Below are 54,423 nucleotides of genomic sequence, written 5' to 3'. Positions count from 1 at the left end.
TACGGCGTTGGTCGCCTGCACCGCGAGCATGGCGTTGCCGGCGGCGCCCTCCAGCGCTTCGACGGCGTCCTCGTGCAGCGCGCGGAATTCCATCCACTCGACCGATTTGAAGTTGGTGAGGAACTGATAGGCTTGGCCGACGGTCGCAATCGCCAACGTATCACCGTTCAGCTTGATCTTGAACGTCGTGCGCAGCGGGGTGTCGGAGCTTGAAGGATCACTCATGGGCTGCTTCTGGACGAGGACGGCTTAACGAAGGGGAAACGGCAGCCCCGCCGTAGCAGGCAAATATCAGGAGTCGGTGCTCGCGCGCTGCGAGGCGGTCGCCGGCCCGCTCAGGTTCGGCACGACGACGAGGCGGTTGAACTCGCCATTGTCGTAGGCCTTCAGGAAACGTTCGTAGTCCTTGATCGAGACGCAGCCATTTGAGTCGCCGCGCGGCCCGAGCATGTAACTGTGGGTGAGAAGGCCGACGCGGCCGAGCGCGCTGGTGCCCTCGGCGGGTGTCATGCGCAATGCGCGTATGCCGTGGAACAGTTTTTCGCGCGGCTTCAAGTCGTAAGTCGCCGGCGGGGTCGCGCCGACCATGCGCTGATCGACATGCTCGGGGTTGTCCATCAGCGGACCCATGCCCGAATGGGCTTCCAGCGCGGCGCCACTCGGCAGGTAAAGCGCCTTGGCCGAGATGTCATAGACCGCCGTTCGCGAATCGTAGCCGAGGGCGGCAAGATCCGGCCCTTGGCGGAACAGGCCGCTGTCGGGTGTCAGCGAGGCCAGCTTGATCTTGTCACTGAATCTCTCGAGGAAGTTGCGGTTATCGACCCTCGGGTTGGTATCGGCAAAGGCCTGGCTGGAGGCGACCTGGGAGGCGAGATCGGCCTGGACCGGGCGCGAGCGCGGCATCGGGACGGCATCGGCCCGCTGCGAGGACCTCGTCTCGTCGGCTACCGGCGGCCGGTCATCATCCGTCAGGGTCGAACGCCAGTCGTCGCCCTGAAGTCTCTGGGCGAGCATCGCCTTGGCGTCGCGGAGCTTGAGCTGGACCGCGTTCAGGGCAGAGCGCTCGATCGCGCGCAAGCCGGTGTCGCGGGCCGGAGGGCTGCCCGACAGCGAAGTGAAACGTTCGTCGAACGACAGGTGATTGGCGGGCGGCAGCGCGGCGGAGACCAGCGGAGTCGAATCACTCATGTCCGCGACCCAGGCTGCCGCGCCCACCGACAGCGCAAGGGCGGCCAGAGACAGCAAAATTGTCTCGGCCCGCCCGATACGGCGGCGCGACAACAGCCTCTCGGCTCTTGCGGTGTCGGAAACCATCAGATCCCCAAATCGACCCCCGGGGGGCCCACCCCACCCGGAGACTCTGTACCAGCTACCACATTGGGAGCCAAAAGTTAGGCATAATCGCGGCCGGCGAGGTGCCCCAAGGTATCCAATGTCCGATCCTTTCGACCTAAACCGGTTCGTCCAGGCCCAGAATCCGGTCTATCCGACCGTGATCGGGGAGCTGTCCCGGGGCCGGAAGCAGAGCCACTGGATGTGGTTCGTCTTCCCGCAACTCGCTGGCCTCGGCTTCAGCGCCATGTCGCAGCGCTACGCCATCGGCTCGCGCGAGGAGGCCGATGCCTACCTCGCCCACCCTGTCCTGGGCGCCCGTCTCGTCGAATGCACCGGCCTCGTGCTCGCCGTGAAGGGACGGACCATCCACGCGATCCTCGGGGCGCCGGATGACGCCAAATTCCGCTCGTCGATGACGCTGTTCGACGCCGTGTCCGACCAGCCGATCTTCGGCCTGGCGATCGCCAGATATTTTTCGGGCGAGCGCGACGGCGCCACGCTGGAGATCCTGGCGAGGCTTGAACGGCCGGTATAACGCCCCGTGTTCAGCGGCCCTGGAAGACGGCGGCCCGCCGCTCGATGAAGGACTGAATGCCCTCCTTCGCGTCCGCGCTGCCGAGCACGCGATCACGGATATTGGGGATGTAGGCGATTGCCGCCGCCTCGCCGCCTTCGATGTACTTCGCGGCGGCTTCCTTGGTGACCTGAATTCCGAGCGGCGCGTTGCACGCGATGAGGGCGGCAAGCGTCATTGCACGGTCGATCTGCTCTCCGGGTGGCACGACCTCCTGAACGAGACCGATCGCATGGGCGCGCTGCGCCGAAAACTCGTCACACAGGAACAGGTGATACATCGCATCGCCCCAGCCGGCGCGCGACAGGAAGCGGAAATGCGCGCCGCCGAGCGGCGCGATGCCGCGTCTGGCCTCCATCTGGCAAAAGCGCGCATCCGCGGCCGCGACCACAATGTCGCCGGCGAGCATCAGCTCGATGCCAATGGTGAACACGATGCCCTGCACGGCGGTGACGATCGGCTTGCGGCAGCGCTTGCTAAGGCCGAACGGATCGACATTGCCGTCCTTGATTTTCCGCTTCTCTGCGGTCGGGCCGAAGAATTTCGGCATATCGAGCCCGGCGGTGAAGTCGCCGCCTTCGGCGCAGATCACGCCGACCCAATACGTCTCGTTGTCGTTCAGCTCGGTCAGCGCATTAGACAATTGCTCCATCATCGCCGGCGTGAACGAGTTCTTCTTCGTGACGTTGTCGATGATGATTTTGAGGATGTGGCCGTGCTCCTCGGTACGAATCTGTCCTTCGCTCATGCGTTTCTCTCCATGATGGTCGCCTGGTGTTGGCAGTGCGTCAGGCCGGCGGCTGAACCGCCGCGCGAATCGCGTTGCTCCGCTGCGGCGTGAACACGCCGGTTTCCAGAAGTTGGAGGATCGAGAGCACGCCGCCCTGCGACCCCCAGCTTCCCTCATCGATGATCTCGAAATTGATCCACCAGGTCGGCGCGGGCGCCGGCATTTCGCAGGCCTCCGCCAACCGCGCCAGCACGTTGCCTATCACCTCGGCCCGCACCTGCGCAGGCCACGCCGCATTCATCACCGCAATATTGATGGTCATGATGTCGGGCGGTGTGTCCTGGTCGGACAAAAGCCGACCGCCGATCGCCATGCAGTCGACCGGTAGGTCGTGGAAATGGACCTGAAAGCCCATTCGAGCCGCCGGCGCGTGCTGGCCGACTTCGGGCTCGAGCACGGCGTCGGTCAGAGTTTCCGCGAGGCGGCGGCGCTGCGCCAGGCTGAGCCGGCCCCCGGGCGCAGTCACGGTGATGATGGTCACGCTGCATCCCTCCCATGGGCTATGACACATGTCATATCCAGCCTCGCTTGCCTATGTCAAGCGTCATAGTATAAATGCGAAAGCAAATTCGCCCGAGAGCTCCATGACCGCCACCACACGCGACAAGATGATTGCCGGCGCCGCCGACCTGATGAGCCGGCGCGGTGTGAACGCCACAAGCATGCGCGACGTTGTCCGTCATACTGCGACCCCGCGCGGCTCGATCAGCCACCACTTCCCCGAGGGCAAACGGCAATTGATCGCCGAAGCCGTGGTGTTCGCCGGGCAGCAGGTGTCCGTCCCGCTTGAGAAGGCAGTGAATCAGCTCGGCGCCATCGCTGGACTGAAGGCGTTCGTTGCATCATGGCGACGGCAACTGGAATCGACCCGCTTCGAGGCGGGTTGCCCGGTGCTTGCCGTAGCCGTCGACCGCTATGTCGGCGAGCCCTCCGACAAGGATGACGAGACGGCGCAGCAGCATCTGCTCGACCTTGCCGACGGCGTCTTTGCCGACTGGCGGCAGATCATGCTCAGGGCGTTGTGCCGCGAAGGTCTGGCTCTGAAGCGGGCGGAGCGGCTCGCAACCCTCGTCGTCGCTTCGATCGAAGGTACGGTCGCGATGTGCCGTGCAAGCCGCAGCGCGCAGACGCTCGACCATGTTCAAGAGGAGCTGAAGATGATCCTGTCCGACGCCCTCGCTCGCACCACCGAATAGATCGGACACACACTTGTCACGACAGCGCGAACTCGCCCGGCATCTCGCCACACTGCGCCGCGAGGCCCGGCAGCAGAGCGGCCTCGACGAGGGACTGGTGCCGCCCGATGCCGATACGGCTTACCGCATCGCGGAGATGGTGGAAGAGGAATTGGGCTGGGAAGTCGTCGGCTGGAAAATTGCCGGCATGAAGCCCGAACTCCAGCGTCAGCTTCGCACGACCTCGCCGATCTACGGCCGGGTCTTCGCGCCCTTGATCCAGTCGTCGCCCGCAAGCGTCGAGCATGCCAGACAATGCAGCCCGATTCCCGAAGTCGAATACCAGGCGCGCCTCGGCGTCGACCTGCCGCCGCGCGCTAGACCATACTCCGCTGAAGAGGTCGACGAGGCCGTCGCCTCGCTGCATCCGGGCATCGAGCTCGCCGAGTGCCGCTTCGTTCACGATGCGGCGTTTCCGCCGATGCCGGCGATTCTGGCCGACGGCGCCGGATCAGGATCGATCGCGCTTGGCGAAGCCATCGCGGACTGGCGCAGCCGCGACATTGCCAATCAGGAGGTGGTTTTGAATTGCAACGGCGCGTTGAGGCGGCGCGGGACCGCGGCGGATGCGATCGATCATCCCCTTGTGCCGCTCACCTGGCTCGCCAACGAGCTGTCACGGACCGGCATCGGCCTCAAGGCGGGTCAGACCATCAGCACGGGCACGCTCACGGGCATGTTGCGGCCGAAAGCGGGCGAAACCTATGTCGCAGATTTCGGTCCCCTGGGAACAGTGAGCGCGACCTACGACTAACGCGGGGCCGGCGGCGCGGAGCGTAAACCCGGGGTTAACACGCGCAACCTATGGTCCTGCAAGATAATTCTCCCCCGCGCCAATTGCCGGACTGCCCATGAAAATCGGTACACTCCTGACCGCCGCCATCGTCTCGCTCTCGACCGTCGGCGGCGGCCTCGCCGTCTATGTCGCCGTGACGAAATACCAGACGATGGAGCGGATCACCGAAGCGCAGGGCCGGCTCGCGATCGTCCGCGCCGTCAGTGACATCCCGCGCTACCTCAACCCCGAGCGCGGCTTTGCCACCAACATCCTCTATGGCCCGGCGACCGTCGACCCGACGCTGCTCCCCGAACACGACAAGCTGCGCAAGCAAACCGACGGCGCGCGGGACAAGATGAACGCGCTACGCAAGGACCTGCCCGGCCCGTTCGATGACGGCAACACCATCGGCAGCAACATCGACGCGCTGAACACGAAGCTTGCGGCGCTGCGCGACGCGATCGACAAGGCGATCGCTGGACCGGCGGATGCGCGCAAGGACGCGGCCAGGAAGATCGTCGCCGACAACGCGGTGCTGAACGCCAGCGTAACCGCGCTGCTCAACGAGCAGGTGCGCCGCATGGCGATCCTCAACGGTGATGCCTACCGCCAGGCCAGCTACGCCAACATCACCATGACGCTGCGCGACATCGGCGGCCTCAACGCCAGCCTGCACAAGAACCTCGTCGGGGCCAGGAAGGTGGCGACCGAGGCCGAGAAGGCCGACATCGCCCGCTCGCAAGGGCGCAACGACCAGATCGCGATGTCGCTCCAGGAGCTGCGCGGCAATCCGGCGACGCCCGCCAATGTCGCTTCCGCGCTCGAGACGATGAACTCGGCCTATGTCGAAGGTTTTGGCCACGAGCTGAAACTCGTGAAGGACGGCGCGACCAGCGGCAAATACGAGCACGACGTCGAGACCTTCTACGCAGGATCGCAGCGCGGCCTGGGCTCGGTCATCGGCGTCCGCGACGCCTTCTACGACAATGCCGAGCAGATCCTTGCCGGTGCCTCTTCGGCCGCGCGCACGAGCTTCACGATCGCGCTCGCGGGCCTCGTTGCCGTGTTGATCGCGAGCATCGGCCTCGTCGTGACGGTGCGCCGCCGGGTCTGCGCACCCATCGTCGACCTGACCACACGGATGTCGCGGCTTGCAGAGGGTAACGTTGCCGAAGAGATCCCTGGCGCTGCGCGCTCCGACGAGATCGGTGCCATGGCCGCCGCCGTGCAGGTGTTCAAGGACAACATGATCCGGGCCGACCGGCTCGCAGCCGAGAAACAGGCCGAGAACGACGGCAAGATGCGCCGCGCGCAAGCGCTCGACGGCCTCACCAGCGCCTTCGAGGCCAAGGTCACCGAGCTCGTCGGCGGCCTGTCCCAGGCCTCCACCGCGATGGAGAGCACGGCGCAGTCGATGACCTCGACCGCGGCCCAGACCAACAGCCAGGCTGCGGTCGTCGCGGCCGCCTCCGAGCAGACCTCGACCAACGTGCAGACGGTCGCGAGCGCCACCGAAGAGCTGACCTCCTCGATCGCGGAGATCGGCCGCCAGGTCGCTCAGTCCACCGAGATCGCGGCCCGCGCCGTCGACAACGCCCGCCGCACCGGCGACACCGCGCGCGCACTCGCCGAGGGCGCCCAGAAGATCGGCGACGTCGTCACGCTGATCCAGAGCATCGCCGAGCAGACCAATTTGCTGGCGCTGAACGCGACCATCGAAGCCGCGCGCGCCGGCGAAGCCGGCCGCGGCTTTGCCGTGGTCGCTTCCGAAGTAAAGTCCCTGGCCGGCCAGACCGCCAAGGCGACCACCGAAATCTCCGAGCAGATCGCGGCGATCCAGAGTGCGAGCGACGAGACCGTGAGCGCGATCCGCAACGTCGCCGATGTCATCGCCGAAATCGACCAGATCGGCACCGCGATTGCGGCCGCGATCGAGGAACAGGGCTCGGCGACCAAGGAGATCTCCCGCAGCGTCCAGGAGGCCGCGCGCGGTACCCAGGAGGTCAATACCAACATCACCGGCGTGCAGCGCGCCGCTGACGACACGGGCGCGGCCGCCAGGGAGGTGCTGGGCGCAGCCGAGCAGCTCTCGACGCAGTCGCGCGATCTCGCCGGACAGTTCGACCGCTTCCTCAGCGAAGTCAGGGCCGCCTAGCTAGCGTGTACTCATAAATGCCGCTTTTCAGGCTTCTGGTGCGATGGCGTGAACGACTGCCGCAGCCAGGACGCGCTGGCCTAAGGCGACTCAGTTGGGCTTTCATTTGCGAAGTCGGCGGACATCGCGCGGCCGTAAGTCGATGCCATCCACTCGCAACTCAGGCCACGACCGCCTCCACGATGCTGGCTGCTGAACTGGTCGGCACGACCTGCGTTAGACGGAAACCCGCCTTGCTGAGAAGTGACGCGTATTCGGTTTCGGTACGCTCCTGTCCCCCCATTTGGACGAGCATCGTGATATCGAGTATTTTCCCCGGATGCGGCGTGTCGCCAAGCGGCAACCCATTTCAATAAGCAGCAGACGGCCGGCGGCATTCATCGCTTCGCGTATGTGATTGAGGATCGTAAGACACTGATCATTGTTCCAGTCGTGGATGATGTGCGAAAGTATGTAAGCATCCGCGCCGGTCGGGACACGCTGAAAGAAATCGCCGGGCTCGATCGTCACTCGCTCGCGAACGCTTTTGGCATCAAGCAAAGCCGGTACGTCCTGCAGGACATGCGGCCGGTCGAACAGGATGCCGCGCGGACCGCCATGTTGGGCAAGCACAGCCGCCAGCATGTTGCCAGTTGCCCCACCGACGTCGACAATGGTCTTGAAGGCTGAAAAATCGTAGGCCTCGGCGACAGCGGTAGGCTCCTGGCTATGCAAGCCGACCATCGTCTCGCTGAACAGCGAGGCGTCGTCGGTATGTTGCATGAGGTAGTCGAAGAATGCCACGCCCTGCGCTTTATCGAAGCCGGGTTTGCCGGTCTGTATGGAATAGACCACGTGATCCCAGCCACTCTGAGACGAAGGGCTGCCCGAAAATATCACCGCTGATCTTGCCGAACCGGTCGCGCCTGTCTTTAACGCCTCGCCCAAACCAGTCAGGGCAAAGCGCTGCTCCATTCGCTCGGTCAGAATGCCGAGGTTCGCCAGCGTACGCATCAGCCTGTGCAACGAAGGCGCATGGACCTGCATCGGGCCGGCCAGCTCCGCGGCACTCTTCGGTCCGGGGGCGAGTTGATCCGCCAGCCCCAGCTTGGCCGCTGCATAGACGATTCTTGAGACGATGTGGGCACGGCCCATCTGAATCAATTGAACGTGCGGCGGAAGGACGTCCAGCCGGCTATCTGTCATAATCAATTCCCCCAAAACCGCATTCCGCAATAACTGTACGATCTATTGAGAAGCTCGCTGCTCCTGTCCGGTGCATATCTATGTTCTTCGGTTCTTCGCCAACGCCGATCCGATCAGGACGAGCCTCAATCTTCCGATGAAAAGCCGGAAGCCTGAACAATCGGCCCCCAGCGGTTGAAATCCGATTTAATCAATTGTGCAAATTCCCCTGGTGTGAGCCCTGCCGGGTCAACCGAAAGCTTGGCCGAGTTTGCTTTAAACGCATCGGTTCTGACTACTGAGCGGATCGCCCGATTTAGGCGGTTAACCGTTTCGGCCGGCGTGATTGCCGGGACGAAAACGCCGAACCACTCAATGGCCTCAAGCATAGGATATCCGGCCTCGCGAACCGTCGGCACATCGGGAAGCAACGGAGACCGTTGGGGGCCGGTTGTTACTAACGCGCGAATGGCTCCGGACTGGACGTGCGGAAGTGCGGTGCCGGTCGGGTAGATTGTTGCGGCAATTCGACCGCCGATCAGGTCTTGGATGCCGTTTGGGCCGCCATATGGCAGATGCACGAATTCGAAACCGCCGGCTTTAGCTAGGGCTACGCCGGTAAAATGCAGCATTGATCCAGCCGCAGCCGTGCCATAGGTCGCAAGCTTTGGATTGGCCCTGCACCAGCTTACAAAATCGGTGAGTGTCTTCACGTCAGCCGGCACCATCGGTCCCACTGTGACCAGAAATGGGAAGTCGCAAACGGTTGTGACCGGAGCAAAGTCCTTGAACGCATCATAGCCAAGCTTCTTGTAGACGTGGGGAAACACGGCGAAGTTTGACGCTGGTGTCAGGATCATCGCCGTGCCATCTGCTGGGCCGACCTTCAGGGCTCCAAGCGCAACACGTCCGCCTGCTCCGGGGCGGTTGTCCACGATAAACGAAGGGAAGTCGTCTTTCATTCCATCGACCAGCATTCTTGCGATGACATCGATTGCGCCACCCGCGGTGAAGCCGACCAACATTCGCGTGGTGGCCTGGTTGGCTTGTTGAGCCCATGCCGCACCGGGAAAGACCGAAGCTAGGCCAACCGCGGACGTCACGAATTTTCGTCTGGTAATCATCGGATTCTCCAGCGCAGACGGTGCCCGCGCGCCCGATCGACTCTGGTCGGTTTGCCTCTTATCTGGTAGACCGAAAATCATGACATCCCTGTAACTCCAGGGTTAAGGGCTGGCTCATATGGATTCGTCGGATCGAATTGGCCGTCTCATCAAGTTACGCGATCTTCGCATCTTGATGGCGATCGCAGATGCCGGCAGCATGGCGAAGGCAGCCGCAAAATTGAGAATTTCCCATCCTGCGATCTCCAACACGATATCCGACTTGGAAGGTACGCTCGGCGTGCGACTACTGGACCGTGGCTCGCGGGGCGCGGTGCTGACCGCTTATGGAGAAGTTCTGCTCCGATGCGGAGTAAATATATTCGATGAAATGCAACAAGGTCGTCGCTCCCTGGAATATCTTTCTGACCCAAATTCGGGCGAAGTGAGGTTGGGATGCACCGACATCATCCTACACAGCTTGGTGCCGACGATCGTCCGGCGATTTTCCAGGGAGCATCCCGGTGTTCAGCTTGACGTGAAGCTCACTAACCCGGGTGAACATCAAATGCAGGAATTGCGCGAGCGCAGAATTGACCTGCTGATTACCAGAGCCCCGGCGCGGCAAGACGACTTCAATTCCGAGGTCCTGTTCGACGAGCCACTTGTGTTCGTTGTTGGGGCGCACAGTGATCTTGCGCGAAAGCGGCGAACAGCACTCAAGGATATCATGGAAGCTAATTGGGTCCTGCCGCCTTACGACAGTCCGCCGGGTGCACTCGTGGCCGCGGTATTTCGAGCCAACAACATTTCGCCACCGAAGCCGCTGATCAAAACGATCGCTGTTCAGCTCACGGTATCCTTGATTGCGAGCGGAGAATTCGTCGGAATTCTACCGACATCGGTTGCGGCACTGAGCGCTCATCAATCCGCTTTGAAGGTATTGCCGCTAAAGTCCTCAGGCCCCCTAATTTCGGCCGAGATCGTATTTTTGAGGAATCGGACGCTCAGTCCAGCAGTAGAATCATTTATTAAATGTACGCGGGAAGTCGCTAGATCTCTTGTGAATATATCCTAGTCGGTCGAATTGGCCGCTAATCACGCGTTTAAGTCCAGAGTCCGTTCTTGGGCCCTTAGCCGACTCGCTAGGGCGAACTGGCCTTGTCCGGCCTCAAAGACAGAACGGACACGGCCTACTCAACGGGCTGATCGGGTTTATGAGTACACGCCCGGAGCGGCTCAGTAAGGCGGCGCCTTGCGCGCCCGCTGCGCCTTGCCCGCCTCGATCCACCACATGAGGTCGTCGGCAAAACGGGGAAACGACCGCTCCAGCGCCTTGCCGCCCTCGCCGATCGGCTCGCCGTCTGCCGACAGCGTCTGCGCGATCGGCCCGACGCCGATGGTGCTCGACACCACCACCATGCCCATCTCCGAGAGCGTGCCGTGCCAGGCAGTCGCCGCGCGCGCGCCGGACAGGCGGCCGGCCGAATAGCTCGCGATCGCAGCCGGGCGCCAGAACCACTCTTCCAGGAAATGGTCGGTGAGATTCTTCAAGCCGGGCTGGATCCCCCAATTGTACTCGCCGGTGACGAAGACGAAGCCGTCCGCGCCGCGGATCTGCCCGGCCAGCTTCTCCAGCGCCTCGGGCGCCGAGCCCTTTGGATATTCCTTGTACATGCGGTCGAGCATCGGCAGGCCGATCGCCTTGGCGTCGATGAATTCGACCTCCTCGCCGCGGGAGCGCAAGCGATCGATGACGAAATTAGCGAGGCGGATGCCCATGCGGTCGGAGCGATAGGATCCGTAGAGGACGAGAATGCGGTTGCTCATGGCCGGCAGGCTAGCACGAAACGCCGGAACGGACCCAATCCATTTGTCGCGCTACGCCCTTCGCCCACGCACCAGCGTTTGCGACGGCGTCTCGCCGAACTGGTCGCGATAGCTTCTGGAGAAGTCGCTGAGATGCCAGAAGCCGAACGCCAGCGCCACGGCCTTGACGCTGTCGGCTCCCGCGAGCAGCCGCCTGCGCACCAGCCACAGCCGGCGCAAGCGCAAATAGCGGTGCAAGCTCATGCCGCGATAACGGCGGACGACGTCATGCATGGTGCGGACGGAAATGCCGAGCTTGCGCGCAATCTCCTCGCTGTAGATGGGCTGTGAAAGATCGTCGGACAACAGCGCGCGGATATCCTGAAATGTCTTGAACTGCCGCTCGTCGTTCGGCCGCACTGTCCATCGTGCGGGAACGACGTTGGCGAACGCGGCATCGACTGCGCCGATCAGCGACTCCTTCATCGCGGCAGCCTTCAGCGGCACTTCGGCCGGATCGACGGGCTCGGACGCGGCGGCCATCACCTCCCTGACCACCTTCCGCAACCAATGCAGAGCCGATGTGCTCGTCTCGAAAATCTTGAAATTGGAGTTCGTCTCGGGCCAGCCGCGGTCCTTCACCTCCGGACGGAAGATGACCGAGGCGATTTGCCGCTGCACCTCCTCGATGGTGTTGTAGGCCGCGCCGCTGCTGCCGATGACGATGACCGAGCAGTCACGTTGTGCGCCGTTGAAGCGAATGGGAACTTCGAGGTCGTCCATTGCAAATCCGACCGCCGTGCAATCCGCGACGAGCTCGGCGTCTACCACACGCGGAAACGCACGCGTGACGTTCACGTCGCAGCCGGGCAAACGCAAAATGACCTGCTCAGTCGCAATCCTTCGCACGAGCGGTGTGAACTCGAAGTTCAAACCGCGGATCGCGTTGCGAAACTCATCGACGTCTGCAAAACGAAATATCTTTGGCGCCAACCCGGGCGCATCATCAATGCTGGTCATGATAAATGAAAGCAGCGTCGCGAAACGACGCGCATCCGGCGACAGTACCGGTCTGATTCCCCCCTTTCGGTTGCCCCGTTAGACCGAAAGAATCATCCTATCCTCTCTCGATCAGTTGGCGAAGGTGCAATTCAAAGGACAAGCTGACGGTTCGCATTCTGCCAAATTTCGATAGCGTTTCAAGTGAAGTGGACGGTGCGCCGATACCCGAAGGATCGAATGTTAAATTCCAAATTAAGAAGTGTGGAGCGCAATGAAGCCCGTTGGATAGTCGAAGTTATTTGAATTCAGGCTCCTGCCATGATGGCAAATTCGCCTGCTGATATTCTTGTTGAATTGGAAGAAGCGGTCGCAGCGAGCCCGCCGGAGCGCTGCGCGCGTATCCTCTGCGGCATTGTGCACCTGCTCGCTACCAGCCGCGACAGGCCTCAGGAAATGCTCGTCAACGTCGTCGACGGCGTCCTGCTGCGCCTGACGGAGCGGGTCACTCCCAGCGCGCTGGTTCAGCTCAGCAAGGCACTTGCCGAATTCGATGTTGCGCCGCAGGACACATTGCGGCACCTGGCTTCGCACGACGATCCGGAGGTAGCCTGCCCGGTCCTGCTCAAATCGCGGGCATTGTCCGCGACCGATCTCAAGGCGGTCGCGGCGTCGTGCGGCGAACGACATCAACTCGCGATCTCCGCCCGCGACACGATCGAGCCGGTCGTGACCGAGGCGCTGATCGAGCGCGGCACCGCTGCGCTCTGCCTCGCGCTGATCAAGAATACGGGGACCGGGTTCTCCGACGCGGCCTATGCCGCGCTGATCGCCAGGGCCGAACAGGATGGCGAGATCACGAAGGCTCTGGCCCTCCGGCCGGGCACGCCTGACCTGGTCGTGCGGAAGTTGCTCTCCATCTCACCCACCCCAAAAACGCCGGCCAAGCCCAACGTCTCCTCCGTGCCACCCAGGCAAACCGCGGCTCCGAATCCGGCGCCCGCGCCGGTTTCGCCCAAGCGGCCTTGTTCGACCGACTATGCGAGCGCAAGGCCAGAGATCATCGCGCTCAATCGTGTGGGCAAGCTCAACGACTCGACGGTGAACCGCTTCGCGATCCGCGGCGAGACCGCCAACCTGTTCACCGCACTCTCGGTGCTTTCGGCCGCCCCGATCGAGATCGTCGAGCACGTGATGACCGATGGCAACTGCGAGGGCCTGGTCATGGCCTGCCGCGCTTCGCGCCTGAACTGGCAGACCACGCTCGCGATCCTCAGCAATCGAAGCGGCGCTCGCCTCTCCTTCGCGGAGCGCAAGCGGGCGCAGCAAATCTTCGAAACGCTTCTCTTGTCGACCAGCCAGTGGACGGTGCGCTGGGGGGAAATAGCAGCAAGTGCCAACACAAGCGATCAGGGAAATCGCGGCACAAAAATGGGGGTTAACCGATGAAGTTCGACGGTCGCAAGGCGCTTCGCGTGCGAATGGACCACAAGCAAGCTGTAAAACTGATGGGCTCGGACGGCACCTGGCGACGCAGTTGCGTTCTGCTCGACGTGTCGCAGAGCGGCGCCAAGCTCGAGGTCGAGGGCACGCTCGACGTGCTCCAGGCCAAGGAATTCTTCATGCTGCTGTCGTCGACGGGGCTCGCCTTCCGGCGCTGCGAACTGGTCTGGATCGACGGCACCATGGCCGGCGTGCACTTCATCACTGCAGACAGCAAGAAGAAACCGCCGAGCGCCCGGGCAGCCGCCGCGCAGAACTCCACCCAGAGAAAATAGCCTCCAGAATTCATCAAGCTCGTTCAACTCCGGTATAGTCCAGGCCCACCGTGCAGAATGCGCGAACCATATCCCGCCCGGTCAAAGGCGACGGCAGCATCCGAGAGACGGAAGCGCCACGCCCGTTCGTGCATGTGCTGGCCGATTCCTCCGACAAATTGTCGGGCGTCTGCTCGATCCTCGAACAACAGTTTACCGTCGCGGGCGAACGGCTCGATGTGGAAGCCAAGCTGTCGCAAGTGCCATTCGCCATCGTCATCCGCGCGGAACTGCGTGACGTCGGCAACGTCGCGGCGATCAAGAAGCGGGCCGCCAAGCTGGCGAAAGCCACGAAGCGCATCTTCCTCGTCGAGCACTCATCTCACGTGAGTATCTCGCAGGCCTACGCGCTCGGCGCCACGCTCGTGCTTCCCGGGACGATCAACAAGATCAAGCTGCTGGCAGCGCTGGCTGACCCGGCCTCCGCTGCCTCAAGTGACACACCGCAACCGGGTAATGCCGTCGAAACCGCGGCGACCGCCATCGCCTCGATGTTCACCGCCGTCACGCTCGACGAGCCCCTCGACGTCGACGGCACGAAAGAAGCCGGCCGCAAGGTCGCCGATCGTATCACCGAGCACGGCCTGTCCGAATGGCTCACCACGGTGCGGCGTCACCACGAGGGAACCTACCAGCATTGCCTGCTCGTGACCGGCGTGGCGATCGACTTCGGACTAAGCCTCGGCGTCGGGCGAACCGATCTCGAGCGGCTGTACTCAGCCGCCATGTTCCACGACATCGGCAAGGCGCAGATCCCGCTTGCGATCCTGGACAAGCCCGGCCGCCTCGACGCCGACGAACGCGCCATGATCGAGACGCATCCGGCGGCGGGTTATGAGTTTCTGAAGGATCACGAAAACATCTCGCCCGAGATTCTCGACGCCGTGCGGCATCACCACGAATATCTCGACGGGAGCGGATATCCGGACGCGCTCAGCGGCGAGAGCATCAACGACGTCGTGCGCATTCTCACGATCTCGGACATCTTCGCCGCACTGATCGAGCACCGGCCCTACAAGCCGACGATGCCGCGCACGGAGGCCTACAACATTCTCCGCGGGATGACCGGAAAGCTGGAGAAGGCGCTCGTGATCTCGTTCAAGCAGGTCGCGCTCACGCGGTGAGCGCGCGGGTGCGACGATCCCGCAACGAGGACCTCGTCACGAACGGGCTTAGTGCGTGGCCCGGTATTTGACGTTGCGCGGGATGGACCGGCAGGCCAGTCCTTCCGCAAGCAGCTTCATGTCCTTGCGTCGACCGCTACGGATCAGCCTGCCGAACTCTTCAGGTGTGAAAGGAAGACTTGGATCATCATCGATCGGGCGCCGCACTCGCGGACCGAAGAACTGTCGAATCAGGCTAGCCAGCCGCCGCATGTCAATTCCCTCGCGCCAGCATCAAACCTTTTACGTCTGATATTGTTCCTCCCGCTCCATCGAGATTGCAAGAGCCGGCGAGGAGTCAGCACCAAAAATTTCCATGAAATTTCCATGGGAGAATAATCTCCTCCGCCGCGTCGACGTGTCGTTTCAGTCAGCGAATCCGACGAACCGCACGAACCCCTCGTTGTCCTCACGATCCGAGCGAACGGCATTTGCGGCAAATGTCTCGTCGGGATAGCCCATCGCAACGCAGGTCATGATGGCTTCGTCTTCCGGGATCTTCGCGACCTCGCGCACGATGTCGGATCGCATGATGCCCTGCCCGTTGATCACGCTGCCTAGTCCGCGATCCCAGGCCGCGAGCACGATGCCGTAGCAGAGCGCGCCGAGATCGAAATGGCAGACCGCGCCGGGGTCGAGCACGCGGTCATAGCTGAGCACGAGCGAGACCGGCGCGTCGAACTGGCGGAAGCCGCGCAGCACCCAATCCTGCCGCATCGGCTTGTCGTCGCGTGCGATCCCCATCGCCCCGAACAGTTTCTTGGCAACGTCGACCTGCCGGGTGCGGTGAACGCCCTGGTACTCGCCATGGCTGATGATGTCGCGCTTGACCTTGGCGCCGGCAACCATCTCCTCCATGTTGCGGCGGCGCACCTCTTCCAGCGGCGCGCCCGTGAGCACGTGGACATGCCAGGGCTGGGTGTTCATCGACGACGGCGCGCGCTTGGCACTGTCGATGATCGCCTCGATCACCGTTCGCGGCACCGGCTCGTGCTTGAAACCACGCACGCTGCGGCGTGACTGGACCAGCGTTTCGAAATCCACCTCTTTACCTCCCTGGCGCATACCCGTCCGGCGGTTGCCGATGCGGCGCGCAAAATCTATGCTAACGCGCAAGCAAGACCAAGAACCGCGCGAGGACCCGCCATGGCTGCACCGCTCGATCCCGTCATCGCCCAGATCATCCCGCTGCTGCCAATGCGCGATCCCACGGTCATGACGCCACAGAGTGCCCGCGAATCCTTGCGCGCACTCGCTGCCTCACGCGCCGCCATACCGCCGCCGCCCGTCGATATTGTGCAGGACATCAAGGTCAAAGGCGGCGCCGGCCCGCTCGATGCGCGGATCTACAGGATCGGCACCGGTCCGGCGCCGACCGTGGTGTTCTTCCATGGCGGCGGCTGGGTCGCGGGCGATCTCGAGACCCACGACCGGCAGGCACGATGGCTTGCCATCGAGACCGGCGCAGTGGTGGTGTCCGTCGACTATCGGCGACCGCCGGAGACGCGCTTTCCCGGCGCGTTCGAGGACGCTTTTGCAGCAGCGAGCGACGTCTTCAACCGCGTCGCGGAATTTGGCGGCGATGCAAAGCGGCTCGGCATTGCCGGTGACAGCGCCGGCGGCAATCTCGCGGCGGCAACCGCGATCGCCTGCCGCGACACGGGCATCAAGCTCGCCGCACAATTGCTGGTCTATCCCGTGACCGACGTATTGGGCAGCTACGCGGATGCGCGCGAGAATGCGCGCTATCCCTCACGCGCGGAGAACGCGGAGGGCTATTTCCTGTCGCGCGCGGTGATGGAATGGTTCACCGGCCACTATCTCGCGGATCCCGCCCACGCCACCGACTGGCGGGTTTCGCCGCTGCGCGCGGTATCGCTCGCCGGCGTCGCGCCCGCGATCGTGACGACAGCCTGGTTCGATCCGCTGCGCGACGAAGGCGCCGCCTACGCGCGAGCGCTGGAGGCGGCTGGCGTGCGGGTCAAGCACCACGAAGGCGCCAGCCTGATCCACGGCTATTTCGGCCTCGGCGAGGCCTCGGACGTCGCCAGGGCCGAGGCACAGCGCGCGCGAGCCGACTTCAAGGCGCTGCTCGCACGAGGGGTCTGAGGCAATGGCGAACAAAAATCCGCGATGCCGGCCGGGACCGGCGCCGATCCGGCTTGATTGCGCCGCGATTCGCGGCTCCAATCCGCAAGCCATTTCTGGTTTAGGGAGACACCATGATGAAGCGGATTTTTCTCGCTGCGATCGTCGCCACCTTCGCGGTCGGCTCGGCCTTCGCGGACGACACCTGCGCAAGCAAGGCGGTTGGCAAGGACGGCAAGGCGCTCGCCGGCGCAGCCAAGACCTCGTTCATGAAGAAGTGCAAGGAAGACGCCTGTACGCCGAAGGCGGTCAGCGCGGACGGCAAGCCGCTCGCGGGTGCCGCCAAGAACAGCTTCATGAAGAAATGCGAGACCGGCGCGTAACGCGCTGTGATGTCGCTCCGGCGCAAGTGCGCCCCCCTCGCCCCGCTCTTCGCGGGGAGAGGGTTGGGGTGAGGGGCTGCTTCCGCAGTCATGGTGAGAATCGGACTCGCGGAGAGTCCCCCTCACCCGAATTCGCGCTTCGCGCAAATTCGACCTCTCCCCGCAAGCGGGGCGAGGTGAAATCACAGCTTCAATCCCGCTGGAAGCGGTAGTCGAACGCGCCGCCGAGCGGCTTGATCAATCCCACCGTCGGCGTCGGAAAATGGATCGGCAGGATCAGCGTGTCGGTGTCAGCGACTGAGGCGAAGAATTTTCGCCGCGAGACCGCCGACTGCTTCGGATCCCAATCCGGTTTCGCCGACCAGTCCGGCTCGCGGCACTGGATCTGGTGGTGCATCAGGTCGCCGGCGACCACCGCGCGCTGGCCCTTCGAAAAGATGTTCACGCAGCAATGGCAGGGCGAATGCCCGGGCGTCGGCGTCAGCGTGACGGTATCGTCGAGCGCGTAATCGTCATCCACCAAGAGCGCCTGTCCGGCCTCGACGATCGGCAGGCAATTGTCGCGAAAGACGGTGCCGGGCGGGTTGTTGCCCTTGGCGTGCTCGGCCTCCCAGGCCGCGTACTCCCCCTTGTGAAAAACATATTTGGCATTGGGGAAGGTCGGCACCCAACGCCCGTCGCGCAACGTCGTGTTCCAGCCGGTATGATCGATGTGCAGATGGGTGCAGAAGACGTAGTCGATCTGCTCGAAGCCGATCCCGAGCGCGTACAGCTCGTTGCGCCAACGCTCCTTGCCGGAAAAGTCGAACGGCGGTGGATGACCCTTGTCCTCGCCGGTGCAGGTGTCGACCAGGATGGTGTAGCGCGGCGTGCGCACCACAAACGTCTGGTAGGTGATGACCATCATGCCGCGGGAGGCGTCGAAAACCTCAGGCTCCATCGTGGGCAGATGGCGCTTGAACACGCTCTCGTCATAGGCCGGGAAGAAATCCTGCGGCCGCCGCCAGGGCCCTTCCCGCTCGATCACCGCATCAATGGTGATATCGCCAATCCTGAGCTGTTTCATCGTCGGTTCACTCCCTTTTTTTGGGGGAGCGTAGCGAGAGCATCCAAGACGTTCAAGTGAGCGAGATCATTGCCAGCCTCGCGATTTGGTTGTAGCCCGGATGGAGCGAAGCGTAATCCGGGAAGGCCCTGACGTGGTTCGCTATCGGCGCAATTTTGTCCCCGGCGGGACCTTCTTCTTCACCGTAACGCTGGATGATCGAAGATCGTCCGCGCTGGTCGATCATGTCGGAGAACTTCGCGACGCATTCCGCGTGGCTCGCACCGAAAGAGCTTTCACCATCCATGCAATCGTGGTCCTGCCGGATCATCTGCATGTCATTATGACGCTTCCCGACGCTGACTCGGACTTCTCGGGCCGATGGCGGCGGATCAAGAGTCTCTTCACGCACCGGCTGGCTGCATCAGGCGCACCGATTTCCCGCAATCATCGCGGCGAATTCGCTTTGTGGCAAAGACGATTTTGGGAGCACACCATTCGCGACGACGCGGATTTCGAACGATGCGCCGATTACATCCACTTCAATCCAGTCAAGCACGGCCTCGTCCCATCGCCGTCAGACTGGCGGTATTCGTCGCTCCATCGCTACGTCCGCGCCGGCTTGCTGCCTTCCGATTGGGGAGGAGCCGGTCAGATGGACGGCAATTTCGGCGAACGCGGCGACTGATCCCGGATTACGCTTGCGCTCCATCCGGGCTACGGACTCCATCAATTCGTCTCTTGTAGCCCGGATGGAGCGAAGCGCAATCCGGGAACACGCCAACCACATTGTTCACCAGCGCGCGTGGCACAGCACCCGGATTGCGCATCGCTCCATCCGGGCTACCGATCCCATCTACGACCGCAACCCCGGAGCCTCCTGCCCGGTGCGCGCGACGTATTCGGTGTAGCCGCCGCCGAATTGATGGATACCCTCCGCCGTCAGCTCCAGCACGCGGTTGGACAGGACGCTGAGAAAATGCCGGTCGTGCGAGACGAACAGCATGGTGCCCTCGAAATCCGACAGCGCCGTGATCAGCATCTCCTTGGTGGCGAGGTCGAGATGGTTGGTCGGCTCGTCCAGCACCAGAAAGTTCGGCGGATCGAACAGCATCTTGGCCATCACCAGCCGGGCCTTCTCGCCGCCCGAGAGCACCCGGCAGCGCTTCTCGACATCGTCGCCGGAGAAGCCGAAGCAGCCGGCGAGCGCGCGCAGGGAGCCCTGCCCCGCGGTCGGAAACGCGTCCTCCAGCGACTGGAACACGGTGCGCTCGCCGTCGAGCAGGTCCATGGCGTGCTGGGCGAAATAGCCCATCTTGACGCTGCCGCCCACCGCCACCGTGCCCTCATCGGGCTCGCTCGCGCCCGCGATCAGCTTGAGCAGCGTCGACTTGCCGGCGCCGTTGATGCCCATCACGCACCAGCGCTCGCGGCGGCGGATCATGAAATCGAATCCGTCATAGATCCGCTTGCTGCCGTAGCCCTTGAAAACCTTCTTCAAGGCGACGACGTCCTCGCCCGAGCGCGGCGCCGGCGGAAAGTCGAACGCCACGGTCTGGCGGCGCCGCGGCGGCTCGACCCGCTCGATCTTGTCGAGCTTCTTGACCCGGCTCTGCACTTGCGCGGCGTGAGAGGCGCGCGCCTTGAAGCGCTCGATGAACTTGATCTCCTTGGCGAGCATGGCCTGCTGGCGCTCGAACTGGGCCTGCTGCTGCTTCTCGTTCAGCGCACGCTGCTGCTCGTAGAACTCGTAATCGCCCGTGTAAGTGGTGAGCGAGCCGGAATCGATCTCGACCACCTTGGAGATCACGCGGTTGATGAACTCGCGGTCGTGCGACGTCATCAGCAGTGTGCCTTCGTAGTCGTGCAGGAATTTCTCCAGCCAGATCAGGCTTTCCAAATCAAGATGGTTGCTCGGCTCGTCGAGCAGCATGACGTCGGGGCGCATCAGGAGAATGCGAGCGAGCGCCACGCGCATCTTCCAGCCGCCGGAGAGCGCACCGACATCGCCGTCCATCATCTCCTGGCTGAAGCCGAGGCCCGACAATGCTTCGCGCGCGCGGCCATCGAGGGCATAACCGTCGAGTTCCTCGAAGGCATGCTGCACCTCGCCGTAGCGCGCGATGATATCGTCCATCTCGTCGGCGCGATCGGGATCGGCCATCGCGGTCTCGAGTTCGCGCAACTCGGCCGCCACCGCACTCACCGGCCCTGCCCCGTCCATGACCTCAGCCACGGCGCTGCGGCCATTCATCTCGCCGACGTCCTGGTTGAAATAGCCGATGGTGATGCCGCGATCGGTCGAGACCTGCCCCTCGTCGGGCAGTTCCTCACCGGCGATCATCCGGAATAGCGTGGTCTTGCCGGCGCCGTTCGGGCCGACAAGACCGATCTTCTCGCCCTTGTTGAGAGCGGCGGAAGCTTCGATGAACAGGATCTGGTGGCCGGCTTGCTTGCTGACGTTGTCGAGGCGGATCATGAGGTCTTTTTGGGGGAATTGTTGCGTTGCGGCGTAGTAGTCCATGCCGGCCGCCAGGGGAAGCCCGGCCGGGCCCGGATCTGGGCAGCTCTACCAAATCCTTAGCAATTTTGCGCCAGAAACACCTGCATGCCCGCCGAACCGGCGCGGGTCGAAACAACGCCTCCTGGAAACATCCGAGGAATCCCCATGAAACATCGATTTCGCCTTGCCGCGGCCGCCACGCTGCTGCTGGCCTTTGGCGGAGCTGCCACGGCCCAGACGCTTCCCGATTACATGGCGCCGATCTCCGGCAGGAGCACGGCCGCGCCTGCCGACATCGCAACCAAGGACGTGCTCGCGCTGAACACCGGCATGTTCGAGCTCTACGGCGATGCTGCAAAGGTGTTCCAGAAGAACATTCTCGACAAGCACCCGGTGATCCTCGGCCTGTTTTCCGGCGCCGGCGGACGTCTGATCCTGTATCGGCCGGGCCAGCCGCCGCTCGACGCACCCCAGGTGCCGGTCGTCTATCAGCTCCTGAAGTCGGTCGGCCATAGCACCATGGCGCTGGCCGAGGTCGTCGGCCCCTATCTCGATAATCCCGACAACAAGTCGTGGCGCGGTTCGATGATGGCCTATCGCAGCCGGATGCAGTCGGCGCTCGAGACCCTCGACGCGACGCCGATGCAGGCCGATTGGCGCGACAACAACCGCACCATCCTGCAAAACAACCTGGCCTTCATGGACGAATGCGTCGCCAGCGGCGTCATTCCCTTCGCGAGGCTCGAAGCCTTCGGCAAAAAGCAGGCGCCCTTCCTCGCGAAAAACGTCGCCTGGGCGGCCCAGACCCAGGTTGCGCATTGGATGAGCGTGCTGGGGGATTGGAAGACACAGCTCGGCCCGGACTGGGAGAAGGCCTATGCCGCCAGCAACACGATCTACGTGACGCGGCAGAACAACGTGATTTTCAGCGTGCTCGCGCAATTCTTCGGCGCCGATGCCATCAATTCACGCCTGCTGCTGATCGAAACGGTTTCGTTCACCACGACGCCGGCCGACATGCTGGAGTCGCTGACGCGGATCATCGCCGATCGCTCGGTCGGCGCGTTGTTCTTCGGCAATTATCACCTGATGGACTACGAGTTGATGGGAGGCGACGGGCGCGCCGCGATCATCGCGGAGACGGCAAGGCGCGGCATGACGCCGTTCCTGCCGCCGCCGGTTCCCTTCGGTTCCAAGCAGTGGCCGACCCTGATCACGCCGGGATCGGGTCCTGCCACGATCGCCGACCTCAAATAGGTTCCGGATGTCGGGACACGAGGGCGGCCGCGTCGCTGCTGCCGCCTTCATGTGTTGGTAAGGCCTTCGCCCTTTCTATGGTCGTATGACGAATCATGACGGATTCGAGCTAGCGTCGGCGCGTACCTTCGGGCATCGATGCCGTCAGCATCATGATGTCCTCGAAACCTTGTACAAGGATCTGATCATGGAGCCTTCGCGACGCGAGTTCGTGAAGTGGTTATCCGCAGGAGGCATCTCGGTCAGCCTGTCGCATCTTGCTTCGGCGGCGGGAGTTCCCTTCGCGGCCCACGAGACGCTGCCTGGACGCGGCAAGTTCAACCCCGCAACAAAGGGCACCGGCCGTGTCGACGGCGTCGCCAAGGTCACCGGCGCAAAGCTTTACGCCTCCGACTTCCGCGCCAATGATCTGCCGGGCTGGCCACAGACCACCTCGCACGCGATCCTGGTGCGCGCCAATGACGCCACGCATGTCTACACCGGCATGGACCTCGCCCGCCTGAAGGGCGCGCTGAAACCCTCCGTCGTCGTGAGCGCTGATGATCTCGCGCGCATCGGCACGCAAGTGCCGGAGTTCTACGCCGGCGACCTGTTCTGCCCGCCCGGCAAGACGCCGCTCTATCTCGGACAACCCGTCGCGCTCCTGATCTTCGAAAAGTTCGACGCCTTCGACCAGGCGCGCCTCGCCCTGCGCGACGGCACCTTCGTCAAATTCGGCGAGGAGACCGGACCGGTAATAGCGCCCGATTACGGCTCCTACCGCTTCACGCGTGTGGCAGGTCCCTCGCATGAGAAGCCGGACGTCTATTCGCCGATCCAGGCCGGCTGGGTCACGCCCAAGAAGGTGCAGAACGCAGCACTTCCGGTGTGGTCACCGCTCGCGAAGGAAATGCCGCCCGATTATGTCAAGGCCGCCAAATATGGCGAGCAGATTCGCGCCGAGCTCGCCGCGGACGACGCCTCGCTGCTGGTGCTCGACCGCGAGTTCGAGACGCAGTCGGTCGATCCGATGTTCCTGGAGCCGGAATGCGGGCTCGCCTGGTACACCGGCAAGGGCGGCAATCTCGAGCTGGTGCTCGGCGTGCAGTCGCCCTATGAGGCGGCGGAGTCGCTCGCGTTTCTCATGGCCAAAGCCCGCGCGCCTTACAAGCCAGGCCATATCAACGCGCAGTTCGGCCATGTCGGCGGCGGCTTCGGCGGCCGCGATCACACGCCGTTCATCCTCTACGTCGCGCTGGCGGCGATCTGCTTTCCCGGAAAACCGGTGCGGCTGGCGCATGACCGCTACCAGCAATTCCAGGGCGGCATCAAGCGCCACCCGATCAAGATGCGCTCGCGCATCGGCGTCGACCGCGCGACCGGCATCATCAAGGCCTTCGCTGCCGACCACGTGCTCGACGGCGGCGGCCTCGCCAATTTCTCCGCCAACGTTGCTACCGTCGCCGCCACCGCCGCGATCGGCATCTACGACATCCCCAAGGTCGACGTCACGACGGTCGTGGTGCATTCGCGCGGCGTGACCGCGGGCTCGATGCGCGGCTATGGCGCGCTCCAGACGCTGACCGCGATCGAGACACTGATCGACGAGGCGGCGGGCGAGCTCAAGCTGGATCCGATTGAATTCCGACGGCGCAATGCGCTCAAGCAGAACGGCCGGACCATGACCGGCAATCCGTACATCGTCTCCGTGCGCACGCCCGAAATTCTCGACAAGCTCGAAAAGCATCCAATCTGGCAGCAGCGCGCGCAATTCAAGCAGAGCGCCTCCGACCGGCTGGTCGGCACCGGCGTTGCCTGCGTGACCAAGGACTACGGCGCCGGCGCGGACTGCTCGCTCGGCCGCGTCGAGCTCGGAGCCGACGGCAAGATTGCGATCTTCTGCGATCATGTCGAGATGGGCAACGGCATCGGCACGGCGCTGGCGAACCGTGTCGCGAACCATGTCGGCGCCATCGCCGACGAAGTCTCGATTGCCCGGGTCGACGGCTATGAGGCGCTCGGCCTGGTCACATCAGGCGATCCCTACACGATGGATCAAAAGACCCAGGATGCGGCGCAGAGAAATCCACGCTGGGTGCCCAGGATCAGCTCGGCGACATCAGCCTCGGTCGGCGCCCATGTCGGCACCCATTCCTCCGCGGAGGCCGCCCGAATCATCTTCCGCTTCGGCCTGTGGCCCGCGGCGCTCGAATTGTGGCGCATCCCGAAGACAGATCCACGCGCCACGCAATGGGCGAGCGCGGCCTGGCAAAACGGCCAGCTCGTGATGCCCGGTCTCGAACCGCTGGCACTCCCCGTGCTCGCCGCAACAGCCCATGCCCGCGGCTTCATCACCGGCGCGATCGCGCACAGCTTTTCGCGCTGGGCCTGGTCGCGCGCACGCTTTCCCCTCTTCGGTGAGCAACATCGTGCCGAGATCGACGCGCTCGCGATCCGCCGCGGCAATGGCAAGTTCGAACGGATCAATCGCACCAGCGTCACGTTTCCACCGACCAACAATAACCGGATCGGCACCGCCTACACATCGATGTGCGGCGCGCTGGTCCGTGTCGAGATCGAGCGCGCGACCGGGAGCTTGCGCATCGCCAAGGCCTATAGCGTGCTCGAATGCGGCACCGCGCTCGTGCCGGAGGTCGTGATGGGCCAGACCCAGGGCGGCTTCGCCATGGGCGTCGGCTACGCGCTGCTCGAAACCTTGCCGCCGTTCGAGGGCGGCCCCGGCAACGGCGAATGGAATCTCGGGCGCTATCTCGTCGCACGCGGCTCGGACCTGCCCTTGCGCGATCTCGAGATCGAGATGCTGAAGGCGCTGACGCCGGACGAGCCGCCCAAGGGCATGGCTGAAGTCGTGATGGTCCCGATCGTTCCAGCGCTGATCAACGCCATCCACGACGCCACCGGCCACCGCTTCCGCGCGCTGCCGGTCACATCAAACCTCCTGAAGGGAGTGCTCGCGTGACGACCCTCAGCCTCACCATCAACGGCCAGAAGCACGGTCCGATGGACGTCCGCGACGACCTCTCGATGAACGATTTTTTGCGCGAGATGCTCGGCATGACCGGCACCAAGTTCGGCTGCGGCGCCGCGCAATGCCTGAGCTGCGCCATCATCGTCGACGACCCCGACGGCACCAGCTCCACCAGCCCGACCTGCGTCGCTCCCGCCGTGAACTTTGACGGCAAGTCGATCCGGACCGTCGAGGGGCACGCCAAGGACGGCGAGCTCTCGATCCTGCAAAAGGCCTTCATCAATCACTTCGCGTTCCAATGCGGCTATTGTACCGCCGGCTTCCTCAACGAGGGCCAGGTGCTGCTCGAGCGCCTGGCACGCGCGCCGGTGCCGCGCGAGGCGCTGGAGCAGACCATTGCGGATGCGCTCGACGGTCATCTCTGCCGCTGCACCGGCTACATCAAATATCACGAGGCGGTGCGCGACGTGATCCTCGCCGATTCAAACCGCTATCTCATTGCTGCCAAGTGAGTGGGCTTGAGGGGACACGAGCCATGATCTCCCATGCGCGATTCAAGACGATTGCCGTGATCGCGGCGCTCGCGAGCAGCCTGTGCGCGGCCTACGCGGCCTCGGAGACGGCGAGCCATGCGCTAGCATCGCCCGAGAGTTTCGCTGGCATCAGCGACACGGAAAAGCGCTCGGCGGCGGTCTTCACCGAGCTTGGAAAAGTCCTGACACATCCGCGTTGCACCAATTGCCATCCGGCCGGCGACAGGCCGCACCAGGGCGATAATGCCCGCATCCATCAGCCGCCAGTGGCGCGCGGCGCCGACGGCCACGGCCTGGAGGCGATGCGCTGCAACACCTGCCACCAGAAGGCCAATTTCGAGCCCGGCCGCATGCCCGGCCATCCCGACTGGCATCTTGCTCCACTCGAAATGGCCTGGGAGGGCAAGACCGTCGGCGAGATCTGCGAGCAGATCAGGGATCCCGCACGCAATGGCGGACGCAAGGTGGAAAACCTGATCGACCATATCGGCAAGGACACTCTCGTCGGCTGGGCCTGGAAGCCCGGCTTCGGCCGCTCGCCCGTGCCGGGCAAGCAAGAGCAAGCCGGCGCGCTGGTCGAAGCTTGGGTGAAGACCGGGGCTGCGTGTCCGGCACCGTGACGCGAAGGCGAGCACTCATAAACTAAATGTCGGCTTCCGAGGGTAAAGCGGAAGTCGCCCCGCTTGGTCGTCATCGACGGCTGTGACCCCAAGCCGACTCTTACGCCGTTAGCAGTGCAGGGGTGCAGACGACCAAGACGGTGTAGGGGCAATGCTCGATCTCTTTGAGGCGGCCCTAGCCCGATCCTACTACAAACTTTCAAAGCATTGATTTGGAGCATACCCTGAGAGAGATCGCTCGTGGTTCAAGTGTTTTAGGGGCATTCCCATGGCTTGGCTCTTCCTGCTCGTTGCTGGCCTGTGTGAAATCGCCTGGGCGATCGGGCTCAAATTCACGGAAGGCTTCGCGCGCCTTTTACCGACAATCGGCACAGTCGTCGCTATGGCGGCCAGTATTGGGTTCCTCGGAATCGCGCTTAAGTCGCTGCCGGTCGGTACGGCCTATGCGGTGTGGACGGGCATTGGCACTGTTGGCACCACGGCGCTCGGCATCTATTTATTTAACGAGCCCCTGACGTTGCTTAGGCTTACCTGTATCGGCTTTATTCTATTGGGCATAATCGGACTGAAAATCACCACTTAGGCGGAACGGTGCGACGAGACGAATTGGAAGTCGGCTCAAAAATAGCTCTTCAACGTGCCGCGCCGTCGGACGTCGAGCGTGGCGCAATGGAAGCCGCCACCAAATGCCGCATAGTGTAAGAACTCACAGAGAATCGGCTCGAATCCCCAATTCTCCAACGCACGCGTCATTGCAGTATGATGTGGATCTACGATGACGCGCTTCTCGTCGACCATCAGTACGTTCATGTTGAGCCATTTCCCGCATAGCGAAGTGATCCTGAGCATAGGATCGGTTATTGGGTCGGGCTCGGGGGCCACGAGGATGTCCCATCCTTTCAGGATGGCCGGAAGGTGGTTGACGTCTATGTATTCGGGATTGATCAGAATCTTGCCGGGCCCAAGCGGCAATATGGTGGTGTCGATGTGCATTGGATTGGGACAGCGGCTCTCAATCTCATGGATGCGATAACCGTCGCCAAGGTGGCGACGCAGCCATTCAATACCAGACGCATTGGTGACGTTGCTGCGGGTCACGAACAGGTCGCGCCCGCAGCGAAAGAAGTCGGCGGCGTCAAAGACCGGCTCGAATTCGGTGAGGATGTATGAGATCGGCTCGCCTTTCTTGGGGACGCGAAATTCTGGGTCGAACAGTTCGTCCGTCAGTTGAGGTCTGGGCGCGCTCGTCCACCGCGCGCCACGTTGGAAATAGTCCTTCAGAATCGGACGATAGGAATGCGTCTCGAAGTACCGACAGGGCCAAACCATTGGGGTTTCAATGATCTCGTCGCCGATCACGAGCATGCTGTCGCGCGGGCAGGAATTGCAGAAGCCGCGCGAGGACCATTCCGGCGTGCTGAAGCGCTTCCTGTGGTCGACGGCGTCCGGCCGCCTTACGATGATACCCAGCGACTGCAGCAGCGCAACCAAAACATCAAGCTCACGCTGAGCCGGTTCGATCATGATCTTTGGGTAACGGAAGCCTGCGACCAGCGATTGGGCACGCGCCGCCATGCCCGGAATGTTGCAGGTGACAACCGGATGATCGGACGGGATAACCGCACCCTCAAGCCTTCCGACTATCACTTCCTCCAGCGTGCCCCACTCGTTGTGTGAGCTCACCGGAGAAACTTGGCCCGATGGGACGGCATCCGAACCGCGAACGCGTGTGACCATGTCCATGCATGAGGCCCTCTGTGCGCTACAACCGCCGCAGGTCCAGGGAGTTCCAGAGGTCCGACCGCGGTCGCCGGGTCGAGTCGCAAATCCTTGGTGTCGCCTGCTGTGCCCTAAACGGACCAACCGGCCCGATCTGGAGATGTCCGCTTTTTGCGGGAAGACCGGAAGCGAATTGGCAAAGGATCAAGGCGGCGCTTTTGACCCGAAATTGATGTGCACGCCGGCGCCCCATAACGGACATCCGACGCGGATCGCTTCCGATTGTGCTCTTTACCTCAACTGGCCAGCCTATTCGGCCAGTTCGCGCATGACCTTGATTAGATCCGACTTGCCCTCGAAGCCGATGCCCGGAATGTCCGGCATGACGATGTGACCGTCTTGAACCCGGACCGAATCCGGGAATCCGCCGTAGGGCTGGAAGAGGTCCGGGTAGCTCTCGTTGCCGCCGAGCCCTAGACCGGCGGCGATGTTCAACGACATCTGGTGACCACCGTGCGGGATGCAGCGCGACGGCGACCAGCCGTGTTGGGCTAGGACGTCCAGGGTCCGGAGATATTCGACGAGACCGTATGACAAAGCACAGTCGAACTGTAGCCAGTCGCGGTCCGGGCGCATGCCGCCGTAGCGGAGCAGGTTGCGAGCATCCTGATGCGAAAACAGGTTCTCGCCCGTGGCCATCGGACCGGGATAGAATTCGGCGACGGCGGCCTGGAGGGCGTAGTCGAGCGGATCGCCGATCTCCTCATACCAGAACAGCGGGTACTGGCGCAGCATTTTGGCGTAGGCGATGCCGGTCTCGAGATCGAAGCGACCGTTGGCATCGACGGCGAGCTTGGCCTGCGACCCGATTTCCTTGAGCACGGCCTCGATGCGACCACGGTCCTCGTCGATCGACGCGCCGCCGATCTTCATCTTCACGACGTTGTAGCCGCGGTTTAGATAGCCGCGCATTTCCGCCTGCAATGCGGAGTTGTCCTTGCCGGGATAGTAGTAGCCGCCGGCAGCGTAGACAAAGACCCGCGGGTTGGCCTCCTTGCCCTTCATTTCGGCCAGCAGGCGGAACAGCGGCTTCCCGGCGATCTTGGCGGTCGCATCCCAGATCGCCATATCGAGCGTTCCGACGGCGACGGAACGCTCGCCGTGACCGCCGGGCTTCTCGTTCGACATCATCTTCGCCCAGATGCGATGCGGATCTAGATTGGTACCCTCGTCGTTGAGCAGGCTGGCGGGTTCGGCTTCCAGAATGCGGTCGCGAAAGCGCTCCCGGATCAGTCCGCCCTGACCGTAGCGGCCGTTCGAATTGAAGCCGTAGCCGATCACTCGCCGCCCGTCGCGGACGACGTCGGTTACGACGGCGACAAGGCTGGACGTCATCTTCGAGAAATCGATGTAGGCATTCCGGATCGGTGACGAGATTGGTTTGGTCGTCTCGACCACATCTACGATACGCATGGCATTCTCCCTTTGAGTTGCTGACTCGGATTAGTGGGTTGTCTCGGGAAGTTCGTATTCGGCTGTGATGGGCTCCTTGCCATGAAGCCTCATGGCCTCCGCTGCCTGCTTCTGGTCGAACGCGCCGTCCCACTTGGCGATCGCGATCGTAGCGACCCCGTTGCCGATCAGGTTGGTCACGGCACGAGCTTCGTTCATGAAGCGATCGACGCCGAGCAGTAGAACGAGCCCGGCTACGGGAACGGTGTGGATCGAAGAGAGGGTCGCGGCGAGCGTCACGAAGCCGGCGCCAGCGACGCCAGCGGATCCCTTCGACGTCAGGAGAAGCACGCCCAGCAGAACGATCTGGTCGCCGAAGGAAAGATCGGTGTTCGTCGCCTGGGCGACGAAGATGGCGGCCATGGAAAGGTAGATCGACGTGCCGTCGGCATTGAACGTGTAGCCGGTGGGCAGCACCATGCCGACGACGGTCTTGTCGCAACCGAGCCGCTCGAGCTTGACCAGCATTTGCGGCATCACCGCTTCGGTCGAGCAGGTGCCCAGTACTATGAGGATCTCGTCCTTGAAGTAACGGAAGAACTGCGGCAGCGAAAAACCGGTCCACGTCGCGATGCCGCCGAGCACCACGACGACGAAGAGAATGGTGGTGACGTAGACACCGAGCATCAGATAGCCGAGCGACCAGAGCGTCGCGATCCCGTACTTCCCGATCGTAAACGCGACCCCCGCCCCGGCTCCCAGCGGGGCGAGGCGCATCACCATTGCCACGACCCGGAACAGGGCGTGCAGTAGGATGTCGATCACGTTCACCAGCGGCTTGCCGTAGTCGCCGAGTTGAACCATGGCGATGCCGATCAGCACCGAAACCAAGATGACCTGCAGCATCATTCCCTTGGCGAAGGCGTCGACGATCGTGGTCGGGATGATGTCGAGTAGAAACTGTACGAAACCGTGGTTGCCGTCGGCGGCTTTTACGTAGGCCGAGATCGATCCCGCATCGATGTGGCTGGCGTCGATGTTCATGCCAACGCCTGGCTTGATCACGTTGACGACGACCAGGCCGATCACCAAGGCCAGCGTCGAGACGACCTCGAAGTAGATCAGCGACTTGACACCGATCCGGCCGACTTCCTTGATGTCGCTCATCTTGGCTATGCCGACGACGACCGTACCGAAGATGATCGGCGACAGCAGCATCTTGATCAGTTTGATGAAACCATCGGCGAGCGGCTGAAGGCTGGTCCCGACCTGAGGCCAGAAATAGCCGACCAGAGCGCCGAGCAGGATGGCAAGGAGGACCTGCACATAGAGTTCGCTCAAAAATCCGAATGATGGCGCTTTTCTCAATGTTTTCTTCCCTGATAAGTGAGTTGTGCTGGGCCTTGGCCGGCCTCTGTAGCTGTTTGGAAAGGGCCGCTCCGGTGTCCGGAACGACTTCCGTGCTGCTGCTGTGTTATGTAGCCTGCAGTGATCCGTAGGCTTCAGGTGGGGAGAAGGCTAATGCTGTTGCCGAGAATAGTTATGCCGTTTCGGCATTACCGATGGAGCTGATCTGGTTGGAGGACTATCTGGCTCTCTCTGAGACCTTGAGCTTCTCCAAGGCGGCCGAAGCCCGTCACGTCACCCAGCCGGCCTTCAGCCGGCGGATCCGGGCATTGGAGGACTGGGTGGGGGCGCCGCTATTCGTTCGCACGACGCACAGCGTGACGCTCACGCCCGCCGGCGAGCACTTCCACACCCAGGCAGAGATCCTGACCAGAGCGCTTCATCAACTGCGCCGCGAGACCCTCGAAGTGGCCGGACGGGGCGCGGGACCGCTATCGATCGCGGCGACGCACGCACTGTCGTTCACGTTCTTTCCGAAGTGGGTCCGGAGCAGCGAGAAGATCCTCGCCTTGGGCAATCTCAATCTCGTTTCCGATAGCATGCTCGCTTGCGAGCGGATGATGCTCCGGGGCGACGTGTCGTTCCTGTTGTGCCACTATCACCGCAGCATGGGCAGCCGGCTCGATACCAGGCAATTCAAGAGCATCGTCGTGGGTACCGACACGCTCCTTCCGCTCAGCGCGGCGGGCGCCGGCCGGAAGCCGCGGTGGTCGCTGCAGAGCGACGAGACCATCCCCTACTTGGCCTACAGCCCGCAGTCAGGGCTGGGCCGCATTGTCGCAAGTCAGTTGGCGAAAAGGAACCTGAAGAAGATCTTCACCTCGCATCTCGCCGCGACGCTGCTATCGATGGTCAGGTCCGGAGACGGTGTCGCCTGGCTTCCTCGAACGCTGGCCGAAGACGACATCAAGGCGGGTTCGCTAGTCGAGGCCGGCGATGCCAAGTCCGTGATCCCGATCGAGATACGGCTCTTTCGCCCGGCAGCACGACAGAGTCACGAAGTTGAAGCTCTGTGGTCGGCATTCGAAGCTGCAGAGGTCGGCTGAAGAAACACTCGGCTGCCATGATGACGACCACGCGCACCTTCTTCCATCCTTCGAGCCCGTGCTTCTCGGCCGCCATCGGAATAGCGCCGGTCAGGATCCGAAGGCCGCAAGCCCCGCCGCGGCGACCTGCGCGTCCTGGGTCGATTGCATGCCTGATACGCCGATCGCGCCGATCACCCTCCCGTCGCGCACGATCGGAAGGCCGCCTTCCAGAGGCGTCAGATTGGTCATGCCCAGAAGCCGCAGATGAAGGCCGCCGTCGGCAAGCGCGGATTCGAACGCCCCCGTCGACCGCCTGAAATCGACCGCCGTTTTCGCCTTTTGCTGAGCGACAAGCACGCTGCCATGTTGCGCCTGATCGAGACGGTGTAGCAGAACGAGATGGCCGCCGCTGTCGGTGACGGCGATCACCATAGGCCATCCATGACGTTGCGCTTCGCCGCGCGCCGCGTCGGCGACGAGCGCTGCCTCGTCGAGCGTTATAGGGGCACCATAGAGAGGCGTCAGCGCCGCAACAGGCGCGCTTGCCGTAAAGGGGTCAATTTTCGTCATGGAGAGCTCCAGGTTGCTGAGAGCTCATCAACAGCATATCGCGCATCTGCTGATAATATATGATATCGGGGATAGATTATCTCAGTTTCCGAGAGAATAGCCTGACCTCGCTTGCGGACTACACGACGTTTCTAGCTATTGTAGATGAGGGCAGCCTGACGTCGGCTGCAGTTCGTCTTGGCCGATCGCTTCAGGCGGTGAGCCGGTCGCTGGCGAGGCTCGAGCAGGATCTTGGCGTGGAGCTCGTGTCGCGGACGACGCGGCGCCTGCATCCGACGCCGGCAGGGCTCGATTTTGCCGACCGCATCCGCCTGGCACTCACGACCATCGACGGCGCGCGTGAAGATCTGCTGGCTCGCGACCGGCGCCTAGCCGGCACCATCCGCATCGGCACATCGAGCCTGTTCGGTCCCGAATATGTGACACCTGCGCTGAGCCAATTTGTAACGCGAAATCCCGAAGTCGAGATCGAACTTGTCTTGTCTGATGAGCATGTCGACCTCGTCGCTGGGAAGCTGGATTTCGCCGTTCGCATCGGCAACCTGCCGGACTCCAACTTGCGGGTTCGCCGCCTCGGCGGATTGAACTGGGCGGTCTTCGCTTCACCGGCTTATCTCGCCACGTACGGTCGTCCCGAGAATCCGCGAGAGCTATCCCATCATGAGTGCGTGCTGCGGGCCAGCGACGACGACAGATGGGTATTTGACGACAACAAGCGGCGCATCGAAGTGCATGGCCGCTTTCGGTCGGAAAATGCCGCTGTGCGCAATGCGGCCGTAGCATCAGGCCTTGGCATCGGGCTCGCACCGCTCTGGCAGGTGCGCAGGCTCATCGAGCAAGGGATTGTCGAGCAAATCCTTGTCGGCCACGAGCCGCCGCCTATTCCACTCCAGATCGTTTGGGTCAGGCGGGGCGCCGGCGCGTTGCCGCGGCGTGTCCGTGCCGCGATGGAATTCCTCGTGGCGCGGCTCTCTGCCCTGCGGATATGAGTTGCAGCTTTCGCCACATCGCCGCCATCAGCGTCGCGCCGGCACGGACGGCGTTGCGCGGCTGTCGTCGGACCGAGGCTGGAATTCAGGCCCGCCGCATCAGCTTGAGCGAGGCCGCAAGGCGCAGGCTGCGCTTGCCCGCAAGCGCGATGCCTTCGAACTCGCCGCTATCCGCCGTGCAAGTCCCGGAAAATCCGATCCCGACCTCATAGCCGCCGAAGACAGGGTTTTCGCCCTTCGCCGGAGTGTGCTCCTGGTTCAGCATCTCGCCCTTCCAGCGGCCGTCCGCCGAGTGAGTAAGAGCCGAGATAGTAGAAGAACGCATCGCCACCGAGGATGCGGCCGTCCATCAGCAACATCACGCCCGAGAGTCCGGCATCGACGCCGTCGAGTGCGCGGATGTGGATGGAGTACAGCCCGTTCACGATACTATCGGGACCGACCGTGCCGCGCGGCGGCAGCGCCTCGTCGTCGAGCGGCGCGAGATTTGCCCAGAACACGCTGTCGGGCATCGGATCCGCCTTGCCCTCGAACAGGATCGTCGATCCCTCCATCCTGCCGCGCACCTTGATCGCAGCGACGTCGGCGCCCATCAGCGGCCTGAAATTGGGATCGTCATTGTGGCGCTCGGTGATGACCTCGGCTTCGATCACACCGTCCCTGACATCGTAGGTCCCGAGATGCGCGAAAGCGGAATTGCCGCCCAGCATCTTGCCATTGTGCATGCACATGATGCTGCGGCCGAAGGCGCCGTTGATGCCGTATTCAACCTTGTAAAGTCCGTCCAGCAACGCAATAAACCCGCAAAATCAAAAAGAAACGTGGGCTACCTAGCACTGCTGCCGCACGGAGGCCATCCCACTTTTCCGCGCAGGGGCCGACGGCGGGACCTTCCTCGCCATGATGCCATCATGCTCCTGTTTTGCCCGACGGGTCAACAATTTCGCCAAATCCGCAAGCTGCGATTTCAGCGCCTTAGCTACTGTGCATGGGGTTGTTTTCGCGTTTTTTGTTTGCCCGTCCCGGACGGCATTGATCACGCGTTAGTGCATGATCCGGAAAAGTGCGAAGCGGTTTTCCGAAAAGATCATGCTCAAACAACAACCTAAAGCGCGATGATGATTCATCCTCATCTCATCGCGCTTTAGTGCCGCTTGAAATACTGCACATCACGCTCGTGCTTCTCGGCCGCCGCACGGCTTTTGAACGTGCCGAGATTGCGCCGCTTGCCGGTCTTGGGATTCACCTTGCGTGAATAGAGGCGATATTCGCCGGATGCCAATTTGCGGATCATGGTGCGCTCCGTTCTGTCTCGCCATCAACGGCGTACGGGCGGGCCAAGTTCCGTCACGGCTTGCCAGCCAGTGGCTGAAAGGCCGCTTCCCTCCGGCGACGCTCAGAAGCACAGCGTGGTGACGAGCTTGCCTTGCTTGTCCTTGATCGCATAGGGACAGCGCAGTCGCTCCAGCGCCTTCTTGGCGTCGTCGTCGCCGAGTGCGGCGGCGCGCTCGTAATAGGCCTTCGCGGCGTCCTTGTCCTTCGCCCCGCCGCGGCCTTCCTGCGCGAAGGCTCCCATTCGCTCCAGCGCGCCGGGATGGTTTTGCGCCGCTGCCTTTTCGAACAGCGCGCGCGCCGCGACGTCGTCCTTTGCACCGCCGGTGCCATCGGAGAGCATAAGGCCGAGCTGGTACTGCGCCTCCGCATTGGTCTCAGCGGCCTTGCCGAGCAGCGCTCGCGCTTGCGCGGGATCGGCCGGTGCGGCGCCGCCTGCCCCGCCGAGCGCTGCGAGATTGCTGATACCGCGGGGATTGCCGGCCTGCGCCGCCTTCTCGAACAGTTTTCGCGCCTGCGCCTCGTCTTTGGCAACGCCGGAGCCGGTGCCGTAGAGCACGCCGAGCTCGACCATGGCCGCACTCGATCCCTTGTCGGCCGCCTTGCGCCAGACGGTGATCGCGTCCGCGGTCTGCCGGTTGGCGGCATAGGCGCGTCCGAGCTCGAACATCGCGCGTCGCGACGACGTTGCGGCCTGCTTGCAGAACTTGATGGCGGTCGCGACGTCGGAGGCTGCGACCTCCGCGACGCCCCTCACGTCGGCTGGCTTGTCGGGATCGCTGGAGTCGGCCGCCACGCGATCGCACAGGACGAGGTCGGCCGATTGCGCATGCGCCGACAGGGGCGCGGCGAGCGTCAAGAGGATGGCACAGAGATAGGTTCGCATAGGCGTCACGTTGCGTCCGCGTCCCGGCGAATTCAAGGCTCGAGTCCCGATTGCCGCAGCACGGGTACGACCTCCGACGATGCCAGGTAGCGCAGCAACCGATCAGCGGCTGCAGCGTGCTTTGCGCTTGCCATGCGGCCGGCGGAGAACACGGCAGGCGTCTGCAAGTCGTGCGGGATCGGGCCGACCACTTCGATGCCGTCGACCTGATTCAGCTCGCTGATCTGCTGCACGGCGAGATCGGCCTCGCCGCTCACCAGACGCTCGGCCGTAAACCCCTGCTGAACGACGGTGGCTTTGGCATTGATCTCGGCCGCAATGCCCATCCGCACCATCAACTGGGCAAAATAGATTCCGCTGGCGCCCAACCGCGAATAGGCGACGGACCGCGCCGCGAGCAGCGTCCTGCGCAGCGCGGCTTCGCTGGCGATGTCGGGATGCGCCTGCCCTGCCCGCACGGCAATGCCGACATAGGACCGCGCCAGGTCGGCCGCGCTCTCGGCAACAACGCGGCCTTCGCCGATCACCTCGTCGAGCCCCTCGCGCGTGAGGATCACGAGATCGGCGGCCTCGCCGTCGCGCAGGCGCTTCAGGAGTGCCTGGGTCGGCGCGAAGTCGGCATCGATGCGGACGCCCGTTGCCGTCTCGTAGGCGGAAGACAGGCTGCGCATCGCGCCCATCAGGCCGAGCGTCGAGAGCATGCGGATGACATTTTCCATGTGTGATCCCGGGGTAACGATCAGGCGCGGTGCATCAGCTTGAGCGCGGCGGTCAGGCGCAGGCTGCGCTTGCCGGCGAGCGCCGTTGCCTCAAGCACGGCCTGCGCCTCGTCATAGGCGCCGGAGAAACCGATGCCGACCTCGTGGCCACCGAACACCGGATCGTCCTTGGCCGGCGTGTGCTCCTGATTGAGAATCTGTCCCTTCCAGCGCCCGTTCGCAGCGGTGTAGCTGCCGAGATAATAGAACGACGCATCCCCACCGAGAATGTGGCCCCTGTTCAGCAGCATCACGCCGGTAAGGCCGCCATCGAGGCCGTCCAGCATGCGCAGATGGATCGAATAGAGGCCATCGGCGATACCGGACTCACCGACCCCGCTGGCGACCGGCACCTCGTGCTCCGTGATCGGCGTCATCAATGACTCGAACGGGACGCCGGGCAGCTCCTTCAGCTCGCCCTTGAAGCGGTAGAGATCACCGTCCGCCCACCCCTTGGCGATCAGCGTTGCATCGTCGGTGCCGGCCATGGCGCGATAGTTCGGATCGGGGTTGTGGCGGACGGTCTTGATCACGACGTCGACGCCGTCGTCGGTCTTCTCGTAGTTGCCGATATGGGCGAAGGCCGAATTGCCGCCGAGCATCTTGCCATTGCCGGCATGCATCACGCTCCGGCCGACCGCGTCGCCGAGCTGAAATTTCACCTTGTAGAAGCCTTCAAACACCAGCCGTCCCCGGCCTGCGCGCATCCGGGCGCAGTCTATCCCGCTTTCGGCCGTGATGGACAAGTTTCACGCAATCGAAGCCCGCGAACCACAGATGCGACCGTCATCAAAATGCAAAAATCCGCCGGAGCCTTTCGACTCCGGCGGATCGAGAGCCAACCCGGGCCAGCCCCCTAGCCCGGGCCGGGAGGATCTTAGGCGGCCGCCTTCTTGTCGGCCGGCACGGATTCGATCGTCTTCAGGATCTGCGAAGCGATCTGGTATGGGTCGCCCTGCGAGTTCGGGCGACGGTCTTCCAGATAACCCTTGTAGCCGTTGTTGGCGAAGGAGTGCGGAACGCGGATCGAAGCGCCACGGTCGGCAATGCCGTAGCTGAACTTGTTCCAGGGCGCGGTCTCGTGCTTGCCGGTCAGACGCTTGTCGTTGTCCGGGCCGTAGACGGCGATGTGGTCCATGATGTTCTTGTCGAAGGCCGCCATCAGCGCCTCGAAGTACTCCTTGCCGCCGACCGTACGCATGTACTCGGTCGAGAAGTTGGCGTGCATGCCCGAGCCGTTCCAGTCGGTGTCGCCGAGCGGCTTGCAGTGGAACTCGATGTCGATGCCGTACTTTTCGGTCAGGCGCAGCATCAGGTAGCGGGCCATCCACATTTCGTCAGCGGCCTTCTTGGACCCCTTGCCGAAAATCTGGAATTCCCACTGGCCCTTCGCCACTTCCGCGTTGATGCCTTCATGGTTGATGCCGGCCGCGAGGCAGAGGTCGAGATGCTCCTCGACGATCTTGCGAGCGACGTCGCCGACGTTCGAGTAGCCGACGCCGGTGTAGTACGGACCCTGCGGGGCCGGATAGCCGGAGGACGGGAAGCCGAGCGGGCGGCCGTCCTTGTAGAAGAAGTATTCCTGCTCGAAGCCGAACCAGGCGCCGGCGTCGTCGAGGATGGTGGCGCGCTTGTTGGAGGCGTGCGGGGTCTTGCCGTCGGGCATCATGACTTCGCACATCACGAGCACGCCGTTGGTGCGCGCGGCGTCCGGGAAAACAGCGACCGGCTTCAGCACGCAATCGGAGCTGTGGCCTTCGGCCTGCTGGGTGGAGGAGCCATCGAAGCCCCAGAGCGGAAGCTGCTCGAGCGTCGGGAACGACGCGAATTCCTTGATCTGTGTTTTGCCGCGCAAGTTCGGAGTCGGCGTGTATCCGTCGAGCCAGATGTACTCGAGCTTATACTTGGTCATTGAGCCTCTCTGTAGATGATGCGAAAGGTGGGGACGGCTAGTCCCCGCACGTTTGTACCCGGCCACCATCGGCCGCCCCTTTACAAGCATTTAACGTGCCAAAAAGCCGCAGCGCGGGAGGTTATCCACCGCCCCCGTTTCTCACCGGCGGAGCGGTCACGGTCGGCGGCGCGTGCGTCATAGCGGCGCACCTTTCCGTGAGGCTGCACCGCAAAAATTCCGCGGAAAACGCCCGATTCTGGTGCACGTGGACCCTTGCCCGAGGTTGCCGACTAAACGCGCATCAACGTCCGGCAATATTCGCCAAGTCATGGCCCATCGCTCGCAACCTTCGCAATGGCCCAAGCGTTAGTCACCCGACCGCTGCCTTGGACGAAGCAGAATGCAGCTTGCCTACAAAATAGGCCAACAGTGATTTCCTTTTCAGCACTTTGCATTCCGGAATGCACGGCCAATATGGGGATTCCAGTAACCACAAGCGAACGAGTCGGGCGCACCATGGAGGCCAAGCGCTTCGGTCTCAGGAGATACCGCAATGATGAACAATGGACTGAGTCACGGATCTGCACAGATCTACCAATTTCCCGTCGGGGGCCGCTCGGCTCTCGGGGGACGCCGCTACGGTGACACCCGCCTTCCCGCCGACCATGCCTCGCTTCCCGTGAACGAGACGATCTGCAGTGGAAGCTGGTACCATCAGGAGGCGATCGAGGAAGCCAAGCCGAAATGGGATCGATAATGCCTGCGTTCGGTTCAATACCGCCGCGCCCTCTCGAGCGCCGGCGTCAGTTTGAAAAAGGGTCGAAACAACGAAGTTTCGGCCCTTTTTGATTCTTGTTTTGATTCCTGCTTCGAAGGCTGAACTCAGATCACCGCACACGCCGTCGCCGGCCGCTTCAGATGCCTGACCGTAGTTCCGGTCTTGCCGATCGTCAGCGTGGTCCCCGCCCCCGAATAGCGCGTGCCCGAGACCGTGAGCCGCTTCGCAAGCGTGACCGGCTCGCCGCCGATCTGGAGGAAGGCACGCTTGTCGTAGTCATAAAACCCAACGATGAACTGCGTACCATCGGTGCAGCGATAGGTCTGGAACGTCTGCGCATCGGCCTGCCGCGCGCCGGAAACTCCGCTCGCCAGCATGGTGATAGCCAAAAGAACGGCCTTGTGCCCGCCCATCATCGCCCCCTGTAATAGACCTCGAGGATGCGCAGCAAGCGCGTCCAGTGGAAACATAACCCAAGCTGGTCCCAATAATCTAAGCTGATCCAATGTCAGAGTCCCCTGCCCGCCACCTCAGCCTCCAAGGCGCCAGCAATTTTCGCGACCTCGGCGGCTATCCGACCGCCGACGGCCGCACGACGCGCTGGCGGCACATCTTCCGCTCCAACCATCTCGGCCAGCTCACGACTGCGGACGTCGAGAGCGTCCGCGCGCTGGGCGTCAGAAGCGCATTCGATTTTCGTGGGCTGGAGGAACGCGCGGCCGGCGTCTGCGTCGTGAACGAGATCACCGTGCATTCGCTGCCGATCGAACCGACGGTGGTGGCCGCGCTGCGCACCGAGCTTGCCGCTGGCAGGCTGACCGCGCCGGTTGCGCTGGACATCATGCGCCAATCCTATCGCAACTATGTCCGTCACAACACGCACAGCTTTCGCACGCTATTCGGTCATCTCCTGGAAGATCGCGCGCCTCTCGTCATCCATTGCACCGCCGGCAAGGATCGCACCGGCTTTGCCAGCGCGCTGATCCTGCATGCCCTGGGCGTGCCCGATAACGTCGTTGCCGAGGACTACCTGCTGACCAACCAACACTACCGTCGCGACGTGTCCAGCGCCTACGATCTTCCCGCCGACGTCCTCGACGCGATTGGTTCCGTCGAGGCCTCGTATCTCGCTGCCGCCTTCGAGGCCATCGGCAGCGAATATGGCGACCTTGAAACCTACTTGCGCGACGGGCTCAAGCTTGGCGCGGCCGAGCGGACTGCGCTGAAGGAACGCTATTTGCAAGCCTGATCCGCAGCGACCGCCTCAAGCTGTCGGTGTGGCGGTCTTGACGATGGCATTCGTGAGGGCGACCGACACTTGCCATGTGCTCCAGTCGCTCTGATGCAGCTTGTCCGGATCGGTCGTATCCACCAATTGCTCGAACGATACATTGTTCTGCACGTGCCAGTGCCGCATCAGCGCCCAGCGCTGAAACAGATTGACCTTGGCCTCGTCGGCCGCGGCGCGGATCAGGCGCACCATCTTGTCTGATACCTCGGCGCGGTCATCCCAGAGCATCTTCGGCGCATATTGCGGATCAATCAGCAGAACCTCAAAACCGCGGGCGCGCAATTGCGCCAGGCCTTTCCGAATGTTCTCGGCCACCACATCGACGTCGTATTTGTCGTTGTGAAAGACGGCGTTCGTCCCGACCTGCCAGATAACCAGCGCGGGATCGTCCTGGAAAATATCCGTCTCGAAGCGGCCGAGCTCTTCGTTGGCCTCCTCCCCGCCCCTGCCCCGATTGAGTACGTCGATCCGGATATTCGGGCGAGGATCCTTGTATCGCTGCCGTAGATACATTTCGAGCCTGTACGGATAAGGAACAACGTCGGCTCGTCCTGCCGTCGAGGACGACCCCATCGCGACGATCCGCACGGGATGCTTTCCGTTCAGCGCCTGCCGGAATGTCGTCAGCGAATATCTCAGATCGACGATCGCAGCTGGAAATTCGATGGTCGGCAAATGATCGGGCATGAAAGGCCCTCCTCCACGACCTGACGTTGCGGCAATCATTCAGCCTTGAAGCTGCCGCCATTGCAAGACCAATTCGTCAGGAGCAATAGTCGCCGCGAATTGAAAATAACGGAGAGTATCGTGCAGGGAAAAGTCGTTGTCGTGACCGGTGCGCTCGGTGCGCTTGGCAAGGTGGTCGCGGAAGTCGCGCAGTCGCGGGGCGCGCGCGTTGCCGGAATCGATTACGCCCCCTCGCAAGGACCTGCCACGCCCAAGCGCATCGAGATCGGCGGCGTCGATCTATCCGACGCGGCGCAGGCGAAGACGGCGGTCGAGGTTGCGGCAAAGCATTTCGGAAGGCTGGATGCGCTGATCAATATCGCCGGTGGCTTTGCCTTCGAAAGCGTTGGCGACGGCGACGCCAAGACGTGGCAGCGCATGTACGCGCTCAACGTGCTGACCGCGCTCAACACCTCGCGCGCAGCGCTGCCCCATCTCGCCGCCTCCACGGCCGGCCGCATCGTCAATATCGGCGCCATGGGCGCACTCCAGGCAAGCGCCGGCATGGGCCCCTATGCGGCCTCGAAGGCCGGCGTGCATCGCCTCACCGAAGCATTGGCCAATGAATGGAAGGGCAAGGTCACCGTGAACGCGGTACTCCCCTCGACCATCGACACGCCGGCCAATCGCGCGGACATGCCGAAAGCGGATTTCTCCAAATGGGTCACGCCGCAGGAGCTCGCCGAGACGATCCTGTTCCTCGCCAGCGATGCCGCGAGCGGCGTCACCGGAGCGCTGATCCCGGTGAGCGGGCGGGTGTAAGTCCGGGGGGTTCGGCGCATCTATTCTCGGCAAACTGAAACTGCTATATTGGGGTCATGACAACCGAAGATATTGAGAAAGCGGTCGAGCGGCTGACGCCGGATGAACTGGCACGGTTTCGTGCGTGGTTCGAGCAGTTCGATGCGCAGCTCTTTGATCAAGCCCTGGAACGCGACGCCAAGGCCGGAAGGCTTGATGCATTCGCGGAGGAAGCGCTGAGCGCCTACCGCGCGGGGCAGACGCGCGAATTGTGAGACACGCGGCCTCGCCGAGATTTTGGAAAACTTACGCGGCCTTGCCCGCCCATGTTCGGAAATTGGCAGACGCGAACTTCGAACTGTTGAAAAGCGATCCCAGCCACCCCTCGCTGCAATTAAAAGAGTCGGACGATTTTGGTCTGCCAGAGTTGGATGACGCTATCGCGCGTTGGCCATCGAGACTGAAGAGGGCTACGTCTGGTTCTGGATCGGCTCCCATGCAGACTATGATCGCCTCATAGGCTGAACGCGAGTCCGCTCAAATGGCGCAAAGCCCGAATCCAATCCGGGCTAGACTGCCCGCAACTGATTCTCCGATCGGAACACAAGACTCGAAAGCTTTCTTTGGAAACCGCGCTTTATCTGCCTGTCAAACGCTTCCTTGAAGGGCTCGGCTTCACCGTCAAGGGCGAGATCGGCGGCTGCGATCTCGTGGGCCTCAGCGCCGGCGATCCGCCGGTGGTGGTAATCGGCGAGCTCAAGCTCGCCTTCAATCTCGAGCTGATCCTTCAGGCGGTCGATCGCGCGCCGGCCGGCGACGAGGTCTGGATCGCCGCGAAGATGTCGGTGCGCGGCAAGGGGCGCGAGAGCGATGCGCGCTATCGCAATCTCTGCCGGCGACTCGGCTTCGGCATGCTCGGGGTAACCGACCGCGGCGAGGTCGAAGTGCTGGTGAAGCCGCCGACGGCGGCGCCGCGCCGCGAACCGAAGACGCGCTCGCGGCTGGTCGCCGAACATCAGCGCCGCCAGGGCGACCCCGTCCTCGGCGGCAGCACGCGCGCGCCGATCATGACGGCCTACCGCCAGCAGGCGCTGGCCTGCGCCTCCGCGCTTGCCGACGGCCCGCGGCCTGTGCGCGAGTTGCGCGCGCGCTGCCCTGATGCAGGCAAGATTCTGCTGCACAATGTCTATGGCTGGTTCGAACGCGCCGAGCGCGGGATCTACGGGCTGACCGAGCCCGGCCATGCGGCACTCAAGCGCTGGCCGCAGGCGCCGATCGGGGACATTGCGCGGGAAGCCGCTCCAGCCTGACGTCGTGCAACCCTGGGGATCGTATGATCGTCGTGACTGGAAGCGTGACGGCCCGGCCGGAAACCTTCGACGAGGTGCGCCGCCTCAGCCTCGAGCACGTCCGCCGCTCGCGCCAGGAGCCCGGCTGCATCTCGCATGCGGTGCATGTCGACTGCGAGAATCCGCTCAGGCTTGTGTTTTTCGAGCAATGGGCGGACCGCGCCGCGCTCGCGGCACATTTTGCGGTATCCGCTTCCGGCGAATTGGTGCGGACCTTGCGCTCCCTTGCCGCAGGCCCGACGACACTCGACCTTTATGATGCCAGCAAGCTCGCGAAGCTTTGACTGCATAACTGAGATGCCACACCAAATTGATATTGCAATGCAACATAGACGGCACTAGGTATCCCCGGCATCGAAACGAGGCCCCTATGAACGCAGACTGGAATACCAAGTACGGCACGCGGCGCGTCCGCCACGATCCGCCCACCCTGGACGAGGCGATTTTCGCCGCCGTCGGCATCACCGACGATCAGGAGCAGCAGGCCGAGATCGCCGCCGCCTTGATGGGTATGCCGCTCGATGTCGTTCAGGCCGAGGTCAAGAAACAGGCCCGTACCAACAGCCGCATCACCGCCACGCGTGTGATCGCGGGAGAACAGGGCGCGCAGCGCTCGATCGTGGTCGAACGCCGCGTCGTGCGCCGCTTCGGCAACGACAAGCGCACCGGAACCTGAACGCTTATTCTCTAGCCTAAATTCGAAAGCGGACCGGCCTGGCCGGTCCGCTTTTTGATTCTAAAGCGCGATGAGATGAGGATGAATCATCATCGCGCTTTAGGTTGTTGTTTGAGCATGATCTCCACGCAAACGCGTTCCGCGTTTGTCGCGAGGGAAAACCGCTTCGCACTTTTCCGGATCATGCTCTAAACTAGGCGGCACGGTTGCCGTACATGCTCGAGATGAGCTTCCACCAGGTAGAGTTGAAGTTGAGCAAGGCCCGGCCGGCCGTGAACGGCGCCGCTGCGAGTTCGGCGAGTTCAGCTTCAGGCGTCTTGGCCAGGTCAATCGTGCCAGTCGATTCGCCATGGCGGAATTGCAGATGCGCGCCGAACTTCCTGGCAAGCGCGCGCATTGCGTGATTTTCCGATCCAGTGGTGATGCGCAGCCGCTTGAAACCCTTCCAGCGCGCTTCCGCGATCAGGCGGCTGAACAGCACGGTGCCGACGTTCTGGCGGCGCGCTGAGGCTTCCACGCTGAAGGCGACCTCGGGCAGCGAATCATCCTCCGGCGGATGCAGCTCGGCCGCGCCGCGGACCATACCGTCGACGATATAGGCGACGATCACGGTGCCGTCTTCGGCGCAGCGGGCGGCGTAACGCTCGATGAAACTATCGTCGAGAAAGCCATTGAAGCGGTCGTGCCGGCTTTCGGCATCGAGCCTCAACAGGTGATCGCGCAGAAGCGGCAATTCTTCCTGCTGGCTTAAGGTCCGCACGTAACCCCGAACGGACCTCGTGCGGGTGGTTTCTTCAAGTGCCAAGTCTGCTTCGAGTGACAAGTCAAAACTCCTCTTGGTGTCCCTCGAGGAGGCGTTCGAATCCCTAGACCTCCAATGTTGTGCGTCGCAACAAATTTTTCAAGACGGGAACCTGCCCAAGTTAGAGGCACCGGGAGCGACTAATTCGTTAACAAAATCAACGCCCCGCAATTATACGAGGACGAGCTGGGTCTGGGTGACTACGGCGACCAGTTTGCCCTCCTCGGTCTCCAACCGGGTCGTCCAGACCTGGGTCCGCCGGCCCCGATGGACCGGGGTGGCCGTCGCGATGAGCGTGGTTCCCTCCTTGGCTCCGCCGATAAAGTTGGTTTTGCTCTCCAGCGTGGTGGTACCCTTGGCGTCCTCCGGCAGGTTGATCACGGTCGCGGCTGCACCGACGGAATCGGCCAGCGCCATCACCGCGCCACCGTGGATCGTGTGGTGAAGCGTGCAGAGGTCGGGCCTCACCGTCATCCGCGCCACCACGCGATCCTTCTCGGCCTCGACGAACTCGACGCCCTTGAGCTCGGCGAACGGCATCTTCATCGCTTTAAGTTTCTCGAGCGGCGTCATCGGATCTCCTTCCAATTCGTTGTGTTCTCAGCGTGAATTGCTCCGCGCGGCAAAGCAATGACGTCCGAGGTAATAGTCGCCGTGACATCGGTCGAGACGTTTGCGCATATGGTCCCACCATGCGCCACTTCCCTCCCCGCCGCATCGTCTGCCTGACCGAAGAGACGGTCGAGACACTCTATTTGCTCGGCGCGCAGGATCGCATCGTCGGCGTCTCCGGCTATGCCGTGCGCCCGCCCGAAGTGCGACGCGAGAAGCCGCGGGTGTCCGCCTTTGTCTCCGCGGACATCCCAAAGATCCTGGCGCTGGAACCGGACCTGGTGCTGGCCTTCTCCGATCTCCAGGCCGGCATCGTCGCCGATCTCGTGCGCGAGGGCGTCGATGTCCACGTCTTCAACCAGCGCGACGTCGCCGGGATTTTGGCGATGATCCGCACGCTCGGCGCACTGGTCGGCGCAGGCGAGCGCGCCGAGGCACTCGCACAAGGTTTCGAACGGCGCCTCGCCGCAATCGCCGCAACGCCCCGGCCCTCACCGCGGCCAAAAGTCTATTTCGAAGAATGGGACGACCCGCTGATCTCCGGCATCGGCTGGGTCTCCGAGCTGATCGAGATCGCCGGCGGAGAGGATATGTTCCCCGAGTTGCGACATCGGCAGGCCGCCAAGGACCGCATCGTCTCGGCGGACGCGGTACGCAAAGCCGCGCCTGAGGTCATCCTCGCCTCCTGGTGCGGCAAGAAGGTCGTACCTGCCCGCATCCGTGCGCGCGAGGGCTGGAGCGATATCCCCGCCGTCCGCAACGACCGCATCGTCGAGATCAAATCGACGATCATCCTGCAACCGGGGCCGGCAGCGCTGACGGACGGCCTCGATGCGATCGTGAAGGCGTTGTGGCCCGCTCACGTCACCGCATTCGCCACCTGATATTCCGGCCGGCGCCACACCTCGCCTGCGATCACCTCCTCGATGATCGCGGCCGCCTTCAGCACCTCAGCCTCGCCGATATAGAGCGGCGTGATGCCAAACCTCATGATGTCCGGCGCGCGGAAATCGCCGATCACGCCGCGGGCGATCAGCGCCTGCATGGCGGCGTAGCCGCCGTCGAAGGCAAAGGAGACTTGCGAGCCGCGGCTCTCGTGCGCGCGCGGCGTCACCAGCTTGAGCGACGGGCAGCGACCCTCGACTTCGGCAATCAATAAATCGCCGAGCGCGAGCGAACGGGCGCGGACCTCCGAGATATCGACGCGGTCCCAGATGTCGAGCGAGGCCTCCAGCGCCGCCATTGCCAGCACCGGCGGGGTGCCGACGCGCATGCGCTCGACTCCACCGGCAGGCGCATAGCCGAGATCGAAGGCGAAGGGTTTTGCGTGGCCCATCCAGCCCGAGAGCGCAGCACGCGCGCTGTCGGCGTGGCGCGGTGTGACGTAGAGGAAGGCCGGCGCGCCGGGTCCGGCATTGAGATATTTGTAGGTGCAGCCGGCGGCGAAATCGGCGCCGCTGCCTGCGAGATCGACCGGCAGCGCACCGGCCGAATGCGCGAGGTCCCAGACGGTGACGATGCCGAGCGCATGCGCCTTCGCCGTGAGCCTCGCCATGTCGTGGCGGCGGCCGGTGCGGTAGTCGACCTCCGTGATGTAGAGGACCGCGATCTCCCCCGACAGCGCGGCCTCGATCTCCTCCGGCGCTACCAGGCGCAATTGATGGCCGCGTCCGAGCGTCGCAATCAGGCCTTCGGCCATGTAGAGGTCGGTCGGGAAATTGCCGGTGTCCGACAGGATGACCTTGCGCTGCCCGTTCATGTCGAGTGCGGCGGCGAGCGCCTGATAGACTTTCAGCGACAGCGTGTCGCCCATCATCACCGAGCCGGCCTCTGCACCGATCAGCCGCGCGATGCGGTCGCCGACGCGGCGCGGCTGCACGTACCAGCCCGCGGTATTCCAGGCGCGGATCAACTCATCGCCCCACTCGGCCGTGATGACACGATTGACGCGCTCGGCGACGCCCCGTGGCAGCGCGCCGAGCGAGTTGCCGTCGAGATAGATCACGCCGTCAGGCAGATGGAATAGCGACTTGGTGTCGTCATAGACGCGCAGTTTCGACTCGGAAGTGGACATCTCTTTGGGCATCTCTAGAGGATGGTGCGAACGCGCCAGAGTTCGGGGAACAGCTCGATCTCCAGCATGCGCTTGAGATAGCTGACGCCGCCGGTGCCGCCGGTGCCGCGCTTGAAGCCGATGACGCGCTCGACCGTCGTCACGTGGTTGAAGCGCCAGCGCCGGAAATAATCCTCGAAATCGACCAGCTTCTCGGCGAGCTCATAGAGCATCCAGTGCGTCTCGGGCGCCTCGTAGACGCAGCGCCAAGCCTGAAGCACACCTTCGTTGAAACTGTGAGTCTCGCGAACGTCGCGCGCCAGCACCGCCGCCGGCATAGTGAGCCCGTTGCGGTCGACGAGCCGCAGCACCTCGTCATAGAGGCTCGGCGTCGCAAGCTCGGCTTCCAGCAGCTTCGTCACCTCGGCGTCGTGCGCGTGCGGCTTCAGCATGGCGTGATTGCGGTTGCCGAGCAGATATTCGATCAGCCGGTACTGGCGCGACTGGAAGCCCGAGGATTGCCCGAGTTGCGAGCGAAAGCGCGTATATTCGCTGGGCGTCATGGTGCGCAGCACGTCCCAGGCGCCGTTGAGCTGCTCGAAGATGCGCGACACCCGCGCCAGCATCTTCATCGCTGGCTGCACCTCGTCATGCGCGATGGCGCGGCGGGCGGCGCTGAGCTCGTGGATGGCCAGCCGCATCCACAGCTCGGTGGTCTGATGCTGGATGATGAACAGCATCTCGTCATGCGCTTCGGAGAGCGGATGCTGCGCGCCGAGGATCGCATCCAGCGCCAGATAGTCGCCGTACGACATGCTCCGGGCGAAATCGGTCTCGGCGCCTTCGCTGGTGGGATCGTAATCGCTGGACGTCATGATTGCCCCTCTCGATCGATCATCCCTTTTGCCCTCGTCAGTCGAGACCGATCAGGCGCGCGGTGATCTGAGACGACGGATCCTTCAACCCGTCGATCACAGTGAAATGGTTCAGCGCGGGCTCGACGACCAGACGCGTCGTCACATCGAAGCCGGTCCAGACATTGGCCATCAGATCGGACTGGCGGATGAATTCGGGCCGCTCGCCGCCGCCGACCCAGGCGGTGACCGGCGCGGGCCCACGCGGCAGATGCAGCGCCGCGCTTTCGAGCGTCGCCTCCTCCATGGTCATGCGCAGCGTCTCATTCATCTTCGTCTTCAGCAGCGGCCGCAGATCGTGCAGGCCGCTGATCGAGAGTGTGCCGGTGATGCGGTTGTAGACAGCGGGCTCGAGCCGACTGTCATCGCACAGCATGCGCGTGACGAGATGGCCGCCGGCGGAGTGGCCGGCGAGCCGGATCGGTCCGGACACGAGCGCAGCCGCCTCGGCGATCGCGGCCGTGATTTCGGCGGTGATGTCGGAGATGCGCGCGGCCGGCGTCAGGGTGTAGCTCGGCAGCGCGACCGTCCAGCCATGATGGCGCGCGCCTTCGGCGAGATCGGTCCAGTGTGACTTGTCGAAGCGCATCCAGTAGCCGCCGTGGACGAAGACGATGACGCCCTTGCTGTCGCCGTCAGGCAGGATCAGGTCGAGGCGCTGGCGCTCGCCGGGGCCATAGGCGATGTCGGGACGGAAATCCTTCAGCCCGGCGCGATAGGCCGCCGCCCGCTCCGCCCACAGCGCCGGCAGCTTGTCGGAGCCCGGCACATGGGCCGAATTGGCGTAAGCATCGTCCCAATCGCGCATCGTTACTCCCGAGGACTCGGCCTGAGATTGGGGGCCAGTCTGCCACCGGCCGGGCGTCCGGCCTAGTCTTTATTTTAAGCTTAAAGTATCTGGTTGCGCCCGTGTTTCGGGCAACGGTCGCCCCAATTCCAGAAGTCGGGTGGGCAAAGCGAAGCGTGTCCACCGGATGTTTCCGAACCGAGGAAGGTTGGTGGGCACGGCGCAAGCGGGCACGGCGCAAGCGCGCCTTTGATGCCGGAGCAAGAGGCTACTCCTTCTCCACCCCGCACCATTCCGCAATGAACAGCGCCATCGCCTTGGTCGACTTCTTCAGCGACTCCAGGTCGACGAATTCGTTGAAGCCGTGCATCTCGCCGCCGCTCGCGCCGAAGCAGAGGCTGGGGATGCCGTAGTTGAGGCCGTAGAAGCGCGTGTCGGTGAGCGCGGTGAAGACGAGATCGTCGACCGCGCCGCCATAGACGGCGTTGAAGGCTTTGCCGAACGCGGCTTCCGGCGCGGCGGCGTCGGTCAGTTCATAGCCGTCCGACAGGAAGCCCGACCATTCGATCTCGGGCGGATTGTTGGCGAGGAAGCGATGGTTGCGCGCGGCGGCGGCGACGCAAGCCAGAATCTCCTTCTGGTGATCGGCCACCGACCAGCCCGGCAGGATCGCGATGCGGCAATCGACATCGCACCAGGCCGGCACGCTGGAGGCCCAGTCGCCGCCCTTGATGATGCCGGGATTGAAATTGATGGGGTGGTTGAGCGTCTTGAAATGACGATCTGCTTTCGCGCGCTCGTTCCATTCGATCTCGAGCTTCTGGATCGACTGGATCAAATGATACGCCGCCATGATCGCATTGGCGCCTGAACCCGCAAACGCGACATGGGTCGGATGGCCCTTCACGCGCAGGCGAAACCAGATCACCCCGACCTGGGAGCGCACCATCTTGCCGCCGGTCGGCTCGGGGATGAAGCAGGCATCGGCACGATAGCCACGCTGCAGCGTCGAGAGGGCGCCGACGCCGGTGCTTTCCTCCTCGATCACCGACTGGAAGTGAATCCGTGCCGTCGGCCTGAAGCCCGCGGCCTTGATCGCATCCAGCGCTGAGAGCGCGCCGATGGTGCCGGACTTCATGTCGCAGGCGCCGCGGCCGAACATCTTGCCGTCCTTGATGACGGGCGAGAACGGCGGCGTGTCCCACAATTCCAGCGGCCCCGCCGGCACGACGTCGCAATGGCCCTGGAGGATCAGCGATTTGCCGCCATTGGTTTGAGGACGGTAGGTCCCGACCACCGAGCGCGCCTTGGAGAAATCGTGCTCGATCGGCCCGAAGCCGCGCAAATCCTTGAGATCGTCGACATTGATGTGCCAATCGTCGACCTCGTAGCCGCGTTCGCGCAGGAGGTCGCCGATCATGTCCTGGCACGGTCCCTCCGCGCCGCGGGTCGAGGGGATCGCGACGAAATCGCTTGTGGTCGCAAGCTGGGCTTCGAAGCCGGCGTCAACGGCGTCAAGAATCCTCTGCTGCGTGTCGGCATTCATCAGGCTACTCCAATCGGGCATTCAGATCATCGAAGGAGCGCAAGCTAGCCGATTTCAGCCGTTCGGGTACTCTGCAAAATAGGCATCCCGCAATGCATCTTCGAGCAGGCGGCCTTCGGAATAGCCATCCAGCGTCACAGGCCGCGTCACGCCGTCGAGCAGGCGCGGACACGGTTCCGGCGCGCCGAGCACGGTGCGCACCGGAATGCGTTCGGCGTAGATCGGCAACGCGTAGTCCTCATCATCGTCGGCAACACCCTTGGCGCGGACTTTTGCGGAGGCTTCCTCGATCTCCATCGCGATGAAGGAGGTCGCCTTGATCTCCTGCGTGTTGCTCTGGCGCAGGCCAGCGGTGCGATCCGGGAAGAAGCGGTCGACCATCGCGATCACCGCGCGCTCTTTCTCTTCGGGATCGGTGACAAGATGGGCGGTGCCGAACGCCATCACGGCGCGGTAGTCGGCGGAGTGATTGAAGCCACAGCGCGCCAGCACCAGGCTGTCGAGATGAGCGACCGTCAGGCACACCCGCTCGCCCTTGGTCTGATTGCGCAGCATCCGGCTCGCGCTCGAGCCATGCCAGTACAGCTTGGTCCCCTCGCGCCAGAAGAAAGTCGGCGTGCAATAGGGCTGACCGTCGATCACATAGGAGACGTGGCAGAGCATCGTGGCATCGAGGATGCGATGAACCGTGTCGTGATCGTAGAAGCCGCGGTCGTGACGGCGCTTCACCTGGCTGCGCGCTGACGTCGGATAAGAATTTGAAGTCTCAGCTTGGCTCACGGCTGCTCCTGTCGGGATTGGAAGAATTCCAGAGCAGTTGTAGCGGTGGATTTGGTCTGCGATAGTGCCAATTCCATGCAAAAGATTCCGACCAATTTTGTCCCCTCGCCGGCCAAGGCCGAGCTACCGCTGGACCTCACCGGCCCGCACATCACGGATGGCGCCTCCGCCGCGCACCGGCTGTACCAGGCGCTGTGCGAGATGATCGTCGGCGGTCTGATGAAGCCCGGCGAACCGTTGCCGCCCTCGCGGACGCTGGCCAAGCAGACGGGGTTCCGACGCAACGCCATCGTCACCGCCTACGAACGCCTGATCGCCGATGGCTTTGCGGAAGCGATCGTCGGCTCCGGCACCTTCGTTGCCGCACGAATCCCTGCACGGGCCACCGGGCCCAAGAAGCCGATAGCAATCGTCGAGTCGCCCACGCAGGGCGCGTTCTCGCTCGGCTGTACCCATATCGACGAGCGCGCCCTGCAGCGCTTTCGCGCCTTCGTCGGCCGGCGCATGCGCGCGTTCGGTGCCGAACATCTCCACTACGGCGATCCCCGCGGCAGCCGCGAACTGCGCGCGGCGATCGCCGATCATCTGCTGTCAGCGCGGGGCCTGCGCTGTGATCCCGACCAGATCATGCTGACGTCAGGCACGCTGCACGCGCTCCGCATCGTGCTCAGTGCAATCCTCAAGCCCCATGACCAGGTCTGGTGCGAGGATCCTGGCTATCCCGCCGCACGCAAGACCATCGCGCATTGCGGCTATCGTGCGGTACCCGTTGCCGTCGACGAGCATGGGATGCGTGTTGCCAAGGGTCGTACTGCCGCGCCATCGGCGCGCGCAGCCTATGTGACGCCGTCGCATCAATTTCCGTTGGGCGTGCAGATGTCGATGCCGCGACGGCTCGAGCTTCTGGATTGGGCCAAGACCGCCGGCGCCTTCGTGCTGGAGGACGATTACGACAGCGAGTTCCGCTATGACGGCGCTCCGCTGATGTCACTCGCCGGCATTGATCGCCTCCAGCGGGTGATCTACATGGGCACGTTCGCCAAGACGCTGTTTCCGGGCCTGCGCATCGGCTATTGCGCAATGCCCGACCGCTTGATCGCGGACGTGACGGCCGCGCGTGCCGCGCTCGACCGCTTTCCCGGCACGCTGATGGAAGGCGCGGTGGCCGACATGCTCAATTCCGGCGCGTTCGCCGCGAACCTGAAGCGCGTGCGAAAACTCTATCGCGAGGCGCGCGACGCCCTGGCTGAAACGCTGGAAGCGGCATCGGGTGGCGCGCTGTCCGTGCCGGTGCCGTCACAGGGCCTGCATCTGGTCGCCAGATTCGACCCGTCGGTCGATCTGTCGGTTGCCGCCGAAGCCAAGCAGGCAGCCGGCGCGGAAGGCTGGCTGCTGGCCGACACCTATTCGCGCGCACGTCCCCTGCCCGGTTTCGTGCTGGGATTTTCGGGGCACGCAGTTCCGCAGCTTGTGGCATCCGCCGAGCGGCTCGCGCGGGAATCGCGCGCCGCCTTGCGTGCGAAGGGCAAATCTGCCCGGCGGGCGTGACGATGCCTCACTATCAGAATCGCGTGCCGCTCCCTACACTGGGGCATCGATGCTGGGACCTCACACCATGCTGCTGCGCCGCGCGACTTGCCTCTCGCTCCTCATCTCCATCGCGCTCGCCACGACAGCCCAGGCAGGCACCGTCGGACGCGAACAGGACATCGTCGATCTCAAGCTCGGCCAGCGTGTGCAAGTGGATGACGGAACTTGTCCCGCCGGACAGGTCAAGGAAGTGCGCGGCGCCAAGATGACCGACAAGGGCGTCTCGCGGACGAGCACCTGCGTGCCGCGGTTCGGTCCGAAATCAAAGCGATGAGCGCTACTTCGCCGGATCGAACATGCACTGCAAGGTCGGCTTGGCGATCTTGGTGAAGGTCGGGCCGATTTCGGTCTGCTTTGCGGCCGGCACCCAGTCGGTCTCGATCGTCGGCACCCCGGTCTCGCTGATGCCGCGCAGCAAAGCCTCACGGAGATCGCGATCCTCGACGACGGCGGCAGCATGATCGTGCAGGCAGCCGCAGACCTCTTCCGGATGCTCCCAGCGCCCGAGCATGCGCGGCGCGCATTGCCTCACGAACTCGGTGCGGGGATCAGGTAATCTGGAGGGAGAGCGCACCTGCGCCTGGACGGAACTGATCGTCAGAAGGGAAATGAACGTTGCAACGCAGAGACGAACAAGCATGATGGCCTTTACCGGCTGATTTTCTTGTTGCGATCAGAAGCGCGCGGCGACCACGATCGCCTGCGGCGCCGTGGTGGTGGCCGGCGAGCCGCTGTACTGGAAGGTGCCGACGCCGGGCAGATTGCCGTCGGGCGATCCTGCGAACGAGGAACCGGCGAGCACGAAGCCGAAAGCTAGGACGAAGCTGAGCGCGCGCATCGATGTCTCTCCAGGTTCCGTGGCCGGCGATGCCGCCGTCGTCGTTGTGAACCTGATAACCATGGGCGGTTTCTTCCGTGATGCGCCAAACGCCGAAAATGGTTTCGTGTTCGTGAGAATTGTTTCGTCGCGTTCGGCGCGACGACACATTCGGCGGAAAACCCCAATTGTTTCAGATGGGTCGCGCCGCGGCTCAAAGCGCCCTGGCAAGCTCCGTTAGAGCTCGGAAACGTACCGCGCGCAGGCGCCGTCACATTCGCGCCTTCCACACTTCACATGCATTTTACGTTTTTCTGCTGAAGAGAGCCCAAACGAGGCTGGTCCTGTCGAACCGGGGGCGTGTCGGCTGCGACCCAAGCCATCGAAACGAAAAGTCCGGAGCACTACCGGGCGCGTTCATTTGAGGGATGGCCATCATGATGGCGGGAGATCGCGCAACGGCGCGCGACGCGGACCAACGGACGGACCGCGGAGATCAACGACCCATTCGCAGCCGCGCCAGCTCGCCCGGCGAAATGACGCTGCAATCGAGCCGCGGCCTTGAGGCCGCGCCGCAGGCGTTCGTGCGGCTGACCGGCTCGCATCT

Annotated in this window: 61 protein-coding genes and 2 pseudogenes (2 of these 63 only partly in view); 30 read left to right on the top strand and 33 right to left on the bottom strand. The window is 63.3% G+C overall.

The features are described 5' to 3' along the window. Both IVB18_RS23435 and IVB18_RS23430 read right to left on the bottom strand, forming a co-directional pair. Positions 1-225, bottom strand: partial view of a hypothetical protein gene (locus tag IVB18_RS23435; protein ID WP_247991288.1) — the 5' portion only. It extends 33 nt beyond the left edge of the window; only the first 225 of its 258 coding nucleotides appear in the window; it begins with the start codon at positions 223-225; its stop codon lies beyond the left edge, outside the window. 66 nt (positions 226-291) lie between these two features. Further along, positions 292-1,314: a DUF2778 domain-containing protein gene (locus tag IVB18_RS23430; protein WP_247991287.1), complete on the bottom strand. Its 1,023-nt coding sequence runs from the start codon at positions 1,312-1,314 to the stop codon at positions 292-294. A 118-nt stretch (positions 1,315-1,432) separates the two neighbouring features. Here IVB18_RS23430 and IVB18_RS23425 point away from each other — a divergent pair, with 118 nt between their 5' ends. Beyond that, positions 1,433-1,870, top strand: a complete 438-nt coding sequence (locus IVB18_RS23425; protein ID WP_247991286.1) for a DUF1810 domain-containing protein — start codon at positions 1,433-1,435, stop codon at positions 1,868-1,870. 10 nt (positions 1,871-1,880) lie between these two features. Here the strand turns inward: IVB18_RS23425 and IVB18_RS23420 are convergent, their stop codons facing one another. Together IVB18_RS23420 and IVB18_RS23415 are read right to left on the bottom strand one after the other, a co-directional pair. Further along, a complete protein-coding gene (locus tag IVB18_RS23420) occupies positions 1,881-2,657 on the bottom strand; it encodes a crotonase/enoyl-CoA hydratase family protein (protein WP_247991285.1) in 777 nt (258 codons plus the stop codon). A gap of 40 nt (positions 2,658-2,697) precedes the next feature. Beyond that, positions 2,698-3,180 carry a tautomerase enzyme gene (locus tag IVB18_RS23415; RefSeq protein WP_247991284.1) on the bottom strand — a complete coding sequence of 161 codons (483 nt, stop codon included), beginning with the start codon at positions 3,178-3,180 and terminating at the stop codon, positions 2,698-2,700. A 103-nt stretch (positions 3,181-3,283) separates the two neighbouring features. On the opposite strand from IVB18_RS23415, the gene IVB18_RS23410 reads away from it, so the two are divergent. From IVB18_RS23410 to IVB18_RS23400, 3 genes are all read left to right on the top strand, one after another. Then, positions 3,284-3,895, top strand: coding sequence for a helix-turn-helix domain-containing protein (locus IVB18_RS23410; RefSeq protein ID WP_247991283.1), 612 nt, complete (start codon positions 3,284-3,286; stop codon positions 3,893-3,895). 13 nt (positions 3,896-3,908) lie between these two features. Continuing rightward, positions 3,909-4,688: a fumarylacetoacetate hydrolase family protein gene (locus tag IVB18_RS23405; protein ID WP_247991282.1), complete on the top strand. Its 780-nt coding sequence runs from the start codon at positions 3,909-3,911 to the stop codon at positions 4,686-4,688. A gap of 97 nt (positions 4,689-4,785) precedes the next feature. Then, complete coding sequence (locus IVB18_RS23400) at positions 4,786-6,867, top strand: HAMP domain-containing methyl-accepting chemotaxis protein (protein WP_247991281.1); 2,082 nt, start codon at positions 4,786-4,788, stop codon at positions 6,865-6,867. A gap of 216 nt (positions 6,868-7,083) precedes the next feature. Here the strand turns inward: IVB18_RS23400 and IVB18_RS23395 are convergent, their stop codons facing one another. Both IVB18_RS23395 and IVB18_RS23390 read right to left on the bottom strand, forming a co-directional pair. Then, on the bottom strand, positions 7,084-8,052 hold the full coding sequence (locus IVB18_RS23395; protein WP_247991280.1) for an acetylserotonin O-methyltransferase: 969 nt from the start codon (positions 8,050-8,052) through the stop codon (positions 7,084-7,086). A 125-nt stretch (positions 8,053-8,177) separates the two neighbouring features. Continuing rightward, the gene (locus IVB18_RS23390) at positions 8,178-9,155 is read right to left on the bottom strand and encodes a tripartite tricarboxylate transporter substrate-binding protein (protein WP_247991279.1); all 978 of its coding nucleotides are present in this window, start codon (positions 9,153-9,155) and stop codon (positions 8,178-8,180) included. A 118-nt stretch (positions 9,156-9,273) separates the two neighbouring features. Between IVB18_RS23390 and IVB18_RS23385 the strand changes: the two genes are divergently transcribed. Beyond that, entirely contained in the window at positions 9,274-10,212 is a 939-nt protein-coding gene (locus tag IVB18_RS23385; RefSeq protein WP_247991278.1) for a LysR family transcriptional regulator, read from the top strand. 161 nt (positions 10,213-10,373) lie between these two features. Here the strand turns inward: IVB18_RS23385 and IVB18_RS23380 are convergent, their stop codons facing one another. Both IVB18_RS23380 and IVB18_RS23375 read right to left on the bottom strand, forming a co-directional pair. After that, complete coding sequence (locus IVB18_RS23380; protein ID WP_247991277.1) at positions 10,374-10,964, bottom strand: NADPH-dependent FMN reductase; 591 nt, start codon at positions 10,962-10,964, stop codon at positions 10,374-10,376. Positions 10,965-11,015: 51 nt separating this feature from the next. Continuing rightward, positions 11,016-11,963, bottom strand: coding sequence for an AraC family transcriptional regulator (locus IVB18_RS23375; RefSeq protein ID WP_247991276.1), 948 nt, complete (start codon positions 11,961-11,963; stop codon positions 11,016-11,018). Positions 11,964-12,263: 300 nt separating this feature from the next. On the opposite strand from IVB18_RS23375, the gene IVB18_RS23370 reads away from it, so the two are divergent. The 3 genes from IVB18_RS23370 to IVB18_RS23360 are packed head-to-tail and all read left to right on the top strand — an operon-like array spanning position 12,264 to position 14,883. Continuing rightward, entirely contained in the window at positions 12,264-13,391 is a 1,128-nt protein-coding gene (locus IVB18_RS23370) for a DUF2336 domain-containing protein (RefSeq protein WP_247991275.1), read from the top strand. Continuing rightward, positions 13,388-13,720 carry a PilZ domain-containing protein gene (locus IVB18_RS23365; RefSeq protein ID WP_247991274.1) on the top strand — a complete coding sequence of 111 codons (333 nt, stop codon included), beginning with the start codon at positions 13,388-13,390 and terminating at the stop codon, positions 13,718-13,720. The genes IVB18_RS23370 and IVB18_RS23365 overlap by 4 nt, the downstream gene beginning before the upstream one ends. Before the next feature lie 50 nt (positions 13,721-13,770). Next, positions 13,771-14,883, top strand: a complete 1,113-nt coding sequence (locus IVB18_RS23360; protein WP_247991273.1) for an HD domain-containing phosphohydrolase — start codon at positions 13,771-13,773, stop codon at positions 14,881-14,883. 405 nt (positions 14,884-15,288) lie between these two features. On the opposite strand, the gene IVB18_RS23355 is transcribed toward IVB18_RS23360, so the two are convergent. Beyond that, the gene (locus IVB18_RS23355) at positions 15,289-15,966 is read right to left on the bottom strand and encodes a nitroreductase (protein ID WP_247991272.1); all 678 of its coding nucleotides are present in this window, start codon (positions 15,964-15,966) and stop codon (positions 15,289-15,291) included. Between the two features lie 102 nt (positions 15,967-16,068). On the opposite strand from IVB18_RS23355, the gene IVB18_RS23350 reads away from it, so the two are divergent. Together IVB18_RS23350 and IVB18_RS23345 are read left to right on the top strand one after the other, a co-directional pair. Next, the gene (locus IVB18_RS23350) at positions 16,069-17,031 is read left to right on the top strand and encodes an alpha/beta hydrolase (RefSeq protein WP_247991271.1); all 963 of its coding nucleotides are present in this window, start codon (positions 16,069-16,071) and stop codon (positions 17,029-17,031) included. A 113-nt stretch (positions 17,032-17,144) separates the two neighbouring features. After that, entirely contained in the window at positions 17,145-17,393 is a 249-nt protein-coding gene (locus IVB18_RS23345; protein ID WP_247991270.1) for a hypothetical protein, read from the top strand. A 190-nt stretch (positions 17,394-17,583) separates the two neighbouring features. On the opposite strand, the gene IVB18_RS23340 is transcribed toward IVB18_RS23345, so the two are convergent. Together IVB18_RS23340 and IVB18_RS23335 are read right to left on the bottom strand one after the other, a co-directional pair. Beyond that, positions 17,584-18,459, bottom strand: coding sequence for an MBL fold metallo-hydrolase (locus IVB18_RS23340; RefSeq protein WP_247991269.1), 876 nt, complete (start codon positions 18,457-18,459; stop codon positions 17,584-17,586). Positions 18,460-18,511: 52 nt separating this feature from the next. Then, positions 18,512-18,769, bottom strand: a complete 258-nt coding sequence (locus IVB18_RS23335) for a hypothetical protein (RefSeq protein ID WP_247991980.1) — start codon at positions 18,767-18,769, stop codon at positions 18,512-18,514. Here IVB18_RS23335 and IVB18_RS23330 point away from each other — a divergent pair. Next, complete coding sequence (locus IVB18_RS23330; protein ID WP_247991714.1) at positions 18,650-19,126, top strand: transposase; 477 nt, start codon at positions 18,650-18,652, stop codon at positions 19,124-19,126. The two genes, IVB18_RS23335 and IVB18_RS23330, sit on opposite strands and share 120 nt — an antisense overlap. A gap of 168 nt (positions 19,127-19,294) precedes the next feature. Here the strand turns inward: IVB18_RS23330 and IVB18_RS23325 are convergent, their stop codons facing one another. After that, positions 19,295-20,917 carry an ABC-F family ATP-binding cassette domain-containing protein gene (locus tag IVB18_RS23325; protein WP_247991713.1) on the bottom strand — a complete coding sequence of 541 codons (1,623 nt, stop codon included), beginning with the start codon at positions 20,915-20,917 and terminating at the stop codon, positions 19,295-19,297. Positions 20,918-21,106: 189 nt separating this feature from the next. Between IVB18_RS23325 and IVB18_RS23320 the strand changes: the two genes are divergently transcribed. The 5 genes from IVB18_RS23320 (at position 21,107) to IVB18_RS23300 (ending at position 26,902) form a co-directional block, all read left to right on the top strand. Continuing rightward, on the top strand, positions 21,107-22,198 hold the full coding sequence (locus IVB18_RS23320; protein WP_247991268.1) for a hypothetical protein: 1,092 nt from the start codon (positions 21,107-21,109) through the stop codon (positions 22,196-22,198). Positions 22,199-22,385: 187 nt separating this feature from the next. Continuing rightward, entirely contained in the window at positions 22,386-25,157 is a 2,772-nt protein-coding gene (locus IVB18_RS23315) for a molybdopterin cofactor-binding domain-containing protein (protein WP_247991267.1), read from the top strand. After that, on the top strand, positions 25,154-25,678 hold the full coding sequence (locus IVB18_RS23310; RefSeq protein ID WP_247991266.1) for a (2Fe-2S)-binding protein: 525 nt from the start codon (positions 25,154-25,156) through the stop codon (positions 25,676-25,678). The genes IVB18_RS23315 and IVB18_RS23310 overlap by 4 nt, the downstream gene beginning before the upstream one ends. Positions 25,679-25,701: 23 nt before the next feature. After that, the gene (locus tag IVB18_RS23305; RefSeq protein WP_247991265.1) at positions 25,702-26,319 is read left to right on the top strand and encodes an Isoquinoline 1-oxidoreductase subunit; all 618 of its coding nucleotides are present in this window, start codon (positions 25,702-25,704) and stop codon (positions 26,317-26,319) included. A gap of 268 nt (positions 26,320-26,587) precedes the next feature. Then, positions 26,588-26,902, top strand: coding sequence for a multidrug efflux SMR transporter (locus IVB18_RS23300; protein ID WP_247989714.1), 315 nt, complete (start codon positions 26,588-26,590; stop codon positions 26,900-26,902). A 35-nt stretch (positions 26,903-26,937) separates the two neighbouring features. Here the strand turns inward: IVB18_RS23300 and IVB18_RS23295 are convergent, their stop codons facing one another. The 3 genes from IVB18_RS23295 to dctA form a co-directional block, all read right to left on the bottom strand. Continuing rightward, positions 26,938-28,062, bottom strand: coding sequence for an amidinotransferase (locus IVB18_RS23295; protein WP_247991264.1), 1,125 nt, complete (start codon positions 28,060-28,062; stop codon positions 26,938-26,940). Positions 28,063-28,347: 285 nt separating this feature from the next. Continuing rightward, positions 28,348-29,511 (bottom strand): mandelate racemase/muconate lactonizing enzyme family protein, encoded by a 1,164-nt coding sequence (locus tag IVB18_RS23290; RefSeq protein ID WP_247991263.1) that lies wholly within the window; start codon positions 29,509-29,511, stop codon positions 28,348-28,350. A 30-nt stretch (positions 29,512-29,541) separates the two neighbouring features. Next, a complete protein-coding gene (gene dctA / locus IVB18_RS23285) occupies positions 29,542-30,858 on the bottom strand; it encodes a C4-dicarboxylate transporter DctA (RefSeq protein WP_247991262.1) in 1,317 nt (438 codons plus the stop codon). 194 nt (positions 30,859-31,052) lie between these two features. On the opposite strand from dctA, the gene IVB18_RS23280 reads away from it, so the two are divergent. Continuing rightward, the gene (locus IVB18_RS23280; protein ID WP_247991261.1) at positions 31,053-31,943 is read left to right on the top strand and encodes a LysR family transcriptional regulator; all 891 of its coding nucleotides are present in this window, start codon (positions 31,053-31,055) and stop codon (positions 31,941-31,943) included. Positions 31,944-32,033: 90 nt separating this feature from the next. Here IVB18_RS23280 and IVB18_RS23275 read toward each other — a convergent pair whose 3' ends face one another. Further along, positions 32,034-32,495 (bottom strand): heme-binding protein, encoded by a 462-nt coding sequence (locus tag IVB18_RS23275; RefSeq protein WP_247991260.1) that lies wholly within the window; start codon positions 32,493-32,495, stop codon positions 32,034-32,036. A 59-nt stretch (positions 32,496-32,554) separates the two neighbouring features. On the opposite strand from IVB18_RS23275, the gene IVB18_RS23270 reads away from it, so the two are divergent. Beyond that, positions 32,555-33,484, top strand: a complete 930-nt coding sequence (locus tag IVB18_RS23270) for a LysR family transcriptional regulator (RefSeq protein WP_247991259.1) — start codon at positions 32,555-32,557, stop codon at positions 33,482-33,484. 85 nt (positions 33,485-33,569) lie between these two features. On the opposite strand, the pseudogene IVB18_RS23260 reads toward IVB18_RS23270, so the two are convergent. The 6 genes and pseudogenes from IVB18_RS23260 to IVB18_RS23235 all read right to left on the bottom strand — a co-directional run bounded on the left by IVB18_RS23260 (position 33,570) and on the right by IVB18_RS23235 (position 38,372). Continuing rightward, positions 33,570-34,275: pseudogene (locus IVB18_RS23260) on the bottom strand (GrlR family regulatory protein). A 353-nt stretch (positions 34,276-34,628) separates the two neighbouring features. Next, on the bottom strand, positions 34,629-34,778 hold the full coding sequence (locus IVB18_RS23255; protein ID WP_084292415.1) for a hypothetical protein: 150 nt from the start codon (positions 34,776-34,778) through the stop codon (positions 34,629-34,631). Between the two features lie 102 nt (positions 34,779-34,880). Next, positions 34,881-35,702 (bottom strand): tetratricopeptide repeat protein, encoded by an 822-nt coding sequence (locus IVB18_RS23250; RefSeq protein ID WP_247991712.1) that lies wholly within the window; start codon positions 35,700-35,702, stop codon positions 34,881-34,883. A gap of 32 nt (positions 35,703-35,734) precedes the next feature. Beyond that, positions 35,735-36,421, bottom strand: coding sequence for a substrate-binding domain-containing protein (locus IVB18_RS23245; RefSeq protein WP_247991256.1), 687 nt, complete (start codon positions 36,419-36,421; stop codon positions 35,735-35,737). Between the two features lie 20 nt (positions 36,422-36,441). Then, positions 36,442-37,143: a GrlR family regulatory protein gene (locus tag IVB18_RS23240; RefSeq protein WP_247991711.1), complete on the bottom strand. Its 702-nt coding sequence runs from the start codon at positions 37,141-37,143 to the stop codon at positions 36,442-36,444. Between the two features lie 194 nt (positions 37,144-37,337). After that, a complete protein-coding gene (locus tag IVB18_RS23235) occupies positions 37,338-38,372 on the bottom strand; it encodes a glutamine synthetase beta-grasp domain-containing protein (protein WP_247991255.1) in 1,035 nt (344 codons plus the stop codon). 535 nt (positions 38,373-38,907) lie between these two features. Between IVB18_RS23235 and IVB18_RS23230 the strand changes: the two genes are divergently transcribed. Then, positions 38,908-39,111 carry a DUF2735 domain-containing protein gene (locus IVB18_RS23230; protein WP_247991254.1) on the top strand — a complete coding sequence of 68 codons (204 nt, stop codon included), beginning with the start codon at positions 38,908-38,910 and terminating at the stop codon, positions 39,109-39,111. Positions 39,112-39,236: 125 nt separating this feature from the next. Here IVB18_RS23230 and IVB18_RS23225 read toward each other — a convergent pair whose 3' ends face one another. After that, on the bottom strand, positions 39,237-39,545 hold the full coding sequence (locus tag IVB18_RS23225) for an MliC family protein (protein WP_247991253.1): 309 nt from the start codon (positions 39,543-39,545) through the stop codon (positions 39,237-39,239). Between the two features lie 92 nt (positions 39,546-39,637). On the opposite strand from IVB18_RS23225, the gene IVB18_RS23220 reads away from it, so the two are divergent. After that, the gene (locus tag IVB18_RS23220; protein WP_247991252.1) at positions 39,638-40,381 is read left to right on the top strand and encodes a tyrosine-protein phosphatase; all 744 of its coding nucleotides are present in this window, start codon (positions 39,638-39,640) and stop codon (positions 40,379-40,381) included. 15 nt (positions 40,382-40,396) lie between these two features. Here IVB18_RS23220 and IVB18_RS23215 read toward each other — a convergent pair whose 3' ends face one another. Then, positions 40,397-41,110 carry an SGNH/GDSL hydrolase family protein gene (locus IVB18_RS23215; protein ID WP_247991251.1) on the bottom strand — a complete coding sequence of 238 codons (714 nt, stop codon included), beginning with the start codon at positions 41,108-41,110 and terminating at the stop codon, positions 40,397-40,399. 120 nt (positions 41,111-41,230) lie between these two features. Here IVB18_RS23215 and IVB18_RS23210 point away from each other — a divergent pair, with 120 nt between their 5' ends. From IVB18_RS23210 to IVB18_RS23185, 6 genes and pseudogenes are all read left to right on the top strand, one after another. Further along, positions 41,231-41,911, top strand: coding sequence for an SDR family oxidoreductase (locus tag IVB18_RS23210; protein ID WP_247991250.1), 681 nt, complete (start codon positions 41,231-41,233; stop codon positions 41,909-41,911). A 56-nt stretch (positions 41,912-41,967) separates the two neighbouring features. Next, on the top strand, positions 41,968-42,165 hold the full coding sequence (locus tag IVB18_RS23205; protein WP_247991249.1) for a hypothetical protein: 198 nt from the start codon (positions 41,968-41,970) through the stop codon (positions 42,163-42,165). Next, positions 42,162-42,415: pseudogene (locus tag IVB18_RS23200) on the top strand (hypothetical protein). The gene IVB18_RS23205 and the pseudogene IVB18_RS23200 overlap by 4 nt, the downstream one beginning before the upstream one ends. A 98-nt stretch (positions 42,416-42,513) precedes the next feature. Next, positions 42,514-43,200: a DUF2161 family putative PD-(D/E)XK-type phosphodiesterase gene (locus tag IVB18_RS23195; RefSeq protein ID WP_247991248.1), complete on the top strand. Its 687-nt coding sequence runs from the start codon at positions 42,514-42,516 to the stop codon at positions 43,198-43,200. A 23-nt stretch (positions 43,201-43,223) separates the two neighbouring features. Then, positions 43,224-43,523 carry a putative quinol monooxygenase gene (locus IVB18_RS23190; RefSeq protein WP_247991247.1) on the top strand — a complete coding sequence of 100 codons (300 nt, stop codon included), beginning with the start codon at positions 43,224-43,226 and terminating at the stop codon, positions 43,521-43,523. An 86-nt stretch (positions 43,524-43,609) separates the two neighbouring features. Continuing rightward, positions 43,610-43,915, top strand: coding sequence for a hypothetical protein (locus IVB18_RS23185; RefSeq protein ID WP_247991246.1), 306 nt, complete (start codon positions 43,610-43,612; stop codon positions 43,913-43,915). 193 nt (positions 43,916-44,108) lie between these two features. Here IVB18_RS23185 and IVB18_RS23180 read toward each other — a convergent pair whose 3' ends face one another. Next, positions 44,109-44,720, bottom strand: a complete 612-nt coding sequence (locus IVB18_RS23180) for a GNAT family N-acetyltransferase (RefSeq protein ID WP_247991710.1) — start codon at positions 44,718-44,720, stop codon at positions 44,109-44,111. Positions 44,721-44,888: 168 nt separating this feature from the next. After that, complete coding sequence (locus IVB18_RS23175) at positions 44,889-45,290, bottom strand: PaaI family thioesterase (protein ID WP_247991245.1); 402 nt, start codon at positions 45,288-45,290, stop codon at positions 44,889-44,891. A 119-nt stretch (positions 45,291-45,409) separates the two neighbouring features. On the opposite strand from IVB18_RS23175, the gene IVB18_RS23170 reads away from it, so the two are divergent. Continuing rightward, a complete protein-coding gene (locus IVB18_RS23170; protein WP_247991244.1) occupies positions 45,410-46,213 on the top strand; it encodes a cobalamin-binding protein in 804 nt (267 codons plus the stop codon). Here the strand turns inward: IVB18_RS23170 and kynU are convergent. The 5 genes from kynU to IVB18_RS23145 form a co-directional block, all read right to left on the bottom strand. Next, positions 46,189-47,403, bottom strand: coding sequence for a kynureninase (gene kynU, locus IVB18_RS23165; protein ID WP_247991243.1), 1,215 nt, complete (start codon positions 47,401-47,403; stop codon positions 46,189-46,191). The genes IVB18_RS23170 and kynU overlap by 25 nt on opposite strands. A gap of 14 nt (positions 47,404-47,417) precedes the next feature. Further along, positions 47,418-48,257: a tryptophan 2,3-dioxygenase gene (gene kynA / locus IVB18_RS23160; protein ID WP_247991242.1), complete on the bottom strand. Its 840-nt coding sequence runs from the start codon at positions 48,255-48,257 to the stop codon at positions 47,418-47,420. A 37-nt stretch (positions 48,258-48,294) separates the two neighbouring features. Next, on the bottom strand, positions 48,295-49,104 hold the full coding sequence (locus IVB18_RS23155; protein ID WP_247991241.1) for an alpha/beta hydrolase: 810 nt from the start codon (positions 49,102-49,104) through the stop codon (positions 48,295-48,297). Between the two features lie 247 nt (positions 49,105-49,351). Continuing rightward, a complete protein-coding gene (locus tag IVB18_RS23150) occupies positions 49,352-50,629 on the bottom strand; it encodes an ArgE/DapE family deacylase (RefSeq protein ID WP_247991240.1) in 1,278 nt (425 codons plus the stop codon). Positions 50,630-50,683: 54 nt separating this feature from the next. After that, positions 50,684-51,409: a pyridoxamine 5'-phosphate oxidase family protein gene (locus IVB18_RS23145; RefSeq protein WP_247991239.1), complete on the bottom strand. Its 726-nt coding sequence runs from the start codon at positions 51,407-51,409 to the stop codon at positions 50,684-50,686. 75 nt (positions 51,410-51,484) lie between these two features. On the opposite strand from IVB18_RS23145, the gene IVB18_RS23140 reads away from it, so the two are divergent. Further along, positions 51,485-52,957, top strand: a complete 1,473-nt coding sequence (locus IVB18_RS23140) for a PLP-dependent aminotransferase family protein (protein ID WP_247991238.1) — start codon at positions 51,485-51,487, stop codon at positions 52,955-52,957. A gap of 67 nt (positions 52,958-53,024) precedes the next feature. Further along, positions 53,025-53,273 (top strand): DUF6719 family protein, encoded by a 249-nt coding sequence (locus IVB18_RS23135; RefSeq protein WP_247991237.1) that lies wholly within the window; start codon positions 53,025-53,027, stop codon positions 53,271-53,273. Positions 53,274-53,276: 3 nt separating this feature from the next. Here the strand turns inward: IVB18_RS23135 and IVB18_RS23130 are convergent, their stop codons facing one another. After that, positions 53,277-53,639, bottom strand: coding sequence for a hypothetical protein (locus IVB18_RS23130; protein WP_247991236.1), 363 nt, complete (start codon positions 53,637-53,639; stop codon positions 53,277-53,279). Between the two features lie 33 nt (positions 53,640-53,672). Next, on the bottom strand, positions 53,673-53,837 hold the full coding sequence (locus IVB18_RS23125; protein ID WP_247991235.1) for a hypothetical protein: 165 nt from the start codon (positions 53,835-53,837) through the stop codon (positions 53,673-53,675). Between the two features lie 416 nt (positions 53,838-54,253). Here IVB18_RS23125 and IVB18_RS23120 point away from each other — a divergent pair, with 416 nt between their 5' ends. Then, positions 54,254-54,423 carry the 5' portion of a hypothetical protein gene (locus IVB18_RS23120; RefSeq protein WP_247991234.1) on the top strand. 40 nt of this gene lie beyond the right edge of the window, so only the first 170 of its 210 coding nucleotides appear in the window; it begins with the start codon at positions 54,254-54,256; the stop codon falls past the right edge of the window.

The organism is Bradyrhizobium sp. 186, from assembly GCF_023101685.1.
Classification (GTDB): domain Bacteria; phylum Pseudomonadota; class Alphaproteobacteria; order Rhizobiales; family Xanthobacteraceae; genus Bradyrhizobium.
The sequence above is the reverse complement of the archived record's forward strand: the minus strand, read 5'-3'. Positions and strand labels throughout refer to the sequence as shown.

Coding starts and splice junctions, on each gene's coding strand:
- IVB18_RS23430 (WP_247991287.1), bottom strand. CDS start 1,314: ATGGTTTCCGACACCGCAAGAGCCGAGAGGCTGTTGTCGCGCCGCCGT.
- IVB18_RS23425 (WP_247991286.1), top strand. CDS start 1,433: ATGTCCGATCCTTTCGACCTAAACCGGTTCGTCCAGGCCCAGAATCCG.
- IVB18_RS23420 (WP_247991285.1), bottom strand. CDS start 2,657: ATGAGCGAAGGACAGATTCGTACCGAGGAGCACGGCCACATCCTCAAA.
- IVB18_RS23410 (WP_247991283.1), top strand. CDS start 3,284: ATGACCGCCACCACACGCGACAAGATGATTGCCGGCGCCGCCGACCTG.
- IVB18_RS23400 (WP_247991281.1), top strand. CDS start 4,786: ATGAAAATCGGTACACTCCTGACCGCCGCCATCGTCTCGCTCTCGACC.
- IVB18_RS23395 (WP_247991280.1), bottom strand. CDS start 8,052: ATGACAGATAGCCGGCTGGACGTCCTTCCGCCGCACGTTCAATTGATT.
- IVB18_RS23390 (WP_247991279.1), bottom strand. CDS start 9,155: ATGATTACCAGACGAAAATTCGTGACGTCCGCGGTTGGCCTAGCTTCG.
- IVB18_RS23385 (WP_247991278.1), top strand. CDS start 9,274: ATGGATTCGTCGGATCGAATTGGCCGTCTCATCAAGTTACGCGATCTT.
- IVB18_RS23380 (WP_247991277.1), bottom strand. CDS start 10,964: ATGAGCAACCGCATTCTCGTCCTCTACGGATCCTATCGCTCCGACCGC.
- IVB18_RS23375 (WP_247991276.1), bottom strand. CDS start 11,963: ATGACCAGCATTGATGATGCGCCCGGGTTGGCGCCAAAGATATTTCGT.
- IVB18_RS23370 (WP_247991275.1), top strand. CDS start 12,264: ATGATGGCAAATTCGCCTGCTGATATTCTTGTTGAATTGGAAGAAGCG.
- IVB18_RS23365 (WP_247991274.1), top strand. CDS start 13,388: ATGAAGTTCGACGGTCGCAAGGCGCTTCGCGTGCGAATGGACCACAAG.
- IVB18_RS23350 (WP_247991271.1), top strand. CDS start 16,069: ATGGCTGCACCGCTCGATCCCGTCATCGCCCAGATCATCCCGCTGCTG.
- IVB18_RS23345 (WP_247991270.1), top strand. CDS start 17,145: ATGATGAAGCGGATTTTTCTCGCTGCGATCGTCGCCACCTTCGCGGTC.
- IVB18_RS23340 (WP_247991269.1), bottom strand. CDS start 18,459: ATGAAACAGCTCAGGATTGGCGATATCACCATTGATGCGGTGATCGAG.
- IVB18_RS23335 (WP_247991980.1), bottom strand. CDS start 18,769: ATGATCCGGCAGGACCACGATTGCATGGATGGTGAAAGCTCTTTCGGT.
- IVB18_RS23325 (WP_247991713.1), bottom strand. CDS start 20,917: ATGATCCGCCTCGACAACGTCAGCAAGCAAGCCGGCCACCAGATCCTG.
- IVB18_RS23320 (WP_247991268.1), top strand. CDS start 21,107: ATGAAACATCGATTTCGCCTTGCCGCGGCCGCCACGCTGCTGCTGGCC.
- IVB18_RS23315 (WP_247991267.1), top strand. CDS start 22,386: ATGGAGCCTTCGCGACGCGAGTTCGTGAAGTGGTTATCCGCAGGAGGC.
- IVB18_RS23305 (WP_247991265.1), top strand. CDS start 25,702: ATGATCTCCCATGCGCGATTCAAGACGATTGCCGTGATCGCGGCGCTC.
- IVB18_RS23300 (WP_247989714.1), top strand. CDS start 26,588: ATGGCTTGGCTCTTCCTGCTCGTTGCTGGCCTGTGTGAAATCGCCTGG.
- IVB18_RS23295 (WP_247991264.1), bottom strand. CDS start 28,062: ATGGACATGGTCACACGCGTTCGCGGTTCGGATGCCGTCCCATCGGGC.
- IVB18_RS23290 (WP_247991263.1), bottom strand. CDS start 29,511: ATGCGTATCGTAGATGTGGTCGAGACGACCAAACCAATCTCGTCACCG.
- IVB18_RS23280 (WP_247991261.1), top strand. CDS start 31,053: ATGGAGCTGATCTGGTTGGAGGACTATCTGGCTCTCTCTGAGACCTTG.
- IVB18_RS23275 (WP_247991260.1), bottom strand. CDS start 32,495: ATGACGAAAATTGACCCCTTTACGGCAAGCGCGCCTGTTGCGGCGCTG.
- IVB18_RS23270 (WP_247991259.1), top strand. CDS start 32,555: ATGATATCGGGGATAGATTATCTCAGTTTCCGAGAGAATAGCCTGACC.
- IVB18_RS23255 (WP_084292415.1), bottom strand. CDS start 34,778: ATGATCCGCAAATTGGCATCCGGCGAATATCGCCTCTATTCACGCAAG.
- IVB18_RS23250 (WP_247991712.1), bottom strand. CDS start 35,702: ATGCGAACCTATCTCTGTGCCATCCTCTTGACGCTCGCCGCGCCCCTG.
- IVB18_RS23245 (WP_247991256.1), bottom strand. CDS start 36,421: ATGGAAAATGTCATCCGCATGCTCTCGACGCTCGGCCTGATGGGCGCG.
- IVB18_RS23235 (WP_247991255.1), bottom strand. CDS start 38,372: ATGACCAAGTATAAGCTCGAGTACATCTGGCTCGACGGATACACGCCG.
- IVB18_RS23230 (WP_247991254.1), top strand. CDS start 38,908: ATGATGAACAATGGACTGAGTCACGGATCTGCACAGATCTACCAATTT.
- IVB18_RS23225 (WP_247991253.1), bottom strand. CDS start 39,545: ATGGGCGGGCACAAGGCCGTTCTTTTGGCTATCACCATGCTGGCGAGC.
- IVB18_RS23220 (WP_247991252.1), top strand. CDS start 39,638: ATGTCAGAGTCCCCTGCCCGCCACCTCAGCCTCCAAGGCGCCAGCAAT.
- IVB18_RS23215 (WP_247991251.1), bottom strand. CDS start 41,110: ATGCCCGATCATTTGCCGACCATCGAATTTCCAGCTGCGATCGTCGAT.
- IVB18_RS23205 (WP_247991249.1), top strand. CDS start 41,968: ATGACAACCGAAGATATTGAGAAAGCGGTCGAGCGGCTGACGCCGGAT.
- IVB18_RS23190 (WP_247991247.1), top strand. CDS start 43,224: ATGATCGTCGTGACTGGAAGCGTGACGGCCCGGCCGGAAACCTTCGAC.
- IVB18_RS23185 (WP_247991246.1), top strand. CDS start 43,610: ATGAACGCAGACTGGAATACCAAGTACGGCACGCGGCGCGTCCGCCAC.
- IVB18_RS23175 (WP_247991245.1), bottom strand. CDS start 45,290: ATGACGCCGCTCGAGAAACTTAAAGCGATGAAGATGCCGTTCGCCGAG.
- IVB18_RS23170 (WP_247991244.1), top strand. CDS start 45,410: ATGCGCCACTTCCCTCCCCGCCGCATCGTCTGCCTGACCGAAGAGACG.
- kynU (WP_247991243.1), bottom strand. CDS start 47,403: ATGTCCACTTCCGAGTCGAAACTGCGCGTCTATGACGACACCAAGTCG.
- kynA (WP_247991242.1), bottom strand. CDS start 48,257: ATGACGTCCAGCGATTACGATCCCACCAGCGAAGGCGCCGAGACCGAT.
- IVB18_RS23155 (WP_247991241.1), bottom strand. CDS start 49,104: ATGCGCGATTGGGACGATGCTTACGCCAATTCGGCCCATGTGCCGGGC.
- IVB18_RS23150 (WP_247991240.1), bottom strand. CDS start 50,629: ATGAATGCCGACACGCAGCAGAGGATTCTTGACGCCGTTGACGCCGGC.
- IVB18_RS23140 (WP_247991238.1), top strand. CDS start 51,485: ATGCAAAAGATTCCGACCAATTTTGTCCCCTCGCCGGCCAAGGCCGAG.
- IVB18_RS23135 (WP_247991237.1), top strand. CDS start 53,025: ATGCTGCTGCGCCGCGCGACTTGCCTCTCGCTCCTCATCTCCATCGCG.
- IVB18_RS23130 (WP_247991236.1), bottom strand. CDS start 53,639: ATGCTTGTTCGTCTCTGCGTTGCAACGTTCATTTCCCTTCTGACGATC.
- IVB18_RS23125 (WP_247991235.1), bottom strand. CDS start 53,837: ATGCGCGCGCTCAGCTTCGTCCTAGCTTTCGGCTTCGTGCTCGCCGGT.